The organism is Agrococcus phoenicis, assembly GCF_047302415.1.
In the GTDB taxonomy this organism is placed as follows: domain Bacteria; phylum Actinomycetota; class Actinomycetes; order Actinomycetales; family Microbacteriaceae; genus Agrococcus.
The window spans coordinates 949518-1006888 of the sequence record NZ_CP154854.1 but is presented as its reverse complement, the minus strand read 5'-3'; the positions used below and the strand labels follow the sequence as shown (position 1 = coordinate 1006888).

The window sequence follows — 57371 nt, the reverse complement described above, 5'->3', positions numbered from 1 at the left end:
TCGGCGCGCACGGCCACGTCGGTGCCGTCGATCGCCTCGACGACCCCCTCCTGCGCGAGCCGCACCATCCGCGCGGCGACGCGGTCGGCGTCGTGCAGCACCGCCCCGGGCTCGGTGCGGGCGACGAGGAGTCCCTCCGGCGTGTAGGCGCGGTCGGCGAACGCCTCGGCGGCGGTGGCGAGTCCGGCGCGCTCGGCGAGGTCGAGCACCACGCCGCCCGCGATCCCCAGCAGCACGAGCGACGGATCCACGGCCGTGATCGCCGCGACGACGTCCTTCGCCGTGCGCTCGTCGCGGGCGACCCTGGTGTACAGCGCACCGTGCGGCTTCACGTAGGTCGTCCTGCCGCCGGCGGCCCGCGCGAGCGCCTCCAGCGCGCCGAGCTGGTACTCCACGTGCGCCTGGATGGTCGCCGAGTCGACCTCCAGGGCCACCCGGCCGAAGCGCTCGGGATCGCGGTAGCCCGGGTGAGCGCCGATGGTCACGCCCTGCTCGACCGCCGCGCGCACGGTCGCAGCGATGCCCTCGGGGCTGCCTGCGTGGAAGCCGCACGAGACGTTGGCGCTGGTGACGATGCGGAGCATCGCGGCGTCATCGCTGACGATCCGGTCGGGCACGTTCTCGCCCAGATCGGCGTTCAGGTCGAGGCTGGTCATGCTCCGACTCCGCGTGATGACGCTGCGGCTCCCCGGCAGGCGGAGCTCGGCCACGCGGCGCTCGGGCCGAGCGTGCTCCCGCACGACCGGGAGCGCAGCAGGATCGAGCCGTGGGGGCCGCCGACGGACATCGGCTCAGCTCGCCTCGCGCATCTGGCGCAGGTCTCGCTTCAGGTCGTGCAGCTCATCGCGGATGCGGGCCGCGAGCTCGAACTTCAGCTCGCCCGCCGCCTCGGTCATCTGCGCGGTGAGGTCGGCGATGATGGACTCCAGCTGGGTCGGCCCGTCCATCGACGACCGATCCTTCGCGAGCCGCGGCGTCGGCGCCCCGCGCCGCGTGCCCTCGAGCAGCTCGTCGGTGTCGGCCTGCTCGCGCGCGAGCACCTCGGTGATGTCTGCGATGCGGCGTCGCAGGGGCGTGGGATCGATGCCGTGCTCGATGTTGTACGCCACCTGCACGGCGCGGCGCCGGTCGGTCTCGTCGATCGCCAGGCGCATCGAGTCGGTGATGCGGTCGGCGTACATGTGCACCTCGCCCGACACGTTGCGGGCCGCGCGGCCGATCGTCTGGATCAGGGACGTCGACGAGCGCAGGAAGCCCTCCTTGTCGGCGTCGAGGATCGACACGAGCGAGACCTCCGGGAGGTCGAGGCCCTCGCGCAGCAGGTTGATGCCGACGAGCACGTCGTAGACGCCCTGGCGCAGCTGCGTCAGCAGCTCGACGCGGCGGAGCGTGTCGACGTCGGAGTGCAGGTAGCGCACGCGCACGCCGGCCTCGGTGAAGTACTCGGTGAGCTCCTCCGCCATCTTCTTCGTCAGCGTCGTGACGAGCACGCGCTCGTCGCGCTCGGCCCGCACCCGGATCTCCTCGAGCAGGTCGTCGATCTGGCCCTTCGTGGGCTTCACGACGAGCTGCGGGTCGACGAGTCCCGTCGGGCGGATGATCTGCTCGACCACCGTGCCGGCCAGGCCCATCTCGTACTTGCCAGGCGTCGCAGAGAGGTAGACCTTCTGCGGGGTGCGCTCGAGGAACTCGCCGAACTTCAGCGGTCGGTTGTCGAGCGCGCTCGGCAGCCGGAAGCCGTGCTCGACGAGCGTGCGCTTGCGGCTGGCGTCGCCCTCGTACATCGCGCCGATCTGCGGCACGGTCACGTGCGACTCGTCGATGACGACCAGGAAGTCGTCGGGGAAGTAGTCGAGCAGGCAGTGCGGCGGCTCCCCCGGCTGTCGGCCGTCGATGTGCAGCGAGTAGTTCTCGATGCCGGAGCAGAAGCCGATCTGCTCCATCATCTCGAGGTCGAAGGTGGTGCGCATGCGCAGGCGCTGCGCCTCCAGCAGCCTGCTCTCGCGCTCGAGCTCCTTGAGGCGCGCGTCGAGCTCGTCGCGGATGCGATCCATCGCCTTGTGCATGCGCTCGGTGCCCGCGACGTAGTGGCTGCCAGGGAAGATCGAGATCGACTGGTGCGTCTCCAGCACCTCTGCCGTGAGCGGGTGCAGCGTCGAGATCGCCTCGATCTCGTCGCCGAACAGCTCGATGCGGATCGCGTGCTCCTCGTACATCGGGATGATCTCGATCGTGTCGCCGCGCACCCGGAACGTGCCTCGCGTGAACGCGACGTCGTTGCGCTGGTACTGCATCGAGACGAACCGGCGCAGCAGCGCCTGCCGGTCGACCCGCATCCCCACCTGCAGCGCGACCATGGCCTCGAGGTACTCCTCCGGCGTGCCCAGGCCGTAGATGCAGGAGACCGTCGAGACGACCACGACGTCGCGCCTGGACAGCAGCGCGTTCGTCGCGGAGTGCCGCAGCCGCTCGACCTCGGCGTTCAGCGACGAGTCCTTCTCGATGAAGGTGTCGGTCTGCGGCACGTAGGCCTCTGGCTGGTAGTAGTCGTAGTACGAGACGAAGTACTCCACGGCGTTGTTCGGCAGCAGCTCGCGGAACTCGTTCGCCAGCTGCGCTGCGAGCGTCTTGTTGTGGGCGAGCACGAGCGTCGGCCGCTGCACCTGCTCCACCAGCCAGGCCGTCGTGGCGCTCTTGCCGGTGCCGGTCGCGCCCAGCAGCACCACGTCGGTCTCGCCGCGCTCCAGCGCGGCGGTGAGCTCGGCGATGGCCTTCGGCTGATCGCCCGAGGGGGTGTAGTCGCTGATGACCTCGAAGGGCCTGACGGCACGGGTCGGTTCCATGCGACCAGCCTACGAGCGGCCGCCCACACGTCCGCCTGCCAAGCGCTCCCAGAGCTCATCCGCCGCCGCGAGCGTCGCCTCCACGGTGCCGGAGGTGTCGATCACGACATCCGCGATGGCGAGGCGCTGCTCGTCGCTCGCCTGCGATGCGACGCGCGCACGCGCATCCGCCTCATCGAGGCCGCGCAGCTCGATCAGGCGGCGGATGCGCGACTCGGCCGGCGCGTGCGCGACCACCACGAGATCCCATGGGTCTTCGCCGCGCGCCTCGACGAGCAGCGGCACGTCGTAGACGACGACCGCGCGCGGATCGCGCTCGAGCGCAGTGGCGAAGCGGCGCCCCGATTCGGCGGCCACCGCGGGATGCACGATGGCGTTCAAGCGCTGCCGCGCAGCGTCGTCGCCGAAGACCGTGGCGCCGAGGGCCGCGCGGTCGAGCGAGCCGTCGTCGAGCACGAGGTGAGCTCCGAAGGCCTCGGCGATCTCGGCGAGCACGGGCTGGCCCGGCTGCTGCAGCTCTCGCACGAGCGCGTCGGCGTCCACGACCACCGCACCGCGCTCGGCGAGCCTGCGGGCGATGGTGGACTTCCCGGAGGCGATGCCGCCGGTGAGCGCGACGAGGGGCATGCTCCGAGTGTGCCACGGGAAGCCCGGGGAGCACCTCGCTAGGATGACCCTGCGCGCAACGAGCGAGCCCGCAGCGCGCGGCAGAGGCGGGAGGGCACCATGGCGGAGGACGTCGCAGTCGTCATCGAGGACGGCGAGGACATTCGAGAGCTGTTGGCCCAGGTGCTGACGCAGGGCGGCTTCGACGTGCACACGGCCGCCGACGGCGCCACCGGCGTCGAGCTCGTGCGCGCGCACGACCCCATCGTGGTGACGATCGACGTCAACATGCCGGGCATCGACGGCTTCGAGACCGCGCGCCAGGTGCGAGCGATCAGCACCGCCTACATCGTCATGATCACCGCGCGCGGCGACGAGATCGACACCCTCGTCGGCCTGCAGACCGGCGCCGACGACTACATCGTCAAGCCGTTCCGCCCGCGCGAGCTGCGCGCCCGGATCGAGGCTATGATGCGTCGTCCGCGCGTGCTCGCATCCACGCACCCGTCTCCCCCGCTGCCGCCCGCGTCGGAGCCGGGGCGCGCTCCGGAGGCGGCGCAGAGCGGCGGGGGCGCTAGCCACGCGACGGGGAGCTCGAGCGCAGCGCACGCGCCCTCCGAGCACGTGTCGTCGGCGCCGTGGGGCGAGCTGGAGCACGACGACGGCGTGCTCGAGCACCGCGGTCTGCGACTCGAGTCGGGCGCGCGGGTCGTGGAGCTCGACGGCGCGGAGGTCGAGCTGACCCGCAGCGAGTTCGACATCCTGCGGATGCTGCTCGCCTCCGGCCGCCGCGTCGTCAGCAAGATGCAGCTGGCAGGCATGCTCCGCGGCGAGCGCGGCGAGCCCGACCACTACCTCAGCGAGCACGACGCACGGGCGATCGAGGTCCACGTCGCGAACCTGCGGCGGAAGCTCGGCGAATCGCCCTCCGATCCGCGCTGGATCGAGACGGTCCGGGGCGTCGGCTACCGCCGGACCTCCTGACCGGCAGCCCCGCCCCGCAGGAGGGCTGCAGGTGCCTGCCTAGCGCTTGCGCGCCGACTCGTCGGGCGCCACCGGATCCTCGTCGTCGTCCTCGCCCGCGACGACGACCGTGACGTCGTCGCTCGCGATCGCGCGCTTGGCCGCCGCGCGCGCAGCATCCAGGAGCACGTCGCGGTCGTAGCCCGTGATGCTCGTGAGGCTCACGCCCATGCCGATCGGCGGCACCACCGGCACACCGGCCGTGGCCAGCTGGTCGAGCATCGCGCGATGCATGCGCGCGGCCAGCTGTCGCGCATCCGCGGGCGAGGAGGGCTGGAACGCGAGCATCAGCGCGCCCCTGTCGTCGCTGCCGAGCGCCGCGGTCGTGGGAGAGAGCCGGCGGGCCGCCGCGCGAGCCGACTGGCGCACGTGCTCCGCCTCGTCGGCGCCGAACGCCGTCGCGATGCGCGCGAGCGAGTCGATCCGGATCACGAGCACGGCGAAGAGCTCCGCCCTCCGGTTGGCGCGCATCAGCCGCCCTCCGAGCACCCGCAGGAAGGAGGGCAGCAGCAGCACGCCGTCAGGGGCGATCGCCATGAGCGACGAGTCCTCCGCACCGCGCAGCCGCACCTGCTCGGCGCGCAGCACCGACGCGCTCATCGCCGCCACGATGACGAGCCCGATGGTGCCGAGCCCGGCGACCGTGCTGCTCGTCCACGGCTGCGCGTCCACCTCGTCGCCGATCACCACGGTGGCGACCAGGCGGATCAGCTGGAAGGCGCTCGCCGCTGCGAGCGTGCAGGCGAAGCCGATGGCAGAGCGCGAGCGGCGCATGGAGCCGCGCAGCGACTCGAGCGCTCCGAGCGCGGCGAGCAGGGCGTTCGAGGCGAACATGAGCCAGGTGGGGTTCCAGTCCGGCGACGTGACGCCCTCGACCAGCACGGCCGTGCAGGTGAGCAGTGCCGCGGCGGTGACGACCGTGCCGGCGCCCCTGCCGCGCCGCCCGTTGAAGACGCGCACGCCGATCCAGAAGAGCCCGAGCGCGGTCACCCAGGCGCCGTTGCCGATCGCGGCGGGCCACCACCCGGCGTCGGTCACCGCGTCGAGCACGTAGGCCTCCGTCGCGATCATCGCCGCGATGAACGCGAGCGCCCAGACGCGGCCGGCGCTGTCATCCTTGCGCAGCATCGTCTCGAGCACGAAGACGCCGCCCGCGACGTGCACGACGATCGCCGTCAGGAGCGTGACGGTGCCCGGGTCGAGGCTCATGCGCTCCTTCCCTTCCTGCCGAGCGGCAGCCGCACGACGAAGGTGGCGCCGGAGCCCAGCTGGCTCTGCACCGTGATCTCGCCCCCGTGCGCGCGCACCAGGTCCCGGCTGATCGTGAGCCCGAGCCCGTTGCCGTGCGGCCGGCTCGAGAGCGCGGCAGCGCCTCGGAATCGGCGCTCGAACAGGCGCGGCATGGCATCCTCCGAGATCCCGGGCCCGTCGTCGCGGACCACGAGCCACGCGTGCTCGTCGTCGCTCGTCACGCCCACCTCGATGAGCCCGTCGCCCGTGTGGTAGCTGACGGCGTTGCCGACCAGGTTGTCGACGACCTGGCGGATGCGGATGGGATCGATGGCGGCGACGGCGCGCTCGACGCCCGTGGTGTCGATCCGGATCCCGCGGGTGCCCGCTCTCGGCTCGAGCGACTCGACCGAGGCGAGCACGATCCGCGACAGGTCCTCCTCGACCGGACGCACGTCGAAGCGCCCCGGCCCGTCGGCCGTGGCGGCGAGCACGTCGCCGATGATGACCAGCAGGCGCGACGCGTTGCGCTCGGCGATCTCGAGGCTGCGCCTCGCCTGGCCCACCACCCCCGCGTCCTCGAGCGCCAGGTCGAGGTGACCGAGCACGCTCGTCAGCGGCGTGCGCAGCTCGTGCGAGACGGAGGCGACGAGCTCGTCCCGCATCGAGACCGCCATGCGCTCCGCCGTCACGTCGCGCGTCACGAGGATCGCGCCGACATCGGTGCCGTCGATGTCGATGAGCCTGCGGGCGGTGGACTGCAGCGCGCGCCTGCCCTCGCCGGGCGGGCCCTGCCAGTGCAGCGCGTTCTCGAAGACCTCGCCGCGGCGCGCGCGGGCCAACGGCGACTGCGCTGGCTCGATGGGGGTCTCACCGTCGCCGTCGAAGAGCTGCCCCTCTGCGCCCGCGGCGCTCAAGCGCGAGTGGGCGTCGTTCTCGATCGAGATCGAGCCGTCGGCGCCGATGCGCACCACGCCGAAGTCGACCGCGTCGAGCAGCTCGCTCACGGCGTCCTCCTGGCGGCGAGCGCGCTCCACCGCGTGGTCCAGGTACTCCGCCTGCTCGTCGAGCAGGGCGCGCTGCGCTGCCGAGCGACGCGCCGCGACGTACGCGACGATCGCCGCGACCGAGATCGCGAGGGGCCCGAGCACGATCTGCACCGCGCTCGTGAACCCGTCGTGCATCGTCGTGACGGTCCAGAAGAGCACGCTGGGCCCGGCGGCCCCGACGACGAGCCCCTGCCAGCCGCCGATGGTCGCGAGCCAGGTCGCCGGCACCATCCAGAGCAGCCACAGCTGCGCCTCCGGCTGGCCCAGCTGGAGCTGGAAGATGGCGGCGATGTCGCCGATGGGCACGAGCGCGACCCACCGGGGGTGGATGCGGTTCCACGGCACGACGAGCGCCACGATCGTCAGCGTGAAGAGGGAGAGCACGCCGAAGAAGAGCGTCTCGCCGTCCTGCAGCTCGTCCAGCACCACCACGAGGCCGCAGGCCGCGAGGCAGGCGGCTGCGAGCAGCAGCTGGTTCACCGCCGTGGCTCGCTCGCGGGTGCGATCGGTCCGCACGCGCGCGGTACGACCCGTCCTGACGCCCGCGCTCATGGGATGACCGTATCGCGCCGCGAGCTGCGCACCGCGCTCCCCGCGAGGGCGGCTACCATCGCGGCAGGCGGCGCACCGTGCCGCGGGAGGAGGCCCGGCCCATGCTCGAGTTCCTGACCGGCTCCGGCCTGGCTGCAGCGGCAGGCATGAACGCCTACATCCCGATGCTGGTCGTCGGCCTCGCGAACCGCTTCTTCCCCGATGCCCTGGCGCTGCCGGAGGGTTGGGCGTGGATCTCGAACGGATGGGTGCTCGGCATCCTCGCGGTGCTGCTGGTGGTCGAGGTCGTGGCCGACAAGATCCCGGCGGTGGACAGCGTGAACGACGTGCTGCAGACCATCGTGCGCCCCACCGCCGGCGGCCTCGTCTTCGGATCCTCCTCCACGGCCTCGACCGTCGCGGTCACCGACCCGGCAGCGTTCTTCGCCACGAACCAGTGGGTGCCGATCGTCGTGGGCGCGGTCATCGCGCTGACCGTCCACGTGGGCAAGACGGCGATGCGGCCCGCCGCGAACGCCGCCACCGTCGGTGCCGCCGCGCCGGTGATCTCGACCGTCGAGGACGTCGGAGCGATCGCCATGTCGCTGCTCGCGATCGTCGCGCCCGTCCTGGTGCTGCTCGGGCTGGCGCTGCTGGGGCTGCTCGGCTGGTCGCTCTGGCGCACGGCCAGGAAGCGGCGGAACGCCGACCTGCGGCCCGCGACCGACCGGCTCCAGACGCCCTGACGCTCAGCCGACCCGTGCCGAGACGCGCTCCATGTGCATGGCGCCGCGCCACCGGACGACGCGGCCCGACGCATCGCGCTCGGCAGTCGCGGTCTCGTGCCCGGCGCCCATCCCTGTCGACGCGGTGATGCGCACGCGGTCGTCGTCGAGCGGCTCGAGCTCGTCCACGAGCTGCAGCGGGTCGGGCGCCGTCGGCGCGATGCACAGCAGCCGGCCGCCAAGCTCCACGACGTCGACGCGGCCCCAGATGCTGGCGTAGGTGCCCTCGAACGAGCGCGCCCGTGCGAGATCGGCGGCGGTCCGCATCGCTGCGCTCCCGCGCTCCCCGGCATCCAGCGCCGCCCGCACGATGCCGGCGACGCCGATCGCCAGCTCCTCGGCCGGCGCGTCGATCGCGTTCGTGCAGACGCTGATCACGACGTCCCGCTCCGCGTCCACGAGCGTGCGGGTCGCCTGTCCCGTCCAGGCGCCGCCGTGCCCTGCCCACTCCCGCCCGTCGATCGTGCGCAGCATGAGCCCCAGCCCGTAGCCCGCGTCGATGCCTGGGCGGGAGGTCGACCACTGCCGCTGGCGCATGCGACGTCGCGTCGTCGCGGCCAGCAGGCGGTCGTCGGCATCCGTCACCGCGCGCAGCGCATCCGTGAGCTCGCGCGCCGGCGCGACTGCCCCGGTGGCGGCAGCCAGAGCCCCGGTCGGCGGGTTGCCGAGCGCCGTGCGCTCCTCGCTCGAGTGCAGCGCCGAGTGCCCTGTCACGAGCGGCCCCGCGACGCGCGCAGTCGGGTCGCCGGCTCCCGCAGCGCTCGTCGATCCTGCCTCGGGCCGCAGGTCCCCGGAGGAGGAGCGCAGCCCCAGCGGCGCGAGCACCAGCTGCTCGAGCGCCACGTCGTACGGCTCCCCGGTGATCTGCTCGATGACGAGCCCCAGCAGCCCGAACCCGATGTTCGAGTACTTGAACTCGGCGGAAGCTGGCAGTCGCGACACGCCTGCGCGCGCGATCGCGAGCAGCCGGTCGGCGTCGGGGAACGCCGACTCCAACCGCCAGAAGGAGACGTCGTCGCTGTCCCTGGTCGCGCCGCTGCCGTGCGAGAGGAGCTCGCGCACGAGCAGCGCGCCCGCGTCGGTGTCGCGGAGCGCCGGCACGTGCTGCGCAGCGGAGTCGTCGAGCCGCAGCCGGCCCTCGTCGACCAGCCGCATCGCGGCGAGCGCGGCCAGCGACTTGGAGTGCGAGGCGACCCGGAACCGGTGGTGCGGCGTCAGTGCCTCCCCCGTGGACGCATCCGCCACCCCGTGCGCCGTGTCGAGCACCAGCGCGCCGCCGACGCGCACAGCGGCCTGCACGCCGGGGATGCGCAGGCGCCACCGGCGGTAGTCGAGCCAGCGGTCGGCGTAGTCGAGGGCGCGGGAGAGCGAGTCGTCGGCGGGCATGGCTCGATCCTGGCACCTGTCGGCGCACCGTTGCCCGCGCAACGCGAAGCGGGCCGCACCCTCAGGTGCGGCCCGCTCGTGCGGTGATGCCTACTCGGCCGAGCCGGTGAGCTTCTCGCGCAGTGCGGCGAGCGCCTCGTCGTCGGCGAGCGTGCCTGCGCCGCCCTCCTCGGTCGAGCCTCCGAACGACTGCGCGCTCGAGGGCACGTCGTTCGAGGTCAGCTCTGCGTCGCGAGCGGCTGCGACCTGCGCCTTGTGCGCCTCCCAGCGCGTCTGCGCTGCGGTGTACTCGGCCTCCCAGGCCTCGCGCTGGCTGTCGAAGCCTTCCTTCCACTCGTTCGTCTCGGGGTCGAAGCCCTCCGGGAACTTGTAGTTGCCCTGCTCGTCGTACTCGGCGAGCATGCCGTAGAGCGCCGGGTCGAAGTCGGTGCCCTCCGGGTCGACGCCCTCGTTGGCCTGCTTCAGCGAGAGCGAGATGCGACGGCGCTCGAGGTCGATGTCGATGATCTTGACGAAGACCTCGTCGTTGACCGACACGACCTGGTCAGCGGTCTCGACGTGCTTCGCCGACAGCTCCGAGATGTGCACGAGGCCCTCGATGCCATCCGCGACGCGCACGAACGCACCGAAGGTGACGAGCTTCGTGACCTTGCCCGGTGCGACCTGGCCGATGGCGTGGGTGCGGGCGAAGATCTGCCACGGGTCCTCCTGCGTCGCCTTGAGCGACAGCGAGACGCGCTCGCGGTCGAGCTCGACGGTGAGGATCTCGACGGTGACCTCCTGGCCGACCTCGACGACCTCGGAGGCGTGCTCGATGTGCTTCCACGAGAGCTCCGAGACGTGCACGAGGCCGTCGACGCCGCCGAGGTCGACGAACGCGCCGAAGTTGACGATCGACGAGACGACGCCCTTGCGGACCTGGCCCTTCTGCAGCGACTGCAGGAAGGCACCGCGCGATGCCGACTGCGTCTCCTCGAGGAGGGCGCGACGCGAGAGCACGACGTTGTTGCGGTTCTTGTCGAGCTCGAGGATCTTCGCCTCGATCTCCTGACCGAGGTACGGCGTGAGGTCGCGAACGCGGCGCAGCTCGATGAGCGATGCGGGCAGGAAGCCGCGCAGGCCGATGTCGACGATGAGACCGCCCTTGACGACCTCGATGACCGTGCCGGTGACGACGCCGTCCTCGTCCTTGATGCGCTCGACGTCGCCCCAGGCGCGCTCGTACTGCGCACGCTTCTTCGAGAGGATCAGGCGACCCTCCTTGTCCTCCTTCTGGAGGACGAGCGCCTCGACGGTGTCGCCGACCTCGACGACCTCCGTGGGGTCGACGTCGTGCTTGATGGAGAGCTCGCGCGAGGGGATGACGCCCTCGGTCTTGTAGCCGACGTCGAGCAGGACCTCGTCGCGGTCGATCTTGACGACGGTGCCCTCGATGAGGTCGCCGTCGTTGAAGAACTTCAGGGTCTTCTCAACGGCGGCCATGAAGTCATCGGCCGAGCCGATGTCGTTCACGGCGACCTGCTTGGGAGCCGTGGTCGTTGCAGTGGTCATAGAGTTCAAGGTGCCTTGTAGGGGGTATCGGGCCGACGGGCATGCGGATGCGCGGCGGCGGTTCGGAGTGGTCTCGTCACCATGCGAGTGACCTGCCAAGCCTACACGGCTCGCACGCATGCCGCCACGCGCCGGCGAGGTCCGCTGCGCGGCTGCTCAGTCGTGGGCCAGCGCCGATCGCACGAGCATCGTCCCGAGCGGCTCTGCGCACATCTCCTCGCCCAGCGCGGCGTCGAAGAGCCCGCGCTCCACGATCGAGCGGATGGCCGCGTCGCGATCCGCGGTCGCCGCAGCGATGAGGGAGGGGTCGCTCGCGGCGCGCCAGCGACCCATCGCAGCCTCGGTCGCGGCCTCGAGGGCGTCGACCTCGACGTCCCAGGCCTCCATGCGGGCCTCGTGCTCGCGGGCATCGCTGCGCGCACCGAGCCGAGCGAGCAGCCCCTTCGGGCGCACCGCCTGCGGCTGCGCCGCCCGCAGCCGGAGCGACTCGCCGTGCGCTCGGTCGCACAGCGCGATCGGCTCGCCCGCGTGCGCGCCGAGGGCCGCGCGCTCGAGCTGCGCGAGCTGGTCGAAGTGGTCGACCGGCTCGCGCAGCCCGGCTGCGGCCTCGAGCGCGCTCACGCTCCGCGCAGCACTGCCTGACGCAGGGTGTCGAGCCCCACACCGCCGATGTTGAGCACGCGCATGTGGAAGCGCTTCAGGTCGAAGGCGTCGCCCTCGGCCTCGGCGGCCTCATCGCGGATCTGCTCGAAGATGCGCTGCCCGATCTTGTACGAGGGCGCCTGGCCCGGCCAGCCGAAGTAGCGGTTGACCTCGAAGCGCACGAAGGGCTCGTTCATGTTGACGTTCTGCCGCATGAAGTCGAAGGCGTAGTCGAAGTCCCACTCCCCCGTGCCGTCGAGGCGCGGCTTCCCGAGGTGCACGCCGATGTCGAGCACGACGCGCGCCGCGCGCATCCGCTGACCGTCGAGCATGCCGAGCCGGTCCGCCGGGTCGTCGAGGTAGCCGAGCGACTCCATCAGTCGCTCGGCGTACAGCGCCCAGCCCTCCGCGTGGCCGGAGGTGCCGGCGAACGCCCGGCGCCACAGGTTGAGCTCGCCGCGGTTGTAGGTCTGCTGCGCGATCTGCAGGTGATGCCCCGGCACGCCCTCGTGGTACACCGTCGTGAGCTCGCGCCAGGTGTCGAACTCGGTGACGCCCTTCGGCACCGACCACCACATGCGGCCTGGCCGCGAGAAGTCGTCGGCGGGACCGGTGTAGTAGATCCCGCCCGTCTCGGTCGGCGCGATCATGCACTCGAGCGCCTTGATCGGCTCGGCGATGTCGAAGTGGGTGCGGCCGAGCTCCTCGACCGCCTGGTCGCTCGTGCGCTGCATCCACGCCTTGAGCGCGTCGGTGCCGTGCAGCTTGCGGCTCTCGTCGCCGTCCAGGAACTCGATCGCCTCCTGCACCGTGGCGCCGGGCTTGATCTCGTTCGCGATCGCCTCCTGCTCGGTGCGCATGCGGTCGAGCTCCTCGATGCCCCAGGCGTACGTCTCGTCGAGGTCGACCTCCGCGCCCAGGAACCTGCGCGACATGAGCGAGTAGAACTCCCGGCCCACGGCGTCGACGGGGTTGGCGGATGCCGCGAGCTCTTCGCGCAGGAACGTGGCGAACCGCTCGTGCGCGTCGGTCGCCTCCACCGCGGCGGCCGCGAGGTCGCGGCGCAGCGACTCGGGCAGCGCGGACTCCCCCGCCTTCGCGCCCTCCGCGAAGTCGTGGAAGAAGCCCCGCCCGGTGCCGTAGTCGGCGAGCTGCTCGAGCACGTTGTCGATCTGGCGCGCCGCCGGCGTGTTCCCGCTGGCGATGCCGGCGCGGAGCGAGGCGATGTAGCCGTCGATGGCGCCGGGCACGTTGCGCATGCGCTGGGCGATGTCGTCCCAGTCCTGCTCGCCGGCGGTCGGCATCAGGTCGAAGATGTCGCGGATCGAGCTGGCGGGGCTCGCGAGGTTGTTGAGGTCGCGGTCGCCCCAGCCTGCGGCGTCGATGTCGAGCTCGAGCTGCAGCTCGCGCGCGAGGTCGGTCTTCGTGACCCAGTCGATGTCGTCTGCGGGCTGCGCGGCCTCGAGGCTCGCGAGCACGTCGCGGGCGAGCGAGGCCATCGCCTCGCGTCCTTCGGGCGAGTAGTCGCCGTAGCCGGCCTTGTCGCCCTCGAGGCCCGTCCAGACGTTGAGCTCGGGGTTCAGCACGGCCGCCCGATGGACGTAGTCCTCGGCGATGCGGTCGATCTCGGACTGGGGGCGCGACGGTGCGCTGACGTTCTCGTCTGTCATGCCACCACCCTATGGCCGGTCGGCGCCGGTCACGAGCAGAGGGCGCTGCGCTGATCCGTCACCCGCAGAGGAGGCAGCGGGCGGGATGGAGCGCGCCTCCTCGATCCGGGATGCCGCAGCCCCGACGCCTCAGCCCCGACGCCTCAGCCCAGGGCCGGCATGACCTCGCGCTCGAACAGCTCCATGCCCGCGCGGTCGTAGGCGACGTCGGGCATGTAGGCGATCAGCGTGCCGAGCCCCGCCTCGCGCAGCGCGCCGACGTGGTCGACGACCTGCTGCGGCGTGCCGACCACGGCGCCCTTGACCGAGAAGGCGGTGCCCGCGTGCGCTGCCGGCATCGCCGTGTCCGCCCGAGCGTTCACGCGCTCCACGACCCGCAGCGCCTCGGCCTCGGTCTCGCGCACGACGACGTTGAGGTTCGAGCTCAGGCGCACCTCCGCGGGGTCGCGGCCCTCTCGCTCCAGGTGCTCGCGGAGGATGTCGCGCTTGCGGGCGAACTGCTCAGGGCTGCCGCCGAAGTTCGTGGCGTCGGCCCACTTCGCGGCGTAGCGCAGTGTGCGCTTCTCTCCGCCGCCCGCGATCCAGGTGGGGATGCGCGGCTTGCCGTCGCGGCCGACCTGCAGCGGCTGCGGCTGGCAGATGGCGCCGTCGACCGTGAAGGTCTCGGACTCGACCGAGGCCTCGCCCTCCGCCCACAGGCGCTGGATGATCTGCACGCCGTCGCGGAGCGCCGAGATGCGCTCGCCGACGCCCGGGAACCCGTAGCCGTAGGCGCGCCACTCGTGCTCGTACCAACCTGCGCCGATGCCGAACTCGAGGCGGCCGCCGGAGATCGCGTCCACCGTCGCCGCGATCTTGGCCATGGAGGCCGGGTTCCGATAGCCCATGCACGTGCACATCTGGCCGAGGCGCACGCGCTCGGTCGAGGCTGCGAGCGCTGCCATGAGCGACCACGCCTCGTGCGTGGCCTCCTGGGTCGGCTGCGGCGTGGTGTGGAAGTGGTCGTAGACCCACACCGAGTGCCAGGCGCCGGCGTCCGCTGCCTGCGCGACCTCGCGCATCCGCTGCCACTGCTCTGCAGGGGGGATGTCGACGAGGTCGAGGCGCCAGCCCTGCGGGACGAACAGGCCGAACTGGAGTGCGTCAGTCATGCCACCAGACTAGTGAGCCAGGCTAGTGAGCTGCGGCATCCCAGTTGGGTCCGACGCCCACCTGCACCTCGAGCGGCACCGAGAGCTCGGCAGCGCCGCCCATCTCCTGCCGCACGATCGCCTCGAGCGCCTCGCGCTCGCCGGAGGCCACCTCGAACACCAGCTCGTCGTGCACCTGCAGCAGCATGCGGGAGCCGAGTCCCTCGTCGATGATGCGGCGGTCGATCGCGAGCATGGCGCGCTTGATGATGTCGGCGGCGGAGCCCTGGATGGGAGAGTTGAGCGCCTGGCGCTCGGCGTTCTCGCGCAGCACGCGATTCGAGGACGAGAGGTCGGGGAACGGGCGGCGGCGGCCGTAGATCGTCGTCGTGTAGCCATCCTCCTTCGCCTGCATGACGACGCCGCGCAGGTAGTCGCGGATGCCGCCGAAGCGCTGGAAGTAGTCGAGCATGAGCTGCTTGGCCTCTGCCTGCGAGATGCGCAGCTGCTTCGAGAGGCCGAAGGCGCTCAGGCCGTAGGCGAGGCCGTAGCTCATCGCCTTGACCTTCACGCGCTGCAGCGCCGTCACCTCGCTCGGGTCGACGCCGAAGATGCGACTGCCGACGAAGCGGTGCAGGTCCTCCCCGGAGAGGAACGCCTCGATGAGGCCCTCGTCGCCCGACAGGTGGGCCATGATGCGCATCTCGATCTGCGAGTAGTCGGCGGTGAGCAGCGTCTCGAAGCCCTCGCCGTGCACGAACGCCGAGCGGATCTCGCGGCTGACCTCGGTGCGCACCGGGATGTTCTGCAGGTTGGGGTCGTTCGACGAGAGGCGGCCGGATGCGGAACCGGTCTGGTCGTAGCGCGTGCGGATCCGGCCGTCGTCCTGGACCGCGCGCTGCAGCGTCTCGATGATCTGCGCGAGCTTCGTCGTCTCCCGATGCTGCAGCAGCAGGCCGAGGAACGGGTGCGGATTGGTCTCCTGCAGGTCGGCGAGCGCCTGGGCGTCGGTCGAGTAGCCGGTCTTGGTCGCGCGCGTCTTCGGCATGTCGAGCTCTTCGAAGAGCACCGCCTGCAGCTGCTTGGGGCTGCCGAGGTTCACCTCGTGGCCGATCTCGGCGTAGGCAGCCTCGGCGTGGCCGGCGGCCTGCTCGCGCATCTGCTCGTGGATGCGCTGCAGCACCTCCGCGTCGATCGCGACCCCCTGGCGCTCCATGCGGCAGAGGACCGGCATGAGCGGCAGCTCGATGTCGTCGAGCACGCCGAGCGTGCCCTCGTCGAGTCGAGGTCGCTGGATGCGCGCGAGCTCGCCCGTGAGCCATGCGACGGTGCCGAGCTCCTCCGGGGCGATCTCCGGCACCAGCTGGTTCGGGTCGGGCGCGGGCAGCGGTGCGCCGAGCAGCGCCTCGGTCTGCCAGTCCAGCTCGAAGGTCTTGGGCGGCGCCGTCGGGGTCGCGAGCCAGGCGGCGACGCGCGTGTCGTGCACGGCACCGCCGAGCTGCAGCCCCGCGCGGTCGAGCGCCTTGATGGCGAGCTTCACGTCGTGGAGCGCCTTCGGGGCGTCGGAGGCGAGCCACGCGACGAAGCCGTCGTAGTCGCTCGTGCCCGACTTGTAGGGCACGTACGCGCTCGCGCCCTCGGTGGCGACGCCGAAGCCGGCGATGCCGCCGAGCCCATCCGGCGCGATCGAGACGGCGACCATGCCGCTCGCTCGCTCGAGCCACAGGTCGAGCTCTTCGTCGACCAGCTTCTGCACCGCGGGCGCGTGCACCTCGGGCTCGAGCGCCGCGGAGGCCTCGCCGCTGCCCTCCTGCTTCAGGACGCGGTCGAGGAGGGTGCGGAACTGCAGGCGCTGGAAGACCTCGCGCAGCGCCGCCTCGTCGACCTTGCCGCGCTCGAGCTCTGCGGGCGCGACGCCCAGGTCGACGTCGGTGAGGAGCTTGTTGAGGCGCCGGTTGCGCTCTGCGCGCTCGCGCTGCTCGCGCAGGTTGTTGCCGACGACGCCCTTGATGTCGTCGGCGTGCTCGAGCAGGTTCGCGACGGTGCCGTACTCCTTGATCCACTTGACGGCGGTCTTCTCCCCCACCTTGTCGATGCCGACCAGGTTGTCGCTCGTCTCGCCCACGAGCGCGGCGATCTCGGGGTACTGCTCGGGCTCGATGCCGTAGCGCTCGCGCACGGTCTCCGGCGTGTAGTGCTTGAGCTCCGAGACGCCGCGCACGGCCGGGTAGAGCAGCGTCACGTGCTCGTTGACGAGCTGGATCGTGTCGCGGTCGCCGGAGACGACGTACACGTCCATGCCTGCCTTCGGCCCCTCGACGGAGAGCGTCGCGAGGATGTCGTCGGCCTCGTAGTCCTCCTTCGAGATGGTGCGCACGCCCATGGCGTGCAGCGCCTCCTCGAGCAGCGGCACCTGCCCCTTGAACTCCTTCGGGGTCTCGTCGCGCGTGCCCTTGTACTCCGGGTACTCCCGGGTGCGGAACGAGAAGCGCGAGATGTCGAACGCCACCGCGAGGTGCGTCGGCTTGTGGTCCTGGAGCAGCTTGAGGAGCATCGACAGGAAGCCGTGGATGGCGTTCGTGTGCTGCCCCTCGGAGTTCACGAAGTTCTCCAGCGGGAGGGCGAAGAACGCACGGAAGGCGAGCGAGTGGCCGTCGATGACCATGAGGGTAGGCTTCGTGTCCGACACGGCAGTCAGCCTAGCCCGCACGACCGACACGGCTGCCGACCGCACCGACGAAGCGGAGACCCGATGACCCTGCCGACCGACATCGACGACGCGACGAGATCGCTGCTGGAGCGCCGCGACGGCAAGCCCGGCGGCCAGCTGGCGGAGGCGATGGGCATCGAGTTCCTGCAGCTGTCTGCCGAGCGCTCGGTCGCCCGGATGCCGGCGGAGGGCAACAAGCAGCCGGTCGGCTACGTGCACGGCGGCGCCTACTGCGTGATCGCCGAGACGCTCGGCTCGGTGAGCGCGAACATCCACGCCGGCGAGGGCCGCTACGCCGTCGGCACCGACCTGAACGCGACCCACACGCGATCGATCGAGAGCGGATGGGTGACGGCGGAGTGCACGGCGCTGCACCTGGGGCGCTCCATGACGGTGCACGAGATCGTCTGCACGGACGACGAGGGGCGCCGAGCCTCGACCATCCGCATCACGAACTTCATCAAGACGCGCTGACCCGCTCCCCGCGCGACCGCAGCGCCTCCCGCGCCGACCCGCGCCTCCCCACCTGAGTCCCCCACTTGAGTGGCGCCTCCCGCACCTGAGTGGCGCCTCCCGCACCTGAGTGGCGACCTCCGCACCTGAGTGGCGACCTCCGCACCTGAGTGGCGACCTCCGCGCTTGACTGGCGCTCCCCGCATCTGAGTGGCGGCCTCCGCACCTGAGCGGCGCCTCCCGCACCTGACTGGCGCCTCCCGCGCTGCAGCGACGACTGGCCAGGCTGCATCGACACATCCGCAATACCCGTGGATCCGCAGGGCACGTTCACGCGGCGGTCCACGCGGCAGCGCGCCGGTGCGCGGCGACGATCTCGGCCAAGAGGCGCACGCCGCCATCCGCCAGGTGTTCCTTGGTGACGGTGATGATGCGCCATCCGGCCGCCCGCAGCTTCTCGAGACGCGCCTCGTCCAGCGCTCGCTGCCGCGGCTCAGCGTGGTGCTCGCCGTCGTACTCGACGCCGAGCTTCAGGCTCGGCCAGCTCAGGTCCAGTCGCGCGATGAAGGCGCCGGATGCGTCCAAGACCCGGTGCTGCAAGGTGGGCTCGGGCAGCGATCGGACGACGAGGAGCCGCACCAGCGTCTCGCGCGGTGACTCCGCCCCGACCCGCACCAGCGACAGCGCGTGCCGTGCGCGGTGGAGCCCGCGTGCCCCGTCGTAGCGACGCAGCGCATCCACCAGCTCCTCGATCGACAGCGGAGCCCGTCGGTTGGGCGAGACCAGCCAGTCACCCACCACCACCAGCTCCTCGAGCGTCAGCATGGTCGCGAGGTGGATGAACGCGTCGGAGCGCGTCTCGACCCGCATCCCATCGATCTCGAGCGACTCGGACTGCAGTCGGTGACCGATCACACCGGGCCGCTGCATCCGCGCGCGCCCGGTCGGTGAGGCGAGGTGGATCGTGGCCTCGGTCTCGAAGCGAGTGGGCAGTGGCATGCCATGGATGCGCGCCGCCGTCGTGTGCGAGAAGAACTGGTCGTCGACGGCCAGGACGCGAACCGCCTCGAACAGCGCGCGCGCATCGTCGCCGATCGCAGCGGTGATGCGCACGCCGCGCGCTGGAGAGGTGAAGGCCATCGAGCGGAGCTCCGCGGCGGTGTAGCCGCGGTCGAGTCCTGCGCTGACGGTGAAGCCGTGGGGAGAGTCCATGCGCGGCATGGTGCGCGATGCGGGGTCTGCCTGGCTGCCGCGCGGTGTGTCGCTGTGGAGTATCCACGCATCCACTCCAGGGCGGGAGGCGCCACTCAGGGGCGGGAGGCGCCACTCAGGCGCGGGAGGCGCCACTCAGGGGCGGGAGGCGCCACTCAGGCGCGGGAGGCGCCACTCAGGCGCAGGAGGCGCCACTCAGGCGCAGGAGGCGCCACTCAGGCGCGGGAGGCGCCACTCACGGGCGGGAGGCGCCACTCAGGCGCGGGAGGCGCCAGTCAGCGGTGGGGAGGGTGGGACCGCTGAGGGTGGGGCGAGCGGGGCGCGAGCGGGTGCGCGCTACTTCTTCTTGGGGTCGAGCTGCTCGATGACGGCCTGCGCGACCTCGGCCATGGTCAAGCGGCGATCCATCGACGCCTTCTGGATCCAGCGGAAGGCCTCGGGCTCTGCCAGCCCCATGCGCTGGTTCAGCAGACCCTTCGCGCGGTCGACGAGCTTGCGGGTCTCGAACCGGTCGGCGAGGTCCGCGACCTCGGTCTCGAGCGTGCGGATCTGCTCCCAGCGGGCCAGCGCGATCTCGATCGCGGGCAGCAGGTCGTTCTGCGTGAAGGGCTTCACGACGTACGCGAGCGCACCGGCCTCTCCTGCCCGCTCGACGAGCTCCTTCTGGCTGAAGGCCGTCAGCAGCACGACGGGGGCGATCTTCGCCGCGCCGATCTTCTCCGCCGCCGTGATGCCATCCATCTTCGGCATCTTGACGTCCATCACGATGAGGTCGGGCTTCAGCTCGGTCGCGAGCTCGACGGCGCGCTCGCCGTCCCCGGCCTCGCCGATCACGTCGTACCCGGCTGCCTGCAGGGTCTCGACGATGTCGAGGCGGATGAGCGACTCGTCCTCGGCGACCAGCACCGTGCGTGCGGTGGTGGCGATGGGTGCGGCAGCAGCGTCGAGCTCGGGCTCGGCGAAGAGGTCGTCGGTCATGAGCACTAGCCTAGTCTTCGGAACGGGTGCGGCTCTGCCGAGCCCGAGCCGGTGTGGCGGAACTGGCAGACGCGGCGCACTCAAACTGCGCTTCCGCGAGGAGTGTGGGTTCGAGTCCCACCACCGGCACGACAGCACGGCCCGCCCCTCGACGGGGCGGGCCGCTGGCGTCTCGCGGTGCGGCGGGGCCTAGCCCTCCGACGGCGCCGGCGCCGAGTGCAGGACCTCGATGCGACGCTTGCCGTGGTACGCGGGCGCCGCCTCCGCGTGCACGTCGCCGACGCGGTGCACGCGGATGTCGTTGGTCGAGCCGGAGGTGCCCGGAGGCATGCCCGAGACCACGACGACCTTCTGGCCGACCTCGATCAGCCGCTTGCCGATCAGCACGTCGTCGACCTGGGCGATCATGTCGTCGGTGTGCATCACGCGGTCGACGAGGTGCGTCTGCATGCCCCAGACCATCTGCATGCGGCACTCGATCTCAGGATCGGGGGTGAAGCCGAACGTCGGGATCTGCGTGCGCAGGCGCGACATGCGTCGCGCGGAGTCGCCAGACTCGGTGAAGACGACGATCGCCGCGGCGTCGACGAACTCCGCCACCTCGAGCGCGGCGAGGGTCACGGCGCCGCCCTGCGTGCGCGGCTTCGTGCCGAGCGGAGGGATGCGGGCCAGGCCCTCCTGCTCCGCTGCGCCGACGATGCGGGCCATCGTCTCGATCGTCGTGATCGCGTGCTTGCCGACGCTCGTCTCGCCCGAGAGCATCACCGCATCCGCGCCGTCGAGGATGGCGTTCGCGCAGTCGCTCGCCTCGGCGCGCGTCGGCCGCGGGTTCTCGATCATCGACTCGAGCACCTGCGTGGCGACGATCACGGGCTTCGCCCACCGGCGAGCCATCTCGACCGCGCGCTTCTGCACCAGCGGCACCTGCTCGAGCGGCAGCTCGACCCCGAGGTCGCCGCGCGCCACCATGATCGCGTCGAACGCGTCGATGATGTCGGCGAGGTTCTCGACCGCCTGGGGCTTCTCGATCTTCGCGACGACGGGCAGCTTCCTGCCCTCCTCCGCCATGATCTCGTGCACGCGCTCGATGTCGCTCGCGTCGCGCACGAAGGAGAGCGCGATGATGTCGGCGCCGAGATCCAGCGCCCAGCGCAGGTCGGACTCGTCCTTCTCGCTCAGCGCCGGCACGTTGACGGCGACGCCCGGCAGGTTGATGCCCTTGTTCGAGCTCACCGGGCCGCCGACGACGACCTCCGCGACGACGTCGGTCGCTGTCACCTCCAGGGCGCGCAGCGCGATGCGGCCGTCGTCGATCAGCAGCGGGTCGCCGGGCTTGACGTCGGCGGGCAGGCCCGTGAACGTCGTGCTGGCGCGCTGCCCGTCGCCCTCGATGTCGTCGGTCGTGATGGTGAACCGGTCGCCCTCGCGGAGCTCGAAGGGGCCGCCGGGGATCTTGCCCAGCCGGATCTTCGGGCCCTGCAGGTCGACCAGGATGCCGACCGGGATGCGCAGCTCGTCGGAGGCGCGGCGGATGTTCGCGTACACCTCCTCGTGCACGCTTCGGTCTCCATGGCTCAGGTTCATGCGCGCGACGTTCACGCCGGCCGCGATCGCGGCCTTCGTGCTCTCGTAGCCGGCAAGGGCCGGCCCCCACGTCGCGACGATCTTGGCTCGTCTCACAAGTCACTCGCTTTCGTCATCGCGCCGCCTGGGTGGGTTCGGCACGAACGGTCCCATCCTGCCAGTCGCGCGCCCGCGCGTCGCCCTCGGGCTTCGCGCGGGCGCGCCGCCTCACGCCACGAAGGGGCGATCGGTCGCCTGCACGGGCGCCGGCAGCTCGCTCGAGCCCTCCAGGTACGCGTCCACCGCGGCGGCGGCGGCGCGACCCTCGGCGATCGCCCAGACGATGAGCGATGCGCCTCGGCCCGCGTCGCCGGCGACGAAGACGCCGGGCCTGTCGGTCGAGAAGTCGGGGCGTCGCTGCGGCAGGCCGCGCTCGAAGGGCACCTGCAGCGCATCGCCGATCGACGCATCCGCGCCGGTGAAGCCGAGCGCGAGCAGCACGAGGTCTGCGGGGATCTCGCGCTCCGTGCCCGGCTTCGGACGACGGGTGCCGTCGACGACCTCGGTCTCCGCGATCTTGAGGGCCCGCACCTCGCCGGAGGCGTTCGCGAGGAACTCGACGGTGGAGGCGAGGTAGTGGCGCTCGCCGCCCTCCTCGTGGCTGGACTGCACCTCGAAGAGGTTCGGGTGCACGGGCCAGGGCTGGTGCTCCGGCCGCTCGCTGGGCGGCTGCACGCCGATCGCGAGGTTCGTGACCGAGAGGGCGCCCTGCCGGTGCGCCGTGCCGATGCAGTCGGCTCCGGTGTCGCCGCCGCCGAGCACCACGACGTGCTTGCCGCTCGCGCTGATCTGGTTGGCGACCTGCGTGCCCGCGACCGCGCGGTTCTGCTGCACGAGGTACTCCATCGCCAGGTGCACGCCGGCGAGCTCGCGCCCGGGGATCTCGAGCTCGCGCGCCGCGGGAGCGCCCGTCGCGACGATCACCGCGTCGAACCGGTCGGCGAGATCCTCCCAGCTCAGGTCGCGCCCGATCTGGACGCCCGCGCGGAAGCGCGTGCCCTCCGCCTGCATCTGCGCCAGCCGCGCCTCGAGCGTGCGCTTCTCGAGCTTGAAGTCGGGGATGCCGTAGCGCAGCAGCCCGCCGATGCGATCGTCGCGCTCGTAGACGGCGACGGTGTGCCCGGCGCGCGTCAGCTGCTGCGCCGCCGCGAGCCCCGCAGGCCCGGATCCGACCACCGCGACCGTCTTGCCGGTCAGGCGCGCAGGCGGGTGCGGCTCCGTCCAGCCGTTGGCGAAGGCCTCGTCGGCGATGGTCTGCTCGATCGACTTGATCGTCACGGCCGGCTGGTTGATGCCGAGCACGCAGGACGACTCGCAGGGCGCGGGGCACAGGCGCCCCGTGAGCTCCGGGAAGTTGTTCGTCGCGTGCAGGCGGTCGCTCGCCGCGCGGCCCTCGCCGCGCCAGGTGAGGTCGTTCCACTCGGGGATCAGGTTGCCGAGCGGGCAGCCCTGGTGGCAGAACGGCACGCCGCAGTCCATGCAGCGCCCCGCCTGCCGCTTCAGCACGGCCTTGTCGCCCGGTTCGCCGATCTCGCGCCAGTCGAGGATGCGGACCGGCACCGGCCGCTTCTTCGGGAGCTCGCGCTCCGTCACCTTCAGGAATCCACGAGGATCAGCCACCGGTCACCTCCAGGATCTTGCGCCAGATGTTGTCGGAATCGGGGTCGAGCCCCTGCTGCTCGGCATCGAGCCGGATGTCGCGGACCATGGCCCAGTCGCGCGGCACGAGCTTCGAGAAGCGCGCGAGCCCCTCGGCCAGCAGCGCCTCGGCGACCGCCGAGCCCGTGAGCTCGAGGTGCCGCGCGAGGATCGCGCGCAGCTCGATCGCGTCCTCCTCGGAGAGCGGGTCTACCCGCAGCTCGCCCTGGTGGAACGAGTCCTGGTTGAGCAGGCGCCGGTCGAGGTCCAGGATGTAGGCGCTGCCGCCCGACATGCCGGCCCCGATGTTGCGGCCGGTGGGTCCGAGGATGACCGCGGTGCCGCCCGTCATGTACTCGAGCGCGTGATCGCCGACGCCCTCGCAGACGGCGGTCGCGCCGGAGTTGCGCACCAGGAAGCGCTCGCCGACGACGCCCCGCAGGTAGAGCTCGCCGCTCGTGGCGCCGTAGCCGATGACGTTGCCGGCGATCACGTTGTGCTCGGCGACGAGCGCGGCGTCGGCCGGCGGTCGCACCGTGATGAGGCCGCCGGAGAGGCCCTTGCCGACGTAGTCGTTCGCGTCGCCGTGGAGGCGCAGCGAGATGCCCCGCGGCACGAAGGCCCCCAGCGACTGACCCGCCGAGCCGCGCAGCGTCAGGTCGACCGTGCCGGGCTCGAGCCCGGCGGCACCCGCTCGCTTCGTGACGGCGTTGCCGAGCATCGTGCCGAGCGCGCGATCGGTGTTCGCGATGTCGAGGTCGAGCACGAGCCGCTCCCCCGCGTCGAGCGCCCGCGCGAGCTCCGGCAGGAGCCGCGTGTCGAGCTGCTGCTCGAGCTCGTGATCCTGGTCGGTCATCCGGCGTGGGGCGCCCTGCGCCCCCGCCGGCGGCGTGAGGACGCGGGCGAGGTCGAGGCCCTGCGCCTTCCAGTGCTGGACCGCGGGGTCGACGTCGAGCAGGTCGGAGCGCCCGATGGCCTCGTCGATCGAGCGCAGCCCCAGCTCGGCGAGCTGCTCGCGCACCTGCTGCGCCAGGAACTCGAAGAACTGCACCACGAACTCGGGCTTGCCGGTGAAGCGCTCGCGCAGCGCCGGGTTCTGCGTGGCGACCCCCACGGGGCAGGTGTCGAGGTGGCAGACGCGCATCATGATGCAGCCGGAGACCACCAGCGGCGCGGTCGCGAAGCCGAACTCCTCAGCACCCAGCAGGGCGCCGATGATGACGTCGCGGCCCGTCTTCAGCTGCCCGTCGACCTGCACGCTCACGCGCTCTCGCAGGCCGTTCATCATGAGCGTGTGCTGCGTCTCGGCCAGCCCGATCTCCCACGGGGTGCCGGCGTGCTTCAGCGAGTTCAGCGGGCTCGCGCCGGTGCCGCCGTCGTGGCCGGAGACCATCACGACGTCGGCCTTCGCCTTCGCGACGCCCGCCGCGACCGCGCCGATGCCCGACTGCGAGACGAGCTTGACGTGCACCCGAGCGGATGCGTTGGCGCGCTTCAGGTCGAAGATGAGCTGCTTGAGATCCTCGATGGAGTAGATGTCGTGGTGCGGCGGGGGCGAGATGAGGCCGACGCCGGCGGTCGCGTGGCGGGTGCGCGCGACCCACGGGTAGACCTTGCCCGGCGGCAGCTGGCCGCCCTCGCCGGGCTTGGCGCCCTGCGCCATCTTGATCTGGATGTCGTCGGCGTGCGTGAGGTACATGCTCGTCACGCCGAAGCGCCCGGAGGCGACCTGCTTGATCGCGCTGCGGCGCTCGGGGTCGAGCAGCCGGTCGACATCCTCACCGCCCTCGCCGGTGTTCGACTTCGCGCCGAGCCGGTTCATCGCGATCGCGAGCGTCTCGTGCGCCTCCTGGGAGATCGAGCCGTAGCTCATCGCGCCGGTGGAGAAGCGCTTGACGATCTCGCTGATCGGCTCGACCTCGTCGACCGGGATCGCCGTGGTCGTGTCGGTGCGCAGCCGCATGAGGCCGCGGAGCGTCTTCAGCTCGGCAGCCTGGTCGTCCACGAGCCGCGCGTAGTCCTGGAACACCTCGTAGCGGCCCGTGCGGGTCGCGTGCTGCAGCTTGAAGACCGTCTCGGGGTTGAACAGGTGGGGTGCGCCGTCGCGGCGCCACTGGTACTCGCCGCCGGTGCCGAGCCGCTCGTGCGCGAACGGCGCCCGCTCGTCCGGGTAGGCGGCGCGGTGCCGCATCCGGTTCTCCTCGGCGATCACGTCGAGCCCGACGCCGCCGAGCGGCGAGTGGGTGCCGGTGAAGTACCGGTCCACGAGCTCCTGCGACAGCCCGACGGCCTCGAAGGCCTGCGCGCCGCCGTAGGAGCCGACGGTCGAGATGCCCATCTTCGACATGATCTTCGTCACGCCCTTGCCGAGCGCCTTGATGAGGTTGCGCACCGCCGTCTCGACGTCGGCACCCAACTGGCCGGAGAGCGCGAGCTGCTCGGCGGTCTCCATCGCGAGGTAGGGGTTGATGGCGCTCGCGCCGTAGCCGATGAGCAGCGCGACGTGGTGCACCTCGCGCACGTCGCCCGCCTCGACGACGATGCCGACGCGCATGCGGGTGGATGCGCGGATCAGGTGGTGGTGCACCGCGCTCACCATGAGCAGGGTCGGGATGGGCGCGAGCTGGTCGGTCGAGTCGCGATCGGAGAGGATCACGTACTGCGCCCCGTCGACGATCGCCTCGTCGACCTCGCGGCACATCTCGGCGATCCGCGCCTCCATGGCGTCGGGCCCGTCCTCCACGCGGTAGAGGCCCTTGACGACGACCGTCCGTCGGGAGCCGGGCGTGCGGTCGATCGAGCGGATCTTCGCGAGGGCGTCGTTGTCGATCACGGGGAAGTCGAGGATGATCTGGCTCGCGTGCGAGGGCGTCGCGGTCAGGAGGTTGCGCACGGGCCCGAGACCCATCGTCATGCTCGTGACGATCGACTCGCGCAGCGAGTCCAGCGGCGGGTTCGTCACCTGAGCGAATGCCTGCTTGAAGTAGTCGAACAGCAGTCGCGGGCGCTCCGCGAGCACCGCGATCGGGGTGTCGGAGCCCATCGCGCCGAGCGGCTCGGCACCGCTCTTCGCCATCGGGGCGATGAGGATCTTCACCTCCTCCTCGGTGTAGCCGAAGGTGCGCTGGCGACGCGTGACGGACGCGGCGGTGTGCGCGACGTGCTCGCGGTCGGGCAGGTCGGCGAGGTGGATGCGGCTCGACTCCAGCCACTCGCCCCACGGCTGCATGCCGGCGAGGTCGCGCTTCACCTCCTCGTCGGGCACGATGCGCCCTGCCTCGGTGTCGATGAGGAAGAGCACGCCCGGCTGGAGGCGGCCGCGCCGCACCACCCGGCTCGGCTCGATCGGCAGCACCCCGGTCTCGGAGGCCAGCACCACGAGCCCGTCGGAGGTCTCGAGCCAGCGACCGGGCCGCAGGCCGTTGCGGTCGAGCGTCGCCCCCACGAGCGAGCCGTCGGTGAAGCTGATGGCCGCCGGGCCGTCCCACGGCTCCATGAGCAGCGAGTGGTACTCGGCGAAGTCGCGCAGCTCCTGGGGCATGTCCGGCTGGTTCTCCCATGCCGGCGGCACCATCATCGCGATCGCGTGCGGCAGCGAGCGACCGGCGAGGGTCAGCAGCTCGAGCACCTCGTCGAAGGACGCGGAGTCGCTCATGCCCGGCGTCACGATGGGCTTCAGCGGCCGCAGGTCGCCGAGCAGCTCGCTCGCCAGCTGCGACTCGCGCGCGGCCATCCAGTTGCGGTTGCCCTCGACCGTGTTGATCTCGCCGTTGTGCGCGATCATGCGCAGCGGCTGCGCGAGCGGCCAGGACGGGAAGGTGTTCGTCGAGTAGCGGGAGTGGACGATCGCGAGCTTCGTCTGGAAGCGCTCGTCGGAGAGGTCGGGGTAGAACGGCTCGAGCTGGAGCGTCGTCACCATGCCCTTGTAGGTGATGGTGCGGCTCGACAGCGAGGGGAGGTACTCCCCCAGCTCGCGCTCGATGCGCTTGCGCAGGCGCCAGGTGAGGCGGTCGAGCTCGATGCCGGTCGTCGGGCCGTTGGCGCCCGTGACGAAGAGCTGGTGGATGGACGGCATGGCCGCCCTGGCGAGGGCGCCGAGCGCCTCGGGCGCCGTCGGCACCTCCCGCCAGCCGAGCACGCGCAGGCGCTCCTGGCCGGCGAGCTCCCAGATGCGATCCTGGATGCGCTCCCGCTCGGCGGTGTCGAGGGGCAGGAAGGCGAGGCCCGCAGCGTAGGTGCCCGCCTCCGGCAGCGCGAAGTCGACCACGGCGCGCAGGAACGCGTCCGGCATCTGGGTCAGGATGCCGGCGCCGTCGCCCGTGCCGGCGTCGGAGCCGACCGCACCGCGATGCTCGAGGTTGCGCAGCGCGTCGAGCGCGAGCGCGACGATGTCGTGGCCTGCCGTGCCGCGCGTGGTGGCGACCATCGCCAGGCCGCACGAATCGCGCTCGTGCCTCGGGTCGTACATCCCGGAGGCGGCCGGCAGGCCGAGGCCCCGTGAGGTGAACGCGCCGTTCGAGCGATCGCTGATGGTACGCATCATGCTCCTCTGCTGTGCTGCTTGCGTGCGGAGCGGGACACCGTCGGCCCGCGAGCGCGCTGGGGAGCGCGCGGTGCTACGTGGTTGCGGCCGCGGGTTGTGCGGCGGGATCCTCTGCGTCGTCCTGGGTGCGGGACTCGGGGAGATCCGTGTAGGTCTCCGAGTCTACGCCCTCCTCAGCGCCGGGCTCGCGCCCCGGCATCCACGGCGAGGGCTCGAGCCCCGCGTGCCGCCTCGTCTGCACCAGCCACACCACCACGCCGACCGCGATCGCGATGAAGGCCATCCAGACGTTCGTGCGGATGCCGAGGAGCAGCTCCGAGGGGTCGAGGCGGATGGTCTCGAAGACCGAGCGGCCGAGGCCGTACCAGATGAGGTAGAGCGCGATCAGGCGGCCCCACTGCACGTCGCGCTTGCGGTCGAGCCACAGCAGCACGGCCGCGCCGAGCAGGTTCCAGACGATCTCGTACGCGAAGGTCGGGTGGAAGAGCGTGTCGGCCGGCAGCCCGACGGGGAACGACGGGTTGGTCGCCTCGATCTCGAGCCCCCACGGCAGGTCGGTGGGCTGCCCGAAGAGCTCGTGGTTGAACCAGTTGCCCAGCCGGCCGAAGGCCTGGGCGATGAGGAGCCCCGGCGCGAGCGCGTCGACGAAGGTGCTGAACCGCAGGCCGGAGAGGCGGCAGCCGATCCAGATGCCGACGGCGCCGCCGATGAGGGCGCCGAAGATCGCGATGCCGCCCTCCCAGATGTAGAAGGCGGTCATCGGGTCGCGGCCCGCGCCGAAGTAGTCGTCCGGGTGCGTGATCACGTGGAAGACGCGCGCGGCGGCGATGCCGAGCAGCACGGCCCACACCGCGACGTCGATGACGTAGCCCGCCTCGACCCCCCGCTGGCGCAGCCGGTAGCCCGTGAGCACCGTGGCTATCAGGATCCCGACCAGGATGCAGATCGCGTAGGTCTGGACGCCCCACCCCGGACCGACGATGCGGAACAGGAAGCCCACGGCGACGCCGAACAGCAGGCTCATCGCCAGCGTCCACAGGGCGTCCTTGCGCGTCAGCGTGCCGTTGACGAGCCAGACGGCGAGCACGACGACCGCGATCACGAGGCCCAGCACGAGCCCGAACAGCACCGCGCCGAAGACAGAGCCCTGGATGAGCGGCATGACGCCGATCGCCTCGAGCCACTGGCCGATGGGGACCTGCTGCCACTCGGGGCTGGGGCTGGGGATGCTCTGGAGGAGGCTGGTCACGCGGAGGTGCCCTTTCGTGCGGAGGCCGGCGAGGCCGGGGCGGCTGGGGCGGCTGGGCCGTCGTCGAGTGTACCCAGGGCGAGCGATGCGGCCAGCTCGCGGACCGCGGGCACGCCGCCGTCGCCGAGCGCGCGCACGAGCGCAGAGCCGACGATCGCGCCGTCGGCGTAGTCCAGCACCTGGTGCACGTGCTCGCCGGTGGAGATGCCCACCCCGACGCAGCGCAGCGCGTCGATCCCGAGCGCCCGCGAGCGACCGGCGATGCGGTCGGCGAGCGCCCTGGCTGCCTGGTCGACGTCCTGCCGGGTACCGGTGGTGCCCATCGTGGAGACCGTGTACACGAAGCCGCGGGATGCCTCGATGACCGCGTCGAGCCGCGCGTCCGACGAGGACGGCGCAGCGAGGAAGACGCGGTCGAGGCCGTGGCGCTCCGCCGCGGCGAGCCACGGACCGGCGTTGTCGGGCGTCAGGTCGGGCGTGATCAGGCCCGCCCCGCCGGCAGCGGCGAAGCGCTCGGCGAAGCGCTCGACGCCGTAGCGCAGCACGGGGTTCCAGTAGGTCATCACGAGGATCGGGATGTCGGTCCGGGCGGTCATCGCCTCGATCGACTCGAACAGCTCCTCGAGCCGGAAGCCGCGCGCCAGGGTCGCCTGCGTGGCTGCCTGGATCACCGGCCCGTCCATGCCCGGATCGCTGTAGGGCACGCCCAGCTCGATCGCCGTGAATCCGGCGTCGGCCAGCGCGACGACCGCCTCGACGCACGTCTCCAGATCGGGGTAGCCGGCCGGGAGGTAGCCGATCAGGGCGCGATGGCCCGCCTCGCGGATGGCGCGCTCGGTGCGGCTCTGCGCATGCGGCGCGTGCTGGGGCTCGATCACTGCTGCTGCGCTCCCTCGTCGAGCACCTCGAACCAGCGACCGGCGGTCGCGACATCCTTATCCCCGCGGCCGGAGAGCGACACCAGCAGGGTCGATCCGGGGTGCTCCTCCGCGAGCCGCAGGGCGCCGGCGATGGCGTGCGCCGACTCGATGGCCGGGATGATCCCCTCGGCGCGCGTCAGCGCGAGGAAGGCCTCCATCGCCTCGCTGTCGCTCACCGGCAGGTACTCGGCCCGTCCGAGGTCGTGCAGCCAGGCGTGCTCCGGGCCGACGCCCGGATAGTCCAGGCCCGCCGAGATCGAGTGCGACTCGAGCGTCTGGCCGTCCTCGTCCTGCAGCAGGTAGGTGCGCATGCCGTGCAGCAGCCCGGGCGCGCCGCGCGCGATGGAGAGGGCGTGCTGCTCGGTCTCGGCGCCGTCGCCGGCTGCCTCGAGCCCGATCAGTCGCACGTCGGCGTCGTCGAGGAAGGCGTGGAAGATGCCCATCGCGTTCGAGCCGCCGCCCACGCACGCGAGCACCGCGTCCGGCAGGCCGCCCGTGAGCGCGATCGCCTGCTCGCGCGCCTCGTCGCCGATGGCGCGGTGGAAGTCGCGCACCATCTCGGGGAACGGGTGCGGGCCGGCGACCGTGCCCATCAGGTAGTGGGTGGTGTCGACGTTCGCGACCCAGTCGCGCAGGCCCTCGTTGATCGCGTCCTTCAGCGTGCGAGAGCCGCTCGTCACCGGCACGACCGTCGCCCCGAGCAGGCGCATCCTGGCGACGTTGAGCGCCTGGCGCTCCGTGTCGACCTCGCCCATGTAGACGACGCACTCCATGCCGAACAGCGCCGCCGCCGTCGCCGTCGCGACCCCGTGCTGGCCGGCGCCGGTCTCGGCGATCAGGCGGGTCTTGCCCAGCCGCTGCGCCACGAGCGCCTGGCCGAGCACGTTGTTGATCTTGTGGCTGCCGGTGTGGTTGAGATCCTCGCGCTTCAGCAGGATGCGCGCGCCGGCGCGCTCGCTGAGCCGCGTCGCGTCGGTGAGCAGCGACGGCCGACCCGTGTAGTCGCGGGAGAGCCGCTGGAACTCCGCCTGGAACGCGGGATCCGTCCTGCACTCCTCGTAGCAGGCCGCGAGCTCGTCGATGGCGGCCATGAGCGGCTCGGGCATGAAGACCCCGCCGAAGTCGCCGAACCAGGGTCCGCGGTGGTCGCGGAGCGATGCGGTGCCAGTGGTCATGAAGCCCTCCCGAACTCTGCGACGCGCGACTCGGGGTCGCCGTCGGTGACGAGCGCCTCGCCGACCAGCACCGCATCCGCGCCGTCGCGCCGGTAGCGCGCCACGTCGTCGACGGTGCGCACGCCCGACTCCGCGACCGCGACGGTGCCCGCCGGGATGCGCGTGCGCAGCTCGGCGAAGCGCTCGGGATGCATGGTGAAGGTCTTGAGGTCGCGGGTGTTGACGCCCAGGATGCGCGCGTCGGCCTCGAGCGCGACGTCGATCTCGCGCTCGTCGTGCACCTCCACGAGCACCGAGAGCCCCAGGTCGGCGGCGAAGCGGTGCAGCTGCACCAGGCGCCGCGGCGTCAGCGCGGCGACGATCAGCAGCGCCAGGTCGGCGCCGAAGGCCCGCGCCTCGAGCAGCTGGTACTCGTCGGCGATGAAGTCCTTGCGCAGCACCGGGATGCTGACCCGCTCGCGCACCGCGCGCAGGTCGTCGAGGCTGCCGAGGAACCTGCGCTCCTCGGTCAGCACGCTGATGACGCTCGCCCCGCCCGCTTCGTACTGGGCGGCCAGCACGGCGGGCTCAGGGATGTCGGCGAGCGCGCCCTTCGAGGGGCTCGCTCGCTTCACCTCCGCGATGATGTGCGCGCCGGCGGTGCCAGGCTTCCGGGACGACAGGACGGCGACGGCGTCGAGCGGCTGCCGGGCGGCGTGCGCCAGCGCTTCGAGGCGATCGAGCGGGAGCTGCTCGCGTCGCCGAGCGGCGTCCTCGAGCGCTCCGTCCGTGAGCGCGTCGAGCACGCTCAGTGGTCCTGCGGGCCGAAGCCGGCCTTGACCAGGATCGGCCAGAGGATTGCGCCGACGAGCAGCAGGGCGGCGGAGGCCCACACGAGGATCGGCATGTCGAGGAAGAAGAACAGCGTGCCGGCGGAGACGGCGATGAGCATGACGATGACGCTGATCCACGCCGCTCGCGAGTCGCCGTGGCCGGGGTCCACGAATCGCGGGTCGTAGTCGGCGACGTGCAGCTGGGTGGAGTGCTCCTCGCTGATGCCGTTGCGTGCGTTCACGATGCTCCTCGGGTCGATCTCGGGGCGCACGGGCGCGCCCTCCCCCGAGTCTACCGAGTCGGATCCTCGCCCTCGTCCATGACATCCCACGCGAGCCCGGAGCCGCCCCGCTCGTAGCGCGCCGTGCGGGCTGCGCGCGCGGGCCACCGGTGCGAGGTGGCGAGCACCCACAGGCCCAGCAGCACGGCCAGGGCGCCGGCGACGAGGCCGGCATCCGGCCAGCCGCTCGCCGTCAGCCGGACGACCTCGGATGCGTGCCCGGTGCCGGCGAGGCCCGTCGCCTCGGCCACGAGCGCGTCGAGCGCCGCGCCCACCTGCTGCTTGGCGGCGAGCGTCGTGGCGATCGCCGCAGCGCCGAGCACGATGCCGAGCGCACCGAGGATCCAGCGCCACACGCGGCCGGCGAGCGGCAGCACCAGGGCGAGCGCCGCCCACGCGAACGCGGTCATGGTCAGGCCCGGCGCCAGCTGCTGCCCCGGCGCATCCAGGGTCCGGCCGTCCACCAGCGCGACGCTGCCCCACGGCTGCGTCGAGGCCAGCAGGCCGAGCGCAGCGGCCAGCAGCAGGCCGAGCGCGGCGATCGAGCGCCCTCGCGCGATGAGCCCGGTCACGGCGCGGCCGTCCCCCGGTCCGCCCGCGCGCGGGCCGTCTGCATCGAGGATGCGACCGCCACCGCTCGCAGCGGCGCCGCGGCCTTGCTGCGCACCTCCTGCAGCTCGGCCTCGGGGTCGCTGTCCGCGACGAGGCCCGCACCCGACTGCACGTGCGCGACCCCGTCGCGCATCGTGACCGTGCGGATGGCGATCGCGAGATCCGCGTCCCCCGCCAGGTCGAGCCACCCCACGACTCCGCCGTAGACGCCGCGCTGCGCGCTCTCGAGCTCGTCGATCAGCTCGAGCGCGCGCGGCTTCGGCGCCCCTGAGAGCGTGCCGGCCGGGAAGGTGGCGCGGAAGGCGTCCACCGCCGAGGCGTCCGGGCGCATCTCGCCCTCGACGGTCGAGACGATGTGCATGATGTGGCTGAAGCGCTCGATCGCCATCAGCTCCGTCACCGCGACGGTGCCTGCGCGGCAGACCTTCGACAGGTCGTTGCGCGCGAGGTCGACGAGCATGACGTGCTCGCTGCGCTCCTTGGGGTCGGCGAGCAGATCCTCGGCGAGGTCGCGATCCGCGTTCGCGTCCGCGCCGCGCGGGCGGCTGCCGGCGATCGGATGCATCGTCGCGCGCCCCTCGTGCACCGTCACGAGCGCCTCGGGGCTCGAGCCGACGACGGCGTAGGGCTCGCCGTCGGCCGTCTCGAGGCTCAGCAGGTAGAGGTAGGGCGAGGGGTTCAGCACGCGCAGCGCGCGGTAGACCTCGAGCGGGTCGGCCTCGGTCGGGAGGTCGAAGCGCGTGGAGAGCACGACCTGGAAGACGTCGCCGTCGACGATGTGGCGCTTCGAGGCCTGCACCATGCCGCGGAACTCGTCAGCGCTCACGCGCGCGGTCGCCTCGGGCTGCGCATCCCGGTCGAGCACGGCGATCGAGCCGGGCGCCGCCGCCGTCAGCTGCTCCTCGAGCGCGTCGAGCCGCGCCTGGGCGTCGTCCCACAGCGCATCCGCTGCGGCCCCGTCGTTCAGCACGTTGGCGACGAGGTGCGCGCTGCCGGTGCGGTGGTCGAGCACGACCATGGTGGAGACGAGCTGCATCGCGATCGCGGGCACGTCGACCTCGCGGGCTGGGGCGTGCGGCAAGCGCTCGATCTCGCGCACGGCCTCCCAGCCGATGTGGCCCACCAGACCGCTCGTCAGGCGCGGCAGGCCGGGGATGCGCGGCGTCGACCAGCGGCGCAGGACGTGCTCGACCGTCGCGAGGCCGCCCGCGGGCGGATCGCTGCCGAGGAGCCGCTCGGCACCGACGTGCTCGGAGCGCCACGACACCACCCCGCGGTCGGCGGTCAGCTGCCCGAACGAGTCGACGCCGACGAAGGAGTAGCGGTTCCAGACCCCCTGCTGCGCCGACTCGAGGAGGAAGCTGCCGGGTCGCCCGCCGGTGAGCCGCCGGTAGACGCCCACGGGCGTCTCGGCGTCGAGGAAGACCTCGCGCACGACGGGCACGACGCGGTGGTCGGGCAGGAGCGCGTCGAAGGCTGCCCTCGAGCCGCCCGGCTCAGCGGGCTGCGGGCGCGACTGCTCGGCCATCACGTCGCCACCCCGGTCGGGATCGGCGTGAAGAAGCAGGACCGGGCGCCCGTGTGGCACGCCGGACCCGTCTGGACGACGCGGATCAGCAGCGCGTCGCCGTCGCAGTCGATCGCGATCGAGCGGGGCACCTGCGTGTTGCCGGAGGTGTCGCCCTTGCGCCAGTACTCCTGTCGCGAGCGCGACCAGAACGTCACGCGGCCCTCGCTCGCCGTGCGGCGCAGGGCCTCGTCGTCCATGTAGCCGACCATCAGCACCTCGCCGGTCGTGTCGTCCTGGATCACCGCGGCCACGAGGCCGTCGGCGTCCTTCTTCATCTGCGGCATGCCGTCTCCGCTCATCGCACCGTCACCCCCGCTGCGCGCATCGCGCCCTTGACCTCGCCGATCGTGCACTGCCCGGTGTGGAAGATGCTGGCGGCGAGCACCGCATCGGCCCCCGCCTCGACCGCCGGCGCGAAGTGCGCGGGCTCGCCGGCGCCGCCGGAGGCGATCACCGGCGTCGATGCCGCAGCGCGCACGAGGCGCAGCAGCTCGAGGTCGAAGCCCTGCTTCGTGCCGTCGGCGTCGATCGAGTTGACGAGCAGCTCGCCGACCCCGCGGGAGACGGCCTCCTCGGCCCAGCGGATGGCGTCGAGCCCCGCACCGCGCGCGCCGCCGTGCGTCGTGACCTCGAACCCGCTCGGCATCGCGGGGTCGCGTCGCACGTCGAGCGAGAGCACCAGCACCTGCGACCCGAAGTCCGCCACGATGCGATCGATGAGCTCGGGGTCGCGGATCGCGGCGGAGTTGACGCCCACCTTGTCGGCGCCGTGCGCGAGCAGTCGCGCCACGTCGTCGCGGGTGCGCACGCCGCCGCCGACGGTGAGCGGGATGAAGATCTGCTCGGCGCAGCGCTCGACGACGTCGAGCATCGTGCCGGCATCCTCGACGGTCGCCTTCACGTCGAGGAAGGTGAGCTCGTCAGCGCCCTGCTCGGCGTAGCGGGCCGCGAGCTCGACCGGGTCGCCCTGATCGGTGAGGCCCTGGAACCTCACGCCCTTCACGACCCTGCCGTGCGCGACGTCGAGGCACGGGATGACTCGAGTGGCGAGCATCGTGGCTCCTGTCTGCGTTCGGATCAGATGCGCGCGGCGTGGATGCGCGAGACGATGATCGCGCGGGCGCCGGCGTCGGCGAGGGAATCCATGATCTGGTTGGTGTCGTCGCGGCGCACCATGACGCGCACCGCCACCCAGCCCTCCTTCTGGAGCGGGCTCACGGTCGCGGACTCGAACCCGCGGGCGACAGCGGTCGCGGCGTCGAGGCGCGAGCGCTCGATGTCGTAGTCGACCATCACGTAGTCGCGCGCGACCATGACCCCGTCGATGCGACGCTTGAGCGTCGCGAGCCCCGGGTGGTCCGCGCCGTTCGAGATGAGCACGGCCTCGCTCGTCAGGATCGGGTCGCCGAAGACCTCGAGGCCCTGCGCGCGCAGCGTCGCGCCGGTCTCGACGACGTCGGCCACCGCGTCCGCGACCCCGAGACGGACCGCGGACTCGACGGCGCCGTCGAGGCGCACGAGCTCAGCCGTGATGCCCATCGACGCGAGGTGCCGCTCGACGAGCAGGGTGTAGCTCGTGGCGATGCGCACGCCCTGCAGGTCGGCCGCGGAGCCGAAGCGGCCGGCAGGCCCGGCGAAGCGGAAGGTGGAGCGGGCGAAGCCGAGCGGCTCGATCTCGACGGCCGTCGAGCCGGAGTCCAGCAGCAGGTCGCGCCCGGTGATGCCGACGTCGAGCGCGCCGGAGCCGACGTAGGTCGCGATGTCGCGCGGGCGGAGGAAGAAGAACTCCACCTCGTTGCGCGCGTCGACGACGATGAGCTCCTTGCCGTCGCGGCGGCCGCGGTAGCCGGCCTCGTCGAGCATCCAGGCGGCCGTCTCGGCCAGCGAGCCCTTGTTGGGCACAGCGATCTTGAGCATTGCTTCCTTCAGGTCTGACGGCCGTTGCCGGCGGGGGCGGGGCGGGGCGTCAGAGATGTCGGTAGACGTCCTGCGGCGAGAGGCCCTTCGCGACCATGAGCACCTGCAGGTGGTAGAGCAGCTGCGAGATCTCGAGCGCGGTGTCCTCGTCGGTCTCGTGCTCCGCCGCCATCCAGACCTCAGCGGCCTCCTCGACGATCTTCTTGCCGATCGCGTGCACGCCCGCGTCCACGAGCTCGACGGTGCGCGAGCCCTCGCGACGCTCGGAGACGGTGCGCTCGAGCTCGCCGAACAGCTCGTCGAAGGTCTTCACGCTCCCAGGCTACCCGTCGGGGCGCTGCCGCTGGACGTCGCTCCGCTGCCGCGGGCATCGGCGGCGGCCGAGCCGCGGCTGATCGCGCGCAGGTCGATGCGCCCGGTGTCGAAGGCGCCGCTGCCCGCGTCCCGCAGCGCAGCGATGCGCTCGGCCGGTGCCGCGTGCCCGTAGACCGCGCTGCCTGCCACGAAGACGTCGGCGCCCGAGGCGGCTGCGATCGGCAGCGTGTCGGCGGTGATGCCGCCGTCGACCTGCAGCGCGAGCTCGATGCCCAGGTCTTCCGCGCGGCTCCGCAGGGCCTCGACCTTCGGCATCATCTCGCCCATGAAGGACTGCCCGCCGAAGCCCGGCTCGACCGTCATGACGAGCACCATGTCGAACTCCCGCAGGTGCTCGAGCACGTCGTCGACGAGCGTTCCTGGCTTCAGGGCGATGGCCGATCGGGTGCCGCGCGCCCGCAGCTCGCGAGCGAGCGCCACGGCGTCGCGCGTCGCCTCGGCGTGGAACGTGACCGAGTCGACGCCGTCGATCGCGTACTGCGGCGCCCACGTGTCCGGGTCGTCGATCATCAGGTGCACGTCGATCGGCAGGCTCGTGACCTCGGCGATGCGCTGCACCATGGGCAGGCCGAAGGTGAGGTTCGGCACGAAGTGCGCGTCCATGACGTCGACGTGCACGCCATCAGCGCTCGCGATCCTCTCGAGGTCTCGCTCGAGGTTCACGAAGTCGGCCGACAGGATGCTGGGGTGGATCCTGACCATGGCTTCCAGCCTATCCGCCTGCGGGTGCCGCGGCATCCGCCGCTGCAGCGGCCGCGGGCCCTGCTCCCGCATCCGCCGTCGTCAGCAGCTGGATGAACATGGCGTCGGTGCCGTTGCGATGCGGCCAGAGCTGCACGGCGTCGCCCGTCTCCCCCAGCGCGATGCCCGGCGAGAGCTCGCGCACCACCGCCCGGGTGTCGAGCGGCACGAGGCCGAGCGCTGCAGCGCGCTCGATCACCGCTCGGGTCTCGGCCAGGTGCGGCGAGCAGGTGACGTAGGCGATGATGCCGCCCGGCTTCAGTGCACGGGCGGATGCCTCGAGCAGCTCGGCCTGCAGGGACGCGAGCGCCGGCACGTCACCGGGCTGCTTGCGCCAGCGGGCCTCCGGTCGGCGCCGCAGCGCGCCGAGCCCCGTGCAGGGGGCGTCGAGCAGGATGCGGTCGAACGCGCCGGTCGTCTCACCGCGGCCGTAGCGGCGGCCGTCGCCGATCACGACGCTCGACTCGAGCGCAGGCGCGGCGGCCTGCACGGCGCGCATCGCCTGGCGGACGAGCTTGGCTCGGTGCGGCAGCACCTCGTTGGCCTCGAGCACCGCGCCGGAGAGCGCGGCCTCCGCTGCCATCAGCGCCGCCTTGCCGCCGGGCCCGGCGCACAGGTCGAGCCAGCGCTCCCCCCGCTCCGCCCGGCGCGCTCGGGTGAGCGCCAGCGCGGCGAGCTGGCTGCCGGCATCCTGCACCCGCCACGTGCCGTCGGCGATCTCGGCGACGCGCGCCGGGTCCCCGGCGGGCGCGACCCGACCGATCGGGCTCGCGGTCGGCTCCAGGCCCAGCGCATCCGGCTCGGCGAGCCCCGGCAGGGCGACCAGCTGCACGGCGGGCGGGTCGTTGTCGGCGGCGAGCAGAGCGGGCAGCTCGTCGGCGGCCCCCTCTCGCTCGAGGGTGCGTCGCAGCGCGCGCAGCACCCACGCGGGGTGACCGCTCTCGAGCGCGAGCCGCTCGTCGTCGCTCAGGCCCGCGGTGATCGTGGCGAGGCGCTCCTCGGCGGGCACCTCGGAGAGCCGGCGCAGCACCGCGTTGGCGAAGCCAGCCCGGCCGCGATGGTGGCGCAGCAGCGCGACGGTCTCGTGCACGGCCGCGTGCGAGGGCACGCGCATGCGGCTGAGCTGGTGCGAGCCGATGCGCAGCGTCGCGAGCGTCTCCGGATCGATCTCGGCGATCGGCCGGCCCGCGGCATCGGCGATCAGCGCGTCGTGCTGCCCCTGCCAGCGCAGGGTGCCGTAGGCGAGCTCGGTCGCGAAGCCCGCGTCGGCCGGGCTGAGGCCAGCGTCGCGGATGCGCTGCGGCAGCAGCAGGTTGGCGTAGGCGTCGTCGCGGTCGACGTCGAGCACCACGTCGCGAGCGACCAGGCGGGGATCGGGCTTGCTCATGGGCGGGCCTCCGGTGCTGCGGCCGTCGGCGTAGCCGTCGACAGCGCGAAGCGGGCGGAACCCCCGCGCCCGCGCAGCCAGTCGGCACCGGCCATCGGCCGCTTGCCCGCCGGCTGCACCTCGCGCAGCTCGAGCGGCGCGCTGCCCGTGCCGACCACCGCGACGCGCCCGGCGAGCGCAGCGACGCCCGGGGGCAGCGGCGCAGCGCCCGAGCGCGCGAGCGCGAGCAGCTTCACGCGCTCGCCCGTGCCGCTCCCGCCGCCGGCATCGGCCTCGCCCGAGGCGTCCTCCGCCAGCATCGCGTGCGCGCCGGGCTCGGGCGTCACTCCGCGCCAGCGGTCGAGCACCGCCGGCGCGGCCTGCGCGAGGTCGAGCGCGCCGTCCGCGAGCGACAGCTTCGGCGCGAGGGTGGGCTCGCCGAGCTGCTGCTCGAACACCGCCGTGCCGGCCTCGATGGCGTCGACGGCCCCGACGAGCTCGTGCGCGCCCAGCTCGGCCAGCCGAGCCAGCAGGGTGCCCGCGGTCGCGCCCTCCTCGACCGCGGCCTCGCGCATCCGCACCACCGGGCCCGCATCCAGCTCCTCGACGAGCCGGAAGACGCTGACGCCGGTGACGCGTCGACCGTCGATGAGCGCGCGCTGCACCGGCGCTGCGCCGCGGTAGTCGGGCAGCAGCGAGAAGTGCAGGTTGATCCAGCCGTGCGGCGGCGCCGAGAGCAGCGGCTCGCGCACCAGGCCGCCGTAGGCGACGACGACGGCCAGCTCCGGCGCGAGCGCCGCGAAGCGCTCGGTCACCGCGTCGTCGAGCCGGTTCGCCTCGATCACCTCGAGACCGAGCGCGAGCGCCGCCTCGGCGACGGGCGTCGGGGTGAGCACGCGCCTGCGGCCCTGCGGCGAAGCGGCTCGCGTGATCACCGCGGCGACCTCGTGCCGCTGCGCGAGGGCCTCGAGGCTGGGGACTGCTGCTGCCGGGCTGCCGGCGAAGACGATGCGCATGGTTCCTTCGTGTCGGGTGGCGAGTGTCGGGTGTCGGGTGTCGGGTGTCGGGTGGGATGCGGTGGGGGCTCGCGCGCTGTGGCTCGCGCGGGCGCCGCCTCGGGTCACAGCCCGTCGAACGGCTCAGGATCATCCAAGCGGATCCGGAGGCGCGCGGGGGCCCCGGGCTTGCGGGGTCGGGCGGCGGCGGCGAGCACCCGGCCGCGGGCGATGCCGGCGACGCGGGCGCCGTCGGCGAAGGCGAAGCGCGCGATCGCGCGCTCGAGCTCGCCCTCGCGCACCCCCTGCGCGGTCGGTGGCACGGGCACGGGCCCGAGCACGTCGAGGTGCTCGACCTCGAGCAGCGCCTCGATCGCGTCGGCGACCGCATCGGGGTGGCCGACGACGGATGCGGTGCGCACCGCGGGCGGGAAGCGCAGGCTCCTGCGCTCGGCCAGCTCTGCCTTGGCGAAGGGCACGGTCGTATCGCCCGTGATCGCGGCGGCCGCGGGCCCTCCCGCCCCGGTGAGCACGACGGTGGCGCCGTCGGCGGCGAGCGCGCGCGCCGTCGCCCACTGCCGCACGGCCTCCTCGCCGACCCGCAGCCCCTCGCGAGAGAGCAGGGTGTCGCCGTCGAGCAGGAGCACCGCGCCGTAGCCGCCGTCGGCGAGCGGCTCGGCGCCGCGCGTCGCGACGACGAGGCGCGGGCGCGCATCCAGCGTGAGGCGCTCGTGCTCGCCGTCGGCGACGACGACCGGGATGCCCGGGAAGGCACGGCCGAGCTCCTCGGCGATGCGGGTGGAGCCGCGCCCGACGTCGGTCAGCTGCTGGCCCTTGCACGCCGGGCAGCGCCAGCCGGCTGCGAGGCGGCCGCACAGGCGACAGGCGGGTGTCGCACCGCGTGCGCGGCGACCGAGCGGGCCGGCGCACGCGGTGCAGCGCGCTCGGGCGCCGCAGTCGGCGCAGCGCATGCCAGGCGCGTGCCCCGGCCGGGCGACCTGCACCAGCACCGGCGCCTCGCGCAGCGCCTCCCGCGCAGCGTGGAATGCGGCAGCCGGCACGCGTCGACCGTCGTCCGTGAGCGCCGAGGGCAGCACGCGCACCCGATGGCCGCCGGCGCGCTCGTGCTCGAGGAAGCCGAGCTCGACGAGCCGCTCTGCATCGCTGGACCGCGCGTGGCCGGCGAGCACGAGCGCGCAGCCCGCCTGACCCTGCCGCACCAGGGCAGCGTCGCGGGCGTGCACCCACGGCGCGAGCGGCTCCGAGAGCAGCGGATCGCCGTCCTCCCAGACGACGAGCAGGCCCAGCCTGGCCGCGGGCGCGTACACCGCCGAGCGCGGCCCGATGATCACGATGGGATCGCCGTCGATGCAGCGCAGGAAGCCGCGGTAGCGCTCGGGGTTCTTCTGCCGGGCGTCCAGCTCGACGACGCGCTCGGCACCGACCGCCGCCTCGAGCGCGATGCGCAGCTGGCGCTGATCGCGATGGTCGGGCACCACGATGATCGCCTGCTCGCCGCGCTCGACCGCCTGCCGCGCGAGGCCCGCGAGCGTGACCGCCCACCGGCCCACCCAGTGCGCGTCGTGGTCGGCGCTCGGATCGCCGACCGCCGTGACCCCGCCCGCGCACTCGAGCGCGATGCGGCGGCGCTGCTCGACGAGCCCGGGCAGCGCCGCGGGCTCCCCGCCGTCGGTCGCCGGCGGCAGCGGGGCCAGCGGCGTGCGCTCAGCAGCGAGCCACTGCTTCTCGACGCGCGCCTGTCGACCGGGGATCGCGAGCCGCAGCACGTCGGCGGCGCCGCCCGCGGCACGATCGGCGATCGCGCGCGCGAGCCGCCAGACCTCTGGCTGCAGCACCGGCACGGGCGAGACCACCTGCTCGACGTCGGCGACCTCGCCCTCCCACACCCGCGCATCCGTCGTCTCGACGACCCAGCCGGAGGCCTGCCGATCGCCGCGCAGCGGCACGCGCACGCGCACGCCGGGCTGCACGCCCGTCATGCCCGGCGGCACCCGGTACTCGAAGAGCCGGTCGAGCTGCGGCAGGCGCGAGTCGACCACCACGTGCGCGTAGCGCGTCGCGCCCGGCTCCGGGCCCACGATCGTCAGAGCCGCGCTGCGGCGCGCAGGGCGTCGACGCGGTCGAGCCGCTCCCAGGTGAAGCCGGGCAGCTCGCGGCCGAAGTGGCCGTACGCGGCCGTCTGCCGGTAGATGGGCTTGCGCAGGTCGAGGTCGCGCACGATCGCACCGGGGCGCAGGTCGAAGACCTCGAGGATCGCCGCCTGGATCGTCTCGTCGGAGACGGTGCCGGTGCCGAAGGTCTCGACGTAGACGCCGACGGGCTGCGCCATCCCGATGGCGTACGCCGCCTGCACCTCGAGGCGCGAGGCGAGGCCCGCGGCGACGGCGTTCTTCGCCACCCAGCGCAGCGCGTAGGCCGCCGAGCGGTCGACCTTCGACGGGTCCTTGCCGCTGAAGGCGCCGCCGCCGTGCCGGGCGGCGCCGCCATAGGTGTCGACGATGATCTTGCGGCCCGTGAGGCCGGCGTCGCCCTTGGGGCCGCCGGTGAGGAACGAGCCGGAGGGGTTCACGATGGTGCGCATGCCGGATGCGTCGAGCCCGAGATCGGCCACCACCGGGTCGATGACGTGCTCGACCACGGCGGCGCGGATCTCGTCGTTCGTGACGCCGGGCGCGTGCTGCGTGGAGACGAGCACCGCGTCGACCGAGACCGGGGTGAACCCGTCGTAGCCGATCGTCACCTGCGTCTTGCCGTCCGGGCGCAGCCAGTCGACGGTCCCGGATCGACGCACAGCGGCGAGGCGCTCGGCCAGCCGGTGGGCGGCCCACGCGGTGGCGGGCATGAAGGAGGCGGTCTCATCGGTGGCGAAGCCGAACATGATGCCCTGGTCGCCGGCCCCGTCGCGGTCGAGCGGATCGACCGACCCGCCGCGCGCCTCCACCGCGGTGTCGACGCCCGTCGCGATCTCGTGCGACTGCTCGCCGATCGAGACCGTCACGCCGCAGGAGTGCCCGTCGAAGGAGACCTCGCTCGAGTCGTAGCCGATGTCGACGATCGTCTTGCGGGCGAGCGACGCGATGTCGACGTAGCCCGAGGTGCGCACCTCGCCGGCGACGTGCACGAGCCCGGTGGTGACGAGCGTCTCGACGGCGACGCGCGCCTCCGCGTCCTGCGCGAGCATCGCGTCGAGCACGGCGTCGGAGATCTGGTCGGAGATCTTGTCGGGGTGCCCCTCGGTGACCGACTCGGAGGTGAACAGGCGCAGGCTCAACGGTGCTCCTCGGTGGGGTTGCTGCGGTCGTGCGCGGCCACCCGGGCCGCGATCGCGTCGATGATGTCTCGGGCCACCGACACCTTGTCGCCGCGGCTCTCGGCGACGGTGCCGGATGCGTCGAGCACGCGCACGAGCGTGGGCACGTCGCCGAAGCCCTCCGCGTGGCCGACGCGGTTGAGCACCAGCAGGTCGGCGCCCTTGCGGGCCAGCTTCGCGCGGCCGCGCTCGAGCATCGCGGCGTCGTCGGCCTCGGTCTCGGCTGCGAAGCCGACGACCAGGTTGCTGCGCTCCCGCCGGGCGAGTCCCGCGAGGATGTCGGGGTTCACGGCGAGCTGCAGCGTCGGCGTCTCGCCCCAGCTCTCCTTCGTGCGCTTGCCCTCGGAGACCTCCTCGACGCGGTAGTCGGCGACCGCTGCGGCCATCACGACCACGTCGGCGTCGGCGTGCGCCGCCATCGCCTCGGCCAGCTGGGCGGTCGTCTCGACCGAGACGACCGCGACGCCCGAGGGCGCGGGCACGTCGAGGTTCGCGCCGACGAGCGTGACGTGCGCACCAGCGTCGCGGGCGGCGGCAGCGACGGCGACGCCCATCGCACCGCTCGAGCGGTTGCCGAGGAAGCGCACGGGATCGATGGGCTCTCGCGTCCCACCGGCGGAGACGACGACGGAGCGCCCTGCGAGGGATGCTGCGCGGTGATCGCCGGCGACGGCGGTGCCCCGCTGCGCGCCCCGACCGGATGCCGCTCCGACGACCGCGAGGGCAGCGCTGACGACCTCGTGCGGCTCGGCCATGCGGCCCATGCCGGAGTCGGCTCCCGTCAGCTGCCCGGCCACCGGGCCGACGAGCGTGGCGCCGCGCTCGACGAGCGTCGCGACGTTCGCCTGCACGGCGGGCTGCTCCCACATCTCGGTGTGCATGGCGGGCGCGAGCACGAGCGGGGCGCGCGAGGCGAGGATGGTGGTGCCGAGCAGGTCGTCGGCCATGCCGTGCGCGAGCTTGGCGAGGGTGTTCGCCGTCGCGGGCAGCACGACGATCAGGTCAGCCTGCTGGCCGAGCGCCACGTGGCGCACGCTGGCGACGTCGTCGAAGACCTCGTCGGTGACGGGGTTGCGGCTCAGCGCCTCGAGCGTCGGGCGCCCGATGAAGCGCAGCGCGGATGCCGTGGGCACGACGTGGACGTCATGCCCTGCCTGCACCAGCTCGCGGATGGCGAGCGCAGCCTTGTACGCCGCGATCCCGCCGGAGATCCCGACGACGACGCGCATCAGGCGGAGGCTGCCTCGTCCTTGGTCAGGACCAGCTTGTCCTGGTGGATCTCGTGCAGCGACACGGAGAGCGGCTTGTCCTCGATGGTCGAGTCGACCAGCGGGCCGACGTTGTCGAACATCGAGCCCTCGTGGATGTCGGTGTAGTAGTCGTTGATCTGGCGCGCGCGCTTCGAGGCGAAGATCACCAGCTGGTACTTGGAGTCCACCTTCTCGAGCAGCTCGTCGATCGGCGGGTTGATGATGCCCTTGCTGGCCATGGGTGCCTCCTGGAGCGGTGGGTGACGGATGCGGGTCGCAGCCCGCGAAGCGCGTGCGCGAGAGGGCGCAAGAGACCAGTCTACCCCGAGGTGGTCGCGCTTCGCCCGAGCCGCTCGCCGGCCAGGTCGGCCTCTGCCGCGAGGATGTGGTCGACGACCGCGTGCGCGGCGGCCGCGACGTCGGCGTTGACGATCGTGGCGTCGAACTCCGGCTGGCTGGCGAGCTCGACCTTCGCGGTCTCGAGGCGGCGCACGCGCTCATCCTCGGTCTCGGTGCCGCGGCCGACGAGCCTGCGCACCAGCTCGTCCCAGGACGGCGGGGCGAGGAACAGCAGCACCGCATCCGGGAACGACTCGCGCACCTGGCGCGCCCCCTGCAGATCGATCTCCAGCAGCACCGACGAGCCCTCGTCGAGCGCGGCCTGCACGCTCGAGCGCGGCGTGCCGTATCGCGCCTGGTTGTGCACCTTCGCCCACTCGAGGAACTCGCCCTCCTCGACCATCCGATCGAAGTCGGCGTCGGAGACGAACGCGTAGTGGACGCCGTCGATCTCGCCGGGCCGCGCGGCGCGCGTCGTGGCGCTCACCGACTGCCGGATCTGCGGGAAGTGCTCGCGCACGTACTGCGCGACCGTGCCCTTGCCGACCGCGGTCGGTCCGGCGAGCACGATGAGACGAGGGCGACGCGAGGGATCCACGCCGTCAAGCCAACCGCGAACGCGCTCGCGCTGCAAACCGCCGAGCCCCCCGAGGCGCTTCCCGGCGGCGATGCCGAGGCTCGCCAGCAGGGCCTCGACGCGAGCCGGGCCCATGCCTCGCAGGCTCCCGAGGTACTCCGTGACGCGCAGGCGCGCCTCGGGACTGCCCGGCTCCTGCCAGGCGCGCTCGGCCACATCGCGGGGCCCGCGCTGCCCGGCGGCGAGCGCGCGCTTCACGGCCGCGCGGGCGCGTCGCGCCTCGACAGCCGCCCTGCCGGCTGCGCCCGGGTCCGGCACCGCGCTCATCGGGCCTCGCGCAGCTCCCGGTTCGCCGCGTCGATCGCTGCCGCGAGGCCGCCGGGGCCGGCGCGCAGCACGCTGCGGCTCACGCTCGCGAGCACGAGCGCGTCTGCCGGGAAGAGGGTGCCCCGCTCGGCCAGGTGCGCGCCCTGGGCGCCGAAGCCGGGCGCGAGGATCGGCGTGGATGGGTCGAGCTCGAGCCCGTAGGCGCTGCGGTCGACGGTCGCGCCGATCACGAGGCCGTGCCCCGCACCCGTGCGAGCATTGCGCTCGCCGATCGCCTGGGCGACCGATGCGGCGACCGTCCGGCCGTCGCGCAGGCGCGCCAGCTGCAGCTCGGCCGCTTCGGGATTCGACGTCGCGGCGAGCACGATCGCTGCCTTGTCGGCCCGCTCCGCGGTCTCGAGCACGCCGTCGAGCGCGTCGACCCCGAGGTAGGGGCTCACCGTGAGCGCGTCGACCTCCAGCGGTGCGCCGGGCGTCAGCCACGCCTCGGCGTAGCCGGCGTTCGTCGAGCCGATGTCGCCGCGCTTCGCATCCGCGATGACGAGCAGCCCGGCTGCGCGCGCATCCGTCAGCACGCGCTCGAGCGCCAGCAGCCCCGCCGACCCGAAGGCCTCGAACAGCGCCACCTGCGGCTTGAGCACCCCGACGCGCCCTGCGGCTGCCTCGACCACCGCGCGCCCGAAGCGCTCCGCGCCCGACGCATCCGCGCCGACGCCTGCGCCGCCTTCCGCGCCCCACTGCTCGAGCAGCGCGCGGTGCGGGTCGATGCCGACGCAGAGGAGGCCCGAGCCTGCCGAGCCGTGCTCCGCGGCCGATGCGCGCAGGCGCGCCAGGAACGTCACGCCGACCGCCGCGCGTGGTACTCCTGCAGGCTCGTCACCTCGAACGGCTCACGCGACGCCTCGACCGCCGCCACCGCAGCGCCGAGCTGCGAGACGGTCGTGAACAGCGCCTTGTCGGCCGCCACCGTCGCCGCACGGATCTCGTAGCCGTCGGCACGGGCGATGCCGCCGGTGGGGGTGTTGATGATGATGTCGATCTCGCCGGCGTCGATCAGGTCGACGATCGAGGGCTCCTCGTTGCCGGCTGCCGCCGCCTCCGAGTGCTTGCGCACCGTCTCGACGCGGATGCCGTTGCGCGCGAGCACCTCGGCGGTGCCCTCCGTCGCGACGATGCGGAACCCCAGCTGCTGGAGGCGATGGATCGGCAGGACCGCCTGGCGCTTGTCGCGATCCGACAGCGAGACGAAGACCGTGCCGCTCGTCGGCAGGCCGCCGTAGGCAGCCGCCTGGCTCTTCGCGAACGCGGTCGGGAAGTCGCGGTCGATGCCCATCACCTCGCCCGTCGAGCGCATCTCGGGGCCGAGCAGCGAGTCGACCATGCGACCGTCGGCAGTGCGGAAGCGCCGGAACGGCAGCACGGCCTCCTTGACGGCGACGGGCGCGTCGATCGGCAGGATCGTGCCGTCGCGCTCGGGCAGCAGCCCCTCGGCGCGCAGCTCGGCGATCGTCGCGCCGGCGAGCACGCGCGCGTTCGCCTTCGCGATGGGCGTGCCGAGCGCCTTGGCCACGAACGGCACGGTGCGGCTCGCTCGGGGGTTCGCCTCGATCACGTGCAGCACGCCCGTCGCGTAGGCGAACTGCACGTTGATGGGGCCTCGGACGCCGAGCCCCTCCGCGATGCGGAGCGTCGCGTCCCGGATCTCCAGCAGCTGCGCGCGCCCGAGCCCGACGGGCGGCAGCGTGCACGAGGAGTCGCCGGAGTGGATGCCGGCCTCCTCGATGTGCTCGAGGATGCCGCCGACGAAGAGCTCCTCGCCGTCGTAGATGCCGTCCACGTCGATCTCGACCGCGTCGTCCAGGAAGTGGTCGACGAGCAGCGGTCGGTCGGGTCCGATGATGCCGGCGGCCGCGATGCGATCGAAGTAGCCGTGCAGGCTCGGGGTGTCGTAGACGATCTCCATGCCGCGACCGCCGAGCACGAACGAGGGGCGCACGAGCACCGGGTAGCCGATGCGCTCGGCGATCGCGACCGCCTGGTCCTCGGTGGTGGCCGTGCCGTTCCGCGGTGCGACGAGGCCCGCCTCGTCGAGGATCCGCTGGAACAGGCCGCGCTCCTCCGCCGCGTCGATCGCGTCGGGCGTGGTCCCGAGGATCGGCACGCCGGCCGCCTCGAGCCCGCGCGCCAGGCCCAGCGGGGTCTGCCCGCCCAGCTGCACGATGACGCCCACGAGCTCGCCGGCTCCCGACTCGGCGTGCACGATCTCCAGCACGTCCTCCAGCGTCAGCGGCTCGAAGTAGAGCCGGTCGCTCGTGTCGTAGTCGGTCGAGACCGTCTCGGGGTTGCAGTTGACCATGATGGTCTCGAAGCCGGCGTCGGCGAGCGCGAAGGACGCGTGCACGCACGAGTAGTCGAACTCGATGCCCTGGCCGATGCGGTTCGGGCCCGAGCCCAGGATGATCACCTTCCGGCGATCGGAGGGCACCACCTCGGTCTCGAGGTCGTAGCTCGAGTAGTGGTAGGGCGTCGCAGCGGGGAACTCCCCCGCGCAGGTGTCGACCGTCTTGTAGACCGGGCGCACCCCGGCGGCCCAGCGCGCCTCGCGCACCTCGGCCTCCGTCACCTGGCGCAGCTGCGCGATCTGCGCATCCGAGAAGCCGTGCTCCTTCGCCAGCAGCAGGTGCTCGGCGTCGAGGGGGCCCTCGCCGCCGCCGGCGAGGCGGATCTCGTCGGCGACCTCGTTGATCAGCACCATCTGGTCGAGGAACCACGGGTCGATGCCGGTCGCCTCGTGCGCCTGCTCGATCGTCGCGCCTGCGCGCAGCGCCTGCTGCAGCGTCACGATCCGACCGTCGGTCGGGATGCTGGCGGTCTCGAGCAGTGCCGCGGCGTCACCGGGCTCGCCCTCCCAGTGGAAGGAGGAGCCCCGCTTCTCGAGCGAGCGCAGCGCCTTCTGCAGGGCCTGCGGGTAGGTGCGGCCCATCGCCATCGCCTCGCCGACCGACTTCATGGTCGTGGTGAGCGTCGCATCCGCCGCCGGGAACTTCTCGAAGTTGAAGCGCGGCACCTTGACGACGACGTAGTCGAGGGCGGGCTCGAAGGAGGCGGGGGTCACCTTCGTGATGTCGTTCGGGATCTCGTCGAGGCGGTAGCCGAGCGCGAGCTTCGCGGCGATCTTCGCGATCGGGAAGCCCGTCGCCTTCGACGCGAGCGCCGAGGAGCGCGAGACGCGCGGGTTCATCTCGATGACGATGATGCGGCCCGTCGCCGGGTCGACGGCGAACTGGATGTTGCAGCCGCCCGTGTCGACGCCGACGCGACGGATGATGTCGATCCCGATGTCGCGCAGCCGCTGGTACTCCTTGTCGGTGAGCGTGAGCGCCGGCGCGACGGTGATGGAGTCGCCCGTGTGGACGCCGACCGCGTCGACGTTCTCGATCGAGCAGATCACGACCGTGTTGTCGGCCGTGTCGCGCATGAGCTCGAGCTCGTACTCCTTCCACCCGAGGATCGACTCCTCGAGGAGCACCTCGCCGATCGTCGACGAGTGGAGGCCGTCGCCGACGAAGCGGCGCAGCTCTGCCTCGTCGTGCGCGAAGCCGGAGCCCAGGCCGCCCATCGTGAACGAGGGGCGGACGACCACCGGGTAGCCGAACTCCTCGGCGAACGCGAGGGCGTCGTCGACGGACGTCGCGATGGCGCTCGAGGCGACGTCGGCGCCGGAGTCGAGCACGAGCTGCTTGAACAGCATGCGGTCCTCGCCGCGCTGGATCGCCTCCACCTTCGCGCCGATCAGCTCGACGCCGTGGCGCTCCAGGATCCCCTGCTCGTGCAGCGCGATGGCGGCGTTCAGGGCCGTCTGGCCGCCGAGCGTCGGCAGGATCGCGTCGGGGCGCTCCTTCATGATGATCGTCTCGATCACCTCGGGGGTGATGGGCTCGATGTACGTCGCGTCGGCGAAGTCGGGGTCGGTCATGATCGTCGCCGGGTTCGAGTTGACGAGGATGACGCGCACGCCCTCCTCGCGCAGCACGCGGCAGGCCTGCGTGCCCGAGTAGTCGAACTCGGCCGCCTGGCCGATCACGATCGGCCCGGAGCCGATGACGAGGACGGAGTCGATGTCGTCGCGCTTGGGCATCAGGCCTGCGCCCCCTTCTGCGCCAGGACCATCTGGCGGAACTCTTCGAACATGTGTCGGGCGTCGTTCGGCCCAGCGGCCGACTCGGGGTGGTACTGCACGCTGAAGGCCGGGATGTCGAGCGCGCGGAGGCCCTCGACGACGTGGTCGTTGAGCGAGTAGTGGCTCACCTCCACGCGACCGAACCCCGCGGGGCTCGTGAGCTGCTCGCCGACCGTCGCCTCGACCGCGAAGCCGTGGTTCTGGCTGGTGATCTCGACGCGGCCGGTGGCGACGTCGAGCACGGGCTGGTTGATGCCGCGGTGGCCGAAGGGCAGCTTGTAGGTGCTGAATCCGAGCGCGCGGCCGAGCAGCTGGTTGCCGAAGCAGATGCCGAAGAACGGCAGGCCCTCGCGCAGCACGCCCTGCAGCAGCTCGACCTGGTCGTCGGAGACAGCGGGGTCGCCCGGGCCGTTCGAGTAGAACGCGGCCACCGGGTCGTGCGCCAGCACCTGCGCGAGCGTCGAGTCCTGCGGGAGCACCACGAGGTCGAAGCCCTGCTCGCGCAGGTAGCGCAGCGTCGAGGCCTTCACGCCGAGGTCCAGGACGGCGAGCGTGCCGATCGACTCGCCGACCGCCTCGAGGCGGTAGGGCTCGCGGGTGCTGACGCTGGCCGCGAGGCTGCGCCCGACCATGGAGGGGCTCTCGCGAACCTCGGCGAGCATCGCCTCGTCGGTCGTCAGCGCCTCGCCGGAGAACACCCCTGCGCGCATCGCGCCCACGTCGCGCAGGCGTCGGGTGACGGCGCGCGTGTCGATGCCGGCGATGCCGACGACGCCGTCCCGCTCGAGCTGCGCGCCGAGGGGCTCCTCCGCGCGCCAGTTCGAGGTGATGCGGCTCGCTGCGCGCACCGCGTAGCCGGCTGCCCACATGCGGGCCGACTCGTCGTCCTCGGATGTCACGCCGGTGTTGCCGATGTGCGGCGAGGTCTGCACGACGATCTGGCCGGCGTAGCTCGGGTCGGTGAGCGTCTCCTGGTAGCCGGTCATGCCGGTCGCGAAGACCGCCTCGCCGAGCGCGCGGCCGGTGGCGCCGTAGGCGCTGCCGCGGTAGATCGTGCCGTCCTCGAGCACGAGGGCTGCGGATGCGGTGCGCGCGGCACCGCCGGAGGTCATGTCGGTCACGCGGTCGTCCCTTCCCCTGCGGTGGTGGTCTTGTCGTGGCGCGCGAGCGCGCTGAGCGCCTCGAACGCGTGCGCGTCGTCGCCGACGACGCGCACGTAGGTGTCGACATCGGCGCCGAGCCGGTGGGAGACCACGATGATCCCGCCGGGCTCGACCACGCGGTCGATGGTCCAGGTGGCGCGCTCCACCGAGCGGATGCTCGAGGCCGCGATGCGCACCTCGCGACGGTCGGCGAGCAGCTGCACGCCCTCCGCGTCGATCGCGAGCGCCGTGCGGCCCCGGAAGCCGAGCCCGTGGGCGAAGATCCGGTCGTACGGGTCCCCTGCGCGCGTGGTGGCGACGTAGAGCGCCTCGACCACGAGCGTGGGCGACGCGTCTGCGCTCCAGGCCTCGGGCTCGAGGATGTCGCGCTGGCGTCGACGTCGTCGCCAGATGCCGACGGCGACGAGCACCGCGACGAGTGCGACGAAGGCGGCGCAGAGCAGGGCGAAGGCCTCCTTGCTCATCGCTTCGCCCCTTCGAGCCGCAGCTCGCCGCCGGCGACCGTGCGGCGGCCGCCGTGCCAGACGTGCAGCACGCTGCCCGGCAGCTCGACCCCGAGGAACGGCGAGTTGGCCGAGCGCCCTCGCAGCGTCGCGGGCTCGATGGTGCGCCTCGCCGCGGGGTCGTGCAGCACGACGTGCGCCGGCGAGCCGACAGCCAGCGGCGCGTCGTAGCCGGGCTCCCGGCCGATGTCGGCGGGAGCGGTCGACATGACGCGCGCGACACCCGCCCAGTCGAGCATCCCCGTCTCGACCATGGCCTGCTGCACCGCGCCGAGCGCCGTCTCGAGCCCGACCATGCCGAAGGCCGCATCCGCGAACGCCGCCTGCTTCGCCTCGGGCGCGTGGGGCGCGTGGTCGGTCGCGACGATGTCGATCGTGCCGTCGGCGAGGGCCTCGCGCAGCGCGCGCACGTCCCGATCGGCGCGCAGCGGCGGGTTGACCTTGTAGCGGGCGTCGTAGCTGCGCACGAGCTCCTCGGTGAGCAGCAGGTGGTGGGGCGTGACCTCGGCGCTGATCGCGATGCCGCGCCGCTTGGCCGCGCGCACGACCTCGACGGTCTCGAGCGTGGAGACGTGACAGATGTGCAGCCGCGCACCGGTCGCCTCCGCGAGCATCGCGTCGCGGGCGACGATCGAGGCCTCGGCCACCGAGGGCCAGCCGGTGAGGCCGAGCTCGGCGGCCAATGGGCTCTCGTGCATGACCGACCCTCGCGTGAGCGCCGGATCCTGCGCGTGCTGCGCGACGACGGCGCCGAACGAGGCGGCGTGCTCGAGCGCGCGGCGCATGAGCTCTGCGTCGGCGACGCAGTGGCCGTCGTCGCTGAACACCGTCACGCGAGCGGCGCTGCCGGCGAGCATGCCCATGTCTGCCAGCCGCTCCCCCGCGAGGCCGACGCTGACCGCGCCGATGGGGCGCACGGTCGCGAGCCCGGCCTCGAGGCCGAGGCGGTGCACCTGCTCGACCACGGCCTGCGTGTCGGCGACCGGGTTCGTGTTCGCCATCGCGAAGACGCACGTGTAGCCGCCGGCTGCCGCGGCGCGGACGCCGGATGCGACCGTCTCGGACTGCTCGCCGCCGGGCTGCCGCAGGTGCGTGTGCAGGTCGACCAGGCCCGGGAGGGCGATGAGGCCGGACGCGTCGACGACCTCGGCGGTGCGCTGCTCGTCGGCGTCGAGCGACGCGGGGTCGATCAGCACGCCGCCCTGGATCGCGAGGTCGCGCACCGCTCCGCCCATGATCGAGGCGCCCCGCAGCAGGGTGATGGCTCCGCTGCGCTCGCCTGCTCCGCGGTGCTCGCTGTGCGTCGTGGTCATCGGGAGCCTCCCTGGTCGGATGCGAGCAGCGTGTAGAGCACGGCCATGCGCACGGAGACGCCCGCCGTCACCTGCTCGAGCACGGTCGACGCGTCGCTGTCGGCGGCGCGGCTCGAGAGCTCGAGGCCCCGGTTCATCGGGCCCGGGTGCATGATCTGCGCGTCGGGGATCCGCGCGAGGCGCTCGTCGGTCAGCGACCAGCCGGTGATGTACTCGGCGGCGCTCGGCGCGACCTTGCCGGCCTGGCGCTCGAGCTGCACGCGCAGCAGCATGAGGGCGTCGGGCCGCTCGTCCAGCACCCGGTCGAGGCTCGTCTCAGCGCGCACGCCCAAGCGGGTGCCGTCCGCAGCCGCCGGCGGCAGCAGCGACGCCGGCCCGACGACCGTCACCTCGGCGCCCAGCGCAGGCAGCAGCAGCGCGTTGGAGCGGGCGACGCGGGAGTGCGCGATGTCGCCGACGATCGCGACAGCGATGCCGTCGAGGCCCTTGCCGCGCGAGGCGGTGCCGTGGATGCGACGGCGGAGGGCGAACGCGTCGAGCAGGGCCTGCGTCGGGTGCTCGTGCGTGCCGTCGCCCGCGTTGACGACGGGGCGGCCGATCCACTCGGCGAGCAACGCAGGAGCGCCGGATGCCCCGGAGCGCACGACCACGCCGTCGACGCCCATGGCGGCGATCGTGAGGCCAGTGTCGCGCAGCGACTCCCCCTTGGAGGCGCTCGAGCCCTTGCCGGAGACGTTGATGACGTCGGCCGAGAGCCACTTGCCGGCGATCTCGAACGACGAGCGGGTGCGGGTGGAGTCCTCGAAGAAGAGGTTCACGACGGTGCGGCCGCGCAGCGCGGGCAGCTTCTTGACGTCGCGATCCTGGATCTGGTGCATGTCCTCGGCGAGGTCGAGCAGCGCGATCGCCTCGTCCCGCGGCATGTCGGCGGTGAGCAGGTGCCTCATGCGGCACCGCCCTCGATCACCACGGCGTCCTCGCCGTCGATCTCCCGCAGCAGGATCGAGACGTGCTCGCTGCGCGCGCTCGGCAGGTTCTTGCCGACCGAGTCGGCGCGGATCGGCAGCTCGCGGTGGCCTCGGTCGACGAGCACGGCGAGTCTCACCGCGCGCGGCCGGCCGAAGTCGGCCAGGGCGTCGAGGGCGGCCCGGATGGTGCGGCCGGAGTAGAGCACGTCGTCGACGAGCACGACGACCTTGTCGTCGATGCCGGATGCGGGGATGCGGGTCGGGTGCGAGGCTCGTGTCGGGCGATCGCGCAGGTCGTCGCGGTGCATCGTGATGTCGAGCGATCCCGTGCGGGCTTCGAAGTCCTCGCCGGTGATCTCGCTGAGGCGGCTGGCGAGCCGACCCGCGAGGTGCACGCCGCGCGTCGGGATGCCGAGGATCACGAGGTCGTCGGCGCCGTGGTTCGCCTCGAGGATCTCGTGGGCGATGCGCGTCAGGGCCCTGGCGATCTCGTCGGGGCCGAGCACGGTGCGCACGGCGGAACTTCGCTGAGTCAAGGCGACTCCCTTCTCCGCCTCACGGGACGGGCTTCAAGGTTGTCTGATCCCTTCTACCTTACCGCCTGGCGCAGCCCTCCGCGGGCCGAGTCGCGATGGTGACGCGACGCGGCAGCGCACAGGGCTGCAGCACAGTGCTGCCGATCAGGACCGCCACCGTTCGTGACCGATCCCGCAGGACCGATCCCGTCAGAAGGGCAGCGAGCCGGTGCGCTCGGTGCTGGTGACACCCCACGCATCGGCTGCTCGTTCGCGGAAGACGGGCCCGATCTGCGGTGGTTCGTCGACGTACGCCTGGCCGCCGGGTGAGGTGAAGGCGAGGACGCCTGGTGAGCGCTGCTCGACCTTCCATCGTCTGGCGCCGGAGAGTCGGGCGCCCTTCAGCGTGTGGTGGCGCCTGCAGAGGTGGGCGAGGTTGCCGGTGTCAGTGGTGCCGCCCGCTGCCCAGGGGATGGTGTGGTCGAGGTCGCTTCGGTGGGCTGCTTGGGTGCAGCCCGGCCATCTGCAGCGCTGGTCCCTGGCTCGGAGGAGCTGCGTGAGCCGCTTCGAGGGCGCGGAGGTGTCGACGGCGGTGACGTGGCCGGTGCGCGGGTCGGTGAACAGCCTGGTCCAGGCCGTGGCGCGCTCTGCGAGGCGCCGGGCGGTCTCGGGGTCGACCGGTGCGCCGGTGGCGAGGCGTGCGACCGAGGCCGCCCGCCTGCGATCGTCTCGGCGGCGACCGGAGAAGCCGGAGCCACCCGTGGTCGATGCGGTGCCGCCGTCGAGCGTCCCTGCGGCGCGGCTCTCCGCGTCGTCGCCGGCGTCGCAGGCGGCGTCGTCGGCGGCGTCTCGGTCGGTGTCGCGCTCGTCGACGCCGGCGAGGACTTCGGCGGGCATGACGATCGTGATGTCGGCCCGGATGGCGTCGAGCGTGACGCCGGCGGGGTCGCCGGTGAGCAGCAGGTCGCACAGGAGATCTGCCCGGAGCTGGTCGAAGGTGCGCGGGTCCTTCCCCTCGCCGCTCGCGTCTGCGGCGCGGAGGGTGGCCTTCGCCATCTGCGTCAGCCGGTCGTGGGTCGCGGCGACGAGCACGGTCGGGGCGATGAGCTCCAGCCGCGACATGCCGTCGTCGAGCTCCTTCTGGAACACGCCGCGCCGGTCTCGGGCCGACCGGTGGCGGGCGGCCAGCGGGCGCTCCAGGTGCTGCTCGAGCTCGCGGCGGGCGACCGCGCGCAGCCGGCTGGGCGTGGTGCGCTCCGCGTGCGGGATGAGCGCCGCCTCGAACGCGGCCCGCGCCGCCGGGTCTGGGATGGTGCTGCCGATCTCGGTGATCACGCCGACGTGGCCGCGGTGGATGCGCGCCGCGCCCCACGCCTCCAGCGTCGCCGGCCACGCGGTGACCTGCTCCATCGCGTGGCCGATGTCGGCCTCCACCGTGCGGTCGCTGCGCCGACCCATCAGCGCCAGCTCGCACGCCGCATCTCGCACGCCCACGCCCGGATCGAGCCGCTCCTCCAGCGCGTCACCGACGGCCACGTGCCCGATCCCGGCCAGGAACCGCACCCGCATCGCCTCGAGGCTGGCGATCGCGGCATCGATCTCGACCACCGCGCGCATCGCCGACTCCGCGACATCACGACCGGTCACCGGAGCGGGCGGAACGGATGCGCCTCCAGCAGCGGCAACACTCAAGCTCGCCGCGGCACCAGCGACGGAAGCACCCTCGGCGAGTGCGGAGAGGAGGGCGGGCGCAGGTGCGGCGAGCGGGTGCGGACCGCCCCGCAGCCACGTCGGCCCGTCGAGGACGTCGGGAGCGAACGGCACCGGCACGCGGTGCGGCGGCAGCTGCGGTTCGGCAGCGGACGAGACCGCGCCCTCCGGCTCCTGCTGCTGCACCGCATCCCTCGTCATGGGCGCAGTGTCACACGAGCCACCCACACGTCCCGACGCCGAGCTGCGGTGTGCCTCCGGCGCCCTGACGTCAGCCCGGCGAAGACCGGGACGACGTGGCTGGCGTCAGCCGCGCTGCGCCGCGATGCGCCCGAGCACGCCGTTGATGAACGCGCCAGAGCGCTCGGTCGAGAGCTCGTTCGCCAGATGCACGGCCTCGGAGACCACGACGCTCGTCGGCGCCGTGCCGTGCTCGAGCTCCCACGTGCCGACGCGGAGGATCGCGAGGTCGGTGCGCGGCATCCGGTCGATCGGCCAGTGCTCGCTCGACGACGCGATCAGCTCGTCGATCGCCTCGGTGTCGTCGGCGACGCCGGCCACGAGCTCTCGCGCGAACTCGAACCAGCCGTGCGACGCCCAACCGAGCCTGTCGGCGGTGTCGCGCAGCACGGTCAGCGGCGACTCGCCGCGGGCGTTCGCCGAGTACAGCACCTCGACGGCGTGCTTGCGAGCCTTGCGGCGCGAGGGGTAGGTCTCGGTCGCCTTCTCGGGGGCCGCCACGTCAGTCGTTGACGCGGCCGAGGTAGCTGCCGTCCCGCGTGTCGACCTTGACGCGCGTGCCCTGCTCGACGAACAGCGGCACCTGGATCTCCGCACCCGTCTCGACGGTCGCCGCCTTCGTGCCGGCGCTCGAGCGGTCGCCCTGGAGGCCCGGCTCCGTGTAGGTGATCTCGAGCACCACGGATGCCGGCAGCTCGACCTGCAGCGCCTCGCCCTCGTGCATCGAGATGGTCGCGGTGCCGTTCTCGAGCAGGAACTTCGCCCCGTCGCCGACGGTCGCGGCCGGGATCTGGAGCTGCTCGTAGGTGTCGTTGTCCATGAACACGAAGTCCTGGCCGTCGTTGTAGAGGTACTGGTAGTCGCGGCGGTCGACGGTCGCGAACTCCACCTTGGTGCCCGCGTTGAAGGTCTTGTCGACGGTCTTCTGGCTGCGGGCGTTGCGCAGCTTGGTGCGGACGAACGCACCGCCCTTGCCGGGCTTGACGTGCTGGAACTCGATGACGGTCCAGAGCTGGCCGTCGAGGTTGAGCACCGCGCCGTTCTTGATGTCGTTCGTGGTTGCCATGTGGCGAATCCGTTCCGTGGGAGCTTTCGGGGGCCCCGAACTGTGAGCAGTCCTGCGCCGACAGGAGAGTCTAGCGGGCTCGGTCTAGCCCGACTTCCGGAGCTCCAGCAGATGACGGCTCGCATGCGCGACGAAGGGGCCGGATGCGCGCAACTGCCGATCGAGTGCGCGCACGGTGGCGTCGTCGGCGCGCGTCGGGTCGAAGCCGGGCACCCACCAGGGGCACTTGCGCAGGATCCACACGATCGCGCCGATGTCGGCGTACTCCTGGCG

At 72.6% G+C, this 57371-nt stretch carries 49 protein-coding genes and 1 tRNA gene (2 of these 50 cut by a window edge); 4 read left to right on the top strand and 46 right to left on the bottom strand.

The genetic code is table 11. The features are described from left to right. The 3 genes from AA0Z99_RS04850 to coaE form a co-directional block, all read right to left on the bottom strand. Positions 1-656: the 5' portion of a LamB/YcsF family protein gene (locus AA0Z99_RS04850; RefSeq protein WP_413319976.1), read on the bottom strand. The gene continues 115 nt to the left of window position 1, outside the view; the window shows 656 of its 771 coding nt (coding positions 1-656); the start codon lies at positions 654-656; the stop codon falls past the left edge of the window. Positions 657-791: 135 nt separating this feature from the next. Beyond that, on the bottom strand, positions 792-2843 hold the full coding sequence (gene uvrB, locus AA0Z99_RS04845; RefSeq protein WP_413319974.1) for an excinuclease ABC subunit UvrB: 2052 nt from the start codon (positions 2841-2843) through the stop codon (positions 792-794). A gap of 9 nt (positions 2844-2852) precedes the next feature. Continuing rightward, entirely contained in the window at positions 2853-3470 is a 618-nt protein-coding gene (coaE, locus tag AA0Z99_RS04840) for a dephospho-CoA kinase (RefSeq protein WP_413319973.1), read from the bottom strand. 99 nt (positions 3471-3569) lie between these two features. Between coaE and AA0Z99_RS04835 the strand changes: the two genes are divergently transcribed. Next, positions 3570-4433: a response regulator transcription factor gene (locus AA0Z99_RS04835; protein WP_413319971.1), complete on the top strand. Its 864-nt coding sequence runs from the start codon at positions 3570-3572 to the stop codon at positions 4431-4433. Between the two features lie 39 nt (positions 4434-4472). Here AA0Z99_RS04835 and AA0Z99_RS04830 read toward each other — a convergent pair whose 3' ends face one another. Both AA0Z99_RS04830 and AA0Z99_RS04825 read right to left on the bottom strand, forming a co-directional pair. Further along, positions 4473-5681, bottom strand: coding sequence for a hypothetical protein (locus AA0Z99_RS04830; RefSeq protein ID WP_413319968.1), 1209 nt, complete (start codon positions 5679-5681; stop codon positions 4473-4475). After that, a complete protein-coding gene (locus tag AA0Z99_RS04825; protein ID WP_413319966.1) occupies positions 5678-7303 on the bottom strand; it encodes a sensor histidine kinase in 1626 nt (541 codons plus the stop codon). Before AA0Z99_RS04825 ends, AA0Z99_RS04830 begins: the two co-directional genes overlap by 4 nt. A 101-nt stretch (positions 7304-7404) precedes the next feature. Between AA0Z99_RS04825 and AA0Z99_RS04820 the strand changes: the two genes are divergently transcribed. Further along, positions 7405-8028, top strand: coding sequence for a DUF4126 domain-containing protein (locus AA0Z99_RS04820; protein WP_413319964.1), 624 nt, complete (start codon positions 7405-7407; stop codon positions 8026-8028). A 3-nt stretch (positions 8029-8031) separates the two neighbouring features. On the opposite strand, the gene AA0Z99_RS04815 is transcribed toward AA0Z99_RS04820, so the two are convergent. From AA0Z99_RS04815 to polA, 6 genes are all read right to left on the bottom strand, one after another. Continuing rightward, on the bottom strand, positions 8032-9453 hold the full coding sequence (locus AA0Z99_RS04815) for a serine hydrolase domain-containing protein (protein ID WP_413319962.1): 1422 nt from the start codon (positions 9451-9453) through the stop codon (positions 8032-8034). A 90-nt stretch (positions 9454-9543) separates the two neighbouring features. Continuing rightward, a complete protein-coding gene (gene rpsA, locus AA0Z99_RS04810; RefSeq protein WP_413319960.1) occupies positions 9544-11004 on the bottom strand; it encodes a 30S ribosomal protein S1 in 1461 nt (486 codons plus the stop codon). A gap of 156 nt (positions 11005-11160) precedes the next feature. After that, on the bottom strand, positions 11161-11625 hold the full coding sequence (locus tag AA0Z99_RS04805; RefSeq protein WP_413319958.1) for a hypothetical protein: 465 nt from the start codon (positions 11623-11625) through the stop codon (positions 11161-11163). Next, positions 11622-13316: a DUF885 domain-containing protein gene (locus AA0Z99_RS04800; RefSeq protein ID WP_413319956.1), complete on the bottom strand. Its 1695-nt coding sequence runs from the start codon at positions 13314-13316 to the stop codon at positions 11622-11624. The genes AA0Z99_RS04805 and AA0Z99_RS04800 overlap by 4 nt, the downstream gene beginning before the upstream one ends. A 143-nt stretch (positions 13317-13459) precedes the next feature. Further along, positions 13460-14467: a TIGR03560 family F420-dependent LLM class oxidoreductase gene (locus tag AA0Z99_RS04795; RefSeq protein WP_413319954.1), complete on the bottom strand. Its 1008-nt coding sequence runs from the start codon at positions 14465-14467 to the stop codon at positions 13460-13462. 22 nt (positions 14468-14489) lie between these two features. Next, positions 14490-17111, bottom strand: a complete 2622-nt coding sequence (gene polA / locus AA0Z99_RS04790; protein WP_413320776.1) for a DNA polymerase I — start codon at positions 17109-17111, stop codon at positions 14490-14492. Positions 17112-17198: 87 nt separating this feature from the next. Here polA and AA0Z99_RS04785 point away from each other — a divergent pair, with 87 nt between their 5' ends. After that, positions 17199-17630 carry a PaaI family thioesterase gene (locus tag AA0Z99_RS04785; RefSeq protein ID WP_413319952.1) on the top strand — a complete coding sequence of 144 codons (432 nt, stop codon included), beginning with the start codon at positions 17199-17201 and terminating at the stop codon, positions 17628-17630. A gap of 309 nt (positions 17631-17939) precedes the next feature. Here the strand turns inward: AA0Z99_RS04785 and AA0Z99_RS04780 are convergent, their stop codons facing one another. Next, a complete protein-coding gene (locus AA0Z99_RS04780; protein ID WP_413319950.1) occupies positions 17940-18821 on the bottom strand; it encodes a hypothetical protein in 882 nt (293 codons plus the stop codon). Positions 18822-19157: 336 nt separating this feature from the next. Beyond that, entirely contained in the window at positions 19158-19799 is a 642-nt protein-coding gene (locus AA0Z99_RS04775) for an ANTAR domain-containing response regulator (RefSeq protein WP_413319948.1), read from the bottom strand. A gap of 47 nt (positions 19800-19846) precedes the next feature. On the opposite strand from AA0Z99_RS04775, the gene AA0Z99_RS04770 reads away from it, so the two are divergent. Then, positions 19847-19928, top strand: a tRNA-Leu gene (locus tag AA0Z99_RS04770). A gap of 60 nt (positions 19929-19988) precedes the next feature. Here AA0Z99_RS04770 and pyk read toward each other — a convergent pair. From pyk to AA0Z99_RS04605, 33 genes are all read right to left on the bottom strand, one after another. Then, on the bottom strand, positions 19989-21479 hold the full coding sequence (gene pyk / locus AA0Z99_RS04765; protein WP_413319946.1) for a pyruvate kinase: 1491 nt from the start codon (positions 21477-21479) through the stop codon (positions 19989-19991). Positions 21480-21590: 111 nt separating this feature from the next. Next, positions 21591-23042: a glutamate synthase subunit beta gene (locus tag AA0Z99_RS04760; RefSeq protein WP_413319944.1), complete on the bottom strand. Its 1452-nt coding sequence runs from the start codon at positions 23040-23042 to the stop codon at positions 21591-21593. Continuing rightward, on the bottom strand, positions 23035-27603 hold the full coding sequence (gene gltB, locus AA0Z99_RS04755; RefSeq protein WP_413319942.1) for a glutamate synthase large subunit: 4569 nt from the start codon (positions 27601-27603) through the stop codon (positions 23035-23037). Before gltB ends, AA0Z99_RS04760 begins: the two co-directional genes overlap by 8 nt. A 73-nt stretch (positions 27604-27676) precedes the next feature. Further along, positions 27677-28852 carry a prolipoprotein diacylglyceryl transferase gene (lgt, locus tag AA0Z99_RS04750; RefSeq protein ID WP_413319940.1) on the bottom strand — a complete coding sequence of 392 codons (1176 nt, stop codon included), beginning with the start codon at positions 28850-28852 and terminating at the stop codon, positions 27677-27679. After that, positions 28849-29727, bottom strand: coding sequence for a tryptophan synthase subunit alpha (gene trpA, locus AA0Z99_RS04745; protein ID WP_413320774.1), 879 nt, complete (start codon positions 29725-29727; stop codon positions 28849-28851). Before trpA ends, lgt begins: the two co-directional genes overlap by 4 nt. Then, positions 29727-30947 (bottom strand): tryptophan synthase subunit beta, encoded by a 1221-nt coding sequence (gene trpB, locus AA0Z99_RS04740; RefSeq protein WP_413319938.1) that lies wholly within the window; start codon positions 30945-30947, stop codon positions 29727-29729. The genes trpA and trpB overlap by 1 nt, the downstream gene beginning before the upstream one ends. Then, positions 30944-31732 (bottom strand): indole-3-glycerol phosphate synthase TrpC, encoded by a 789-nt coding sequence (trpC, locus tag AA0Z99_RS04735; protein ID WP_413319936.1) that lies wholly within the window; start codon positions 31730-31732, stop codon positions 30944-30946. The genes trpB and trpC overlap by 4 nt, the downstream gene beginning before the upstream one ends. Before the next feature lie 2 nt (positions 31733-31734). Next, complete coding sequence (locus tag AA0Z99_RS04730; RefSeq protein ID WP_413319934.1) at positions 31735-32001, bottom strand: DUF6704 family protein; 267 nt, start codon at positions 31999-32001, stop codon at positions 31735-31737. 50 nt (positions 32002-32051) lie between these two features. Continuing rightward, on the bottom strand, positions 32052-32612 hold the full coding sequence (locus AA0Z99_RS04725; protein WP_413319932.1) for a Trp biosynthesis-associated membrane protein: 561 nt from the start codon (positions 32610-32612) through the stop codon (positions 32052-32054). After that, complete coding sequence (locus AA0Z99_RS04720; protein ID WP_413319930.1) at positions 32609-34180, bottom strand: chorismate-binding protein; 1572 nt, start codon at positions 34178-34180, stop codon at positions 32609-32611. The genes AA0Z99_RS04725 and AA0Z99_RS04720 overlap by 4 nt, the downstream gene beginning before the upstream one ends. Beyond that, entirely contained in the window at positions 34180-34506 is a 327-nt protein-coding gene (hisI, locus tag AA0Z99_RS04715; protein WP_413319928.1) for a phosphoribosyl-AMP cyclohydrolase, read from the bottom strand. The genes AA0Z99_RS04720 and hisI overlap by 1 nt, the downstream gene beginning before the upstream one ends. A gap of 11 nt (positions 34507-34517) precedes the next feature. Beyond that, positions 34518-35276, bottom strand: coding sequence for an imidazole glycerol phosphate synthase subunit HisF (hisF, locus tag AA0Z99_RS04710; protein ID WP_413319926.1), 759 nt, complete (start codon positions 35274-35276; stop codon positions 34518-34520). Between the two features lie 23 nt (positions 35277-35299). Beyond that, positions 35300-36139 carry an ATP phosphoribosyltransferase gene (gene hisG, locus AA0Z99_RS04705; RefSeq protein ID WP_413319924.1) on the bottom strand — a complete coding sequence of 280 codons (840 nt, stop codon included), beginning with the start codon at positions 36137-36139 and terminating at the stop codon, positions 35300-35302. A gap of 49 nt (positions 36140-36188) precedes the next feature. After that, complete coding sequence (locus tag AA0Z99_RS04700; protein WP_413319922.1) at positions 36189-36452, bottom strand: phosphoribosyl-ATP diphosphatase; 264 nt, start codon at positions 36450-36452, stop codon at positions 36189-36191. Further along, positions 36449-37216 carry a ribulose-phosphate 3-epimerase gene (rpe, locus tag AA0Z99_RS04695; protein WP_413319921.1) on the bottom strand — a complete coding sequence of 256 codons (768 nt, stop codon included), beginning with the start codon at positions 37214-37216 and terminating at the stop codon, positions 36449-36451. Before rpe ends, AA0Z99_RS04700 begins: the two co-directional genes overlap by 4 nt. A 10-nt stretch (positions 37217-37226) precedes the next feature. After that, complete coding sequence (locus AA0Z99_RS04690) at positions 37227-38642, bottom strand: RsmB/NOP family class I SAM-dependent RNA methyltransferase (protein WP_413319919.1); 1416 nt, start codon at positions 38640-38642, stop codon at positions 37227-37229. Beyond that, complete coding sequence (locus tag AA0Z99_RS04685; protein WP_413319917.1) at positions 38639-39637, bottom strand: methionyl-tRNA formyltransferase; 999 nt, start codon at positions 39635-39637, stop codon at positions 38639-38641. The genes AA0Z99_RS04690 and AA0Z99_RS04685 overlap by 4 nt, the downstream gene beginning before the upstream one ends. A 104-nt stretch (positions 39638-39741) precedes the next feature. Beyond that, positions 39742-41715, bottom strand: a complete 1974-nt coding sequence (locus AA0Z99_RS04680) for a primosomal protein N' (protein WP_413319915.1) — start codon at positions 41713-41715, stop codon at positions 39742-39744. A gap of 5 nt (positions 41716-41720) precedes the next feature. After that, the gene (gene metK, locus AA0Z99_RS04675) at positions 41721-42908 is read right to left on the bottom strand and encodes a methionine adenosyltransferase (protein WP_413319913.1); all 1188 of its coding nucleotides are present in this window, start codon (positions 42906-42908) and stop codon (positions 41721-41723) included. Then, the gene (coaBC, locus tag AA0Z99_RS04670) at positions 42905-44176 is read right to left on the bottom strand and encodes a bifunctional phosphopantothenoylcysteine decarboxylase/phosphopantothenate--cysteine ligase CoaBC (RefSeq protein WP_413319911.1); all 1272 of its coding nucleotides are present in this window, start codon (positions 44174-44176) and stop codon (positions 42905-42907) included. Before coaBC ends, metK begins: the two co-directional genes overlap by 4 nt. Continuing rightward, complete coding sequence (gene rpoZ, locus AA0Z99_RS04665) at positions 44176-44436, bottom strand: DNA-directed RNA polymerase subunit omega (protein ID WP_072313582.1); 261 nt, start codon at positions 44434-44436, stop codon at positions 44176-44178. The genes coaBC and rpoZ overlap by 1 nt, the downstream gene beginning before the upstream one ends. An 80-nt stretch (positions 44437-44516) precedes the next feature. Further along, on the bottom strand, positions 44517-45440 hold the full coding sequence (gmk, locus tag AA0Z99_RS04660; RefSeq protein WP_413319909.1) for a guanylate kinase: 924 nt from the start codon (positions 45438-45440) through the stop codon (positions 44517-44519). Further along, entirely contained in the window at positions 45437-46282 is an 846-nt protein-coding gene (gene pyrF, locus AA0Z99_RS04655; protein WP_413319907.1) for an orotidine-5'-phosphate decarboxylase, read from the bottom strand. Before pyrF ends, gmk begins: the two co-directional genes overlap by 4 nt. Continuing rightward, positions 46279-49578: a carbamoyl-phosphate synthase large subunit gene (gene carB, locus AA0Z99_RS04650; RefSeq protein ID WP_413319905.1), complete on the bottom strand. Its 3300-nt coding sequence runs from the start codon at positions 49576-49578 to the stop codon at positions 46279-46281. The genes pyrF and carB overlap by 4 nt, the downstream gene beginning before the upstream one ends. Next, positions 49578-50741 carry a glutamine-hydrolyzing carbamoyl-phosphate synthase small subunit gene (gene carA, locus AA0Z99_RS04645; protein WP_413319903.1) on the bottom strand — a complete coding sequence of 388 codons (1164 nt, stop codon included), beginning with the start codon at positions 50739-50741 and terminating at the stop codon, positions 49578-49580. Before carA ends, carB begins: the two co-directional genes overlap by 1 nt. Continuing rightward, on the bottom strand, positions 50738-51247 hold the full coding sequence (locus AA0Z99_RS04640; RefSeq protein WP_413319901.1) for a hypothetical protein: 510 nt from the start codon (positions 51245-51247) through the stop codon (positions 50738-50740). Before AA0Z99_RS04640 ends, carA begins: the two co-directional genes overlap by 4 nt. After that, the gene (locus AA0Z99_RS04635) at positions 51244-52599 is read right to left on the bottom strand and encodes a dihydroorotase (RefSeq protein WP_413319899.1); all 1356 of its coding nucleotides are present in this window, start codon (positions 52597-52599) and stop codon (positions 51244-51246) included. Before AA0Z99_RS04635 ends, AA0Z99_RS04640 begins: the two co-directional genes overlap by 4 nt. Next, positions 52596-53546, bottom strand: a complete 951-nt coding sequence (locus tag AA0Z99_RS04630) for an aspartate carbamoyltransferase catalytic subunit (RefSeq protein WP_413319897.1) — start codon at positions 53544-53546, stop codon at positions 52596-52598. Before AA0Z99_RS04630 ends, AA0Z99_RS04635 begins: the two co-directional genes overlap by 4 nt. Then, positions 53543-54103 carry a bifunctional pyr operon transcriptional regulator/uracil phosphoribosyltransferase PyrR gene (pyrR, locus tag AA0Z99_RS04625; protein ID WP_413319895.1) on the bottom strand — a complete coding sequence of 187 codons (561 nt, stop codon included), beginning with the start codon at positions 54101-54103 and terminating at the stop codon, positions 53543-53545. The genes AA0Z99_RS04630 and pyrR overlap by 4 nt, the downstream gene beginning before the upstream one ends. 189 nt (positions 54104-54292) lie before the next feature. Beyond that, positions 54293-55993, bottom strand: a complete 1701-nt coding sequence (locus tag AA0Z99_RS04620; protein WP_413319893.1) for a DUF222 domain-containing protein — start codon at positions 55991-55993, stop codon at positions 54293-54295. A gap of 105 nt (positions 55994-56098) precedes the next feature. Continuing rightward, the gene (gene nusB / locus AA0Z99_RS04615) at positions 56099-56533 is read right to left on the bottom strand and encodes a transcription antitermination factor NusB (protein WP_413319891.1); all 435 of its coding nucleotides are present in this window, start codon (positions 56531-56533) and stop codon (positions 56099-56101) included. A 1-nt stretch (position 56534) separates the two neighbouring features. Continuing rightward, complete coding sequence (efp, locus tag AA0Z99_RS04610) at positions 56535-57098, bottom strand: elongation factor P (protein WP_413319889.1); 564 nt, start codon at positions 57096-57098, stop codon at positions 56535-56537. 84 nt (positions 57099-57182) lie between these two features. Further along, positions 57183-57371, bottom strand: the end of a protein-coding gene (locus tag AA0Z99_RS04605; protein ID WP_413319887.1) for a class I SAM-dependent methyltransferase. Its footprint extends 570 nt past the window's final position; only the last 189 of its 759 coding nucleotides appear in the window; its start codon lies off the right edge, out of view; the stop codon is at positions 57183-57185.

Excerpts from the sequence above, each read along its gene's own strand:
- uvrB (WP_413319974.1), bottom strand. The coding sequence starts at position 2,843 with ATGGAACCGACCCGTGCCGTCAGGCCCTTCGAGGTCATCAGCGACTAC.
- coaE (WP_413319973.1), bottom strand. The coding sequence starts at position 3,470 with ATGCCCCTCGTCGCGCTCACCGGCGGCATCGCCTCCGGGAAGTCCACC.
- AA0Z99_RS04835 (WP_413319971.1), top strand. The coding sequence starts at position 3,570 with ATGGCGGAGGACGTCGCAGTCGTCATCGAGGACGGCGAGGACATTCGA.
- AA0Z99_RS04830 (WP_413319968.1), bottom strand. The coding sequence starts at position 5,681 with ATGAGCCTCGACCCGGGCACCGTCACGCTCCTGACGGCGATCGTCGTG.
- AA0Z99_RS04825 (WP_413319966.1), bottom strand. The coding sequence starts at position 7,303 with ATGAGCGCGGGCGTCAGGACGGGTCGTACCGCGCGCGTGCGGACCGAT.
- AA0Z99_RS04820 (WP_413319964.1), top strand. The coding sequence starts at position 7,405 with ATGCTCGAGTTCCTGACCGGCTCCGGCCTGGCTGCAGCGGCAGGCATG.
- AA0Z99_RS04815 (WP_413319962.1), bottom strand. The coding sequence starts at position 9,453 with ATGCCCGCCGACGACTCGCTCTCCCGCGCCCTCGACTACGCCGACCGC.
- rpsA (WP_413319960.1), bottom strand. The coding sequence starts at position 11,004 with ATGACCACTGCAACGACCACGGCTCCCAAGCAGGTCGCCGTGAACGAC.
- AA0Z99_RS04800 (WP_413319956.1), bottom strand. The coding sequence starts at position 13,316 with ATGACAGACGAGAACGTCAGCGCACCGTCGCGCCCCCAGTCCGAGATC.
- AA0Z99_RS04795 (WP_413319954.1), bottom strand. The coding sequence starts at position 14,467 with ATGACTGACGCACTCCAGTTCGGCCTGTTCGTCCCGCAGGGCTGGCGC.
- polA (WP_413320776.1), bottom strand. The coding sequence starts at position 17,111 with ATGGTCATCGACGGCCACTCGCTCGCCTTCCGTGCGTTCTTCGCCCTC.
- AA0Z99_RS04785 (WP_413319952.1), top strand. The coding sequence starts at position 17,199 with ATGACCCTGCCGACCGACATCGACGACGCGACGAGATCGCTGCTGGAG.
- AA0Z99_RS04780 (WP_413319950.1), bottom strand. The coding sequence starts at position 18,821 with ATGGACTCTCCCCACGGCTTCACCGTCAGCGCAGGACTCGACCGCGGC.
- AA0Z99_RS04775 (WP_413319948.1), bottom strand. The coding sequence starts at position 19,799 with ATGACCGACGACCTCTTCGCCGAGCCCGAGCTCGACGCTGCTGCCGCA.
- gltB (WP_413319942.1), bottom strand. The coding sequence starts at position 27,603 with ATGATGCGTACCATCAGCGATCGCTCGAACGGCGCGTTCACCTCACGG.
- trpB (WP_413319938.1), bottom strand. The coding sequence starts at position 30,947 with ATGACCACTGGCACCGCATCGCTCCGCGACCACCGCGGACCCTGGTTC.
- AA0Z99_RS04720 (WP_413319930.1), bottom strand. The coding sequence starts at position 34,180 with ATGGCCGAGCAGTCGCGCCCGCAGCCCGCTGAGCCGGGCGGCTCGAGG.
- hisI (WP_413319928.1), bottom strand. The coding sequence starts at position 34,506 with ATGCCGCAGATGAAGAAGGACGCCGACGGCCTCGTGGCCGCGGTGATC.
- hisF (WP_413319926.1), bottom strand. The coding sequence starts at position 35,276 with ATGCTCGCCACTCGAGTCATCCCGTGCCTCGACGTCGCGCACGGCAGG.
- hisG (WP_413319924.1), bottom strand. The coding sequence starts at position 36,139 with ATGCTCAAGATCGCTGTGCCCAACAAGGGCTCGCTGGCCGAGACGGCC.
- rpe (WP_413319921.1), bottom strand. The coding sequence starts at position 37,216 with ATGGTCAGGATCCACCCCAGCATCCTGTCGGCCGACTTCGTGAACCTC.
- AA0Z99_RS04690 (WP_413319919.1), bottom strand. The coding sequence starts at position 38,642 with ATGAGCAAGCCCGATCCCCGCCTGGTCGCTCGCGACGTGGTGCTCGAC.
- AA0Z99_RS04685 (WP_413319917.1), bottom strand. The coding sequence starts at position 39,637 with ATGCGCATCGTCTTCGCCGGCAGCCCGGCAGCAGCAGTCCCCAGCCTC.
- coaBC (WP_413319911.1), bottom strand. The coding sequence starts at position 44,176 with ATGCGCGTCGTCGTCGGGATCTCCGGCGGGATCGCGGCGTACAAGGCT.
- rpoZ (WP_072313582.1), bottom strand. The coding sequence starts at position 44,436 with ATGGCCAGCAAGGGCATCATCAACCCGCCGATCGACGAGCTGCTCGAG.
- gmk (WP_413319909.1), bottom strand. The coding sequence starts at position 45,440 with ATGAGCGCGGTGCCGGACCCGGGCGCAGCCGGCAGGGCGGCTGTCGAG.
- carB (WP_413319905.1), bottom strand. The coding sequence starts at position 49,578 with ATGCCCAAGCGCGACGACATCGACTCCGTCCTCGTCATCGGCTCCGGG.
- AA0Z99_RS04640 (WP_413319901.1), bottom strand. The coding sequence starts at position 51,247 with ATGAGCAAGGAGGCCTTCGCCCTGCTCTGCGCCGCCTTCGTCGCACTC.
- AA0Z99_RS04635 (WP_413319899.1), bottom strand. The coding sequence starts at position 52,599 with ATGACCACGACGCACAGCGAGCACCGCGGAGCAGGCGAGCGCAGCGGA.
- AA0Z99_RS04630 (WP_413319897.1), bottom strand. The coding sequence starts at position 53,546 with ATGAGGCACCTGCTCACCGCCGACATGCCGCGGGACGAGGCGATCGCG.
- AA0Z99_RS04620 (WP_413319893.1), bottom strand. The coding sequence starts at position 55,993 with ATGACGAGGGATGCGGTGCAGCAGCAGGAGCCGGAGGGCGCGGTCTCG.
- efp (WP_413319889.1), bottom strand. The coding sequence starts at position 57,098 with ATGGCAACCACGAACGACATCAAGAACGGCGCGGTGCTCAACCTCGAC.